General features: G+C 59.7%; 45 protein-coding genes (1 of these 45 running past the window's edge). 22 read left to right on the top strand and 23 right to left on the bottom strand.

Annotated elements, in window-relative coordinates:
- The first annotated feature begins 283 nt into the window (after positions 1-283).
- A complete protein-coding gene (gene dacB / locus V0R60_RS24000; RefSeq protein WP_330080821.1) occupies positions 284-1,747 on the top strand; it encodes a D-alanyl-D-alanine carboxypeptidase/D-alanyl-D-alanine endopeptidase in 1,464 nt (487 codons plus the stop codon).
- A gap of 4 nt (positions 1,748-1,751) precedes the next feature.
- Here dacB and V0R60_RS24005 read toward each other — a convergent pair whose 3' ends face one another.
- Complete coding sequence (locus V0R60_RS24005; RefSeq protein WP_136475267.1) at positions 1,752-4,148, bottom strand: sensor domain-containing diguanylate cyclase; 2,397 nt, start codon at positions 4,146-4,148, stop codon at positions 1,752-1,754.
- Positions 4,149-4,254: 106 nt separating this feature from the next.
- Positions 4,255-6,456 carry a bifunctional 23S rRNA (guanine(2069)-N(7))-methyltransferase RlmK/23S rRNA (guanine(2445)-N(2))-methyltransferase RlmL gene (gene rlmKL / locus V0R60_RS24010; protein WP_136475266.1) on the bottom strand — a complete coding sequence of 734 codons (2,202 nt, stop codon included), beginning with the start codon at positions 6,454-6,456 and terminating at the stop codon, positions 4,255-4,257.
- A 540-nt stretch (positions 6,457-6,996) separates the two neighbouring features.
- On the opposite strand from rlmKL, the gene rmf reads away from it, so the two are divergent.
- Positions 6,997-7,212: a ribosome modulation factor gene (gene rmf / locus V0R60_RS24015; protein WP_010223328.1), complete on the top strand. Its 216-nt coding sequence runs from the start codon at positions 6,997-6,999 to the stop codon at positions 7,210-7,212.
- 94 nt (positions 7,213-7,306) lie between these two features.
- Here rmf and V0R60_RS24020 read toward each other — a convergent pair whose 3' ends face one another.
- Complete coding sequence (locus V0R60_RS24020) at positions 7,307-8,329, bottom strand: quinone-dependent dihydroorotate dehydrogenase (protein WP_136475265.1); 1,023 nt, start codon at positions 8,327-8,329, stop codon at positions 7,307-7,309.
- Positions 8,330-8,480: 151 nt separating this feature from the next.
- On the opposite strand from V0R60_RS24020, the gene V0R60_RS24025 reads away from it, so the two are divergent.
- From V0R60_RS24025 to cobA, 5 genes are all read left to right on the top strand, one after another.
- Positions 8,481-9,695 (top strand): CmpA/NrtA family ABC transporter substrate-binding protein, encoded by a 1,215-nt coding sequence (locus V0R60_RS24025; RefSeq protein ID WP_330080822.1) that lies wholly within the window; start codon positions 8,481-8,483, stop codon positions 9,693-9,695.
- A gap of 15 nt (positions 9,696-9,710) precedes the next feature.
- Complete coding sequence (locus tag V0R60_RS24030) at positions 9,711-10,286, top strand: ANTAR domain-containing response regulator (RefSeq protein WP_136475263.1); 576 nt, start codon at positions 9,711-9,713, stop codon at positions 10,284-10,286.
- A gap of 237 nt (positions 10,287-10,523) precedes the next feature.
- Complete coding sequence (locus V0R60_RS24035) at positions 10,524-11,735, top strand: nitrate/nitrite transporter (protein WP_136475262.1); 1,212 nt, start codon at positions 10,524-10,526, stop codon at positions 11,733-11,735.
- A 9-nt stretch (positions 11,736-11,744) separates the two neighbouring features.
- A complete protein-coding gene (locus V0R60_RS24040; protein ID WP_330080823.1) occupies positions 11,745-13,415 on the top strand; it encodes a bifunctional protein-serine/threonine kinase/phosphatase in 1,671 nt (556 codons plus the stop codon).
- A 29-nt stretch (positions 13,416-13,444) separates the two neighbouring features.
- Positions 13,445-14,188, top strand: coding sequence for a uroporphyrinogen-III C-methyltransferase (gene cobA, locus V0R60_RS24045; RefSeq protein ID WP_136475260.1), 744 nt, complete (start codon positions 13,445-13,447; stop codon positions 14,186-14,188).
- Positions 14,189-14,245: 57 nt separating this feature from the next.
- Here the strand turns inward: cobA and V0R60_RS24050 are convergent, their stop codons facing one another.
- The 8 genes from V0R60_RS24050 to ppsA all read right to left on the bottom strand — a co-directional run bounded on the left by V0R60_RS24050 (position 14,246) and on the right by ppsA (position 22,333).
- Positions 14,246-15,283: an OmpA family protein gene (locus tag V0R60_RS24050; protein WP_136475259.1), complete on the bottom strand. Its 1,038-nt coding sequence runs from the start codon at positions 15,281-15,283 to the stop codon at positions 14,246-14,248.
- Between the two features lie 110 nt (positions 15,284-15,393).
- Positions 15,394-15,960, bottom strand: a complete 567-nt coding sequence (gene sigX, locus V0R60_RS24055) for an RNA polymerase sigma factor SigX (RefSeq protein ID WP_036990388.1) — start codon at positions 15,958-15,960, stop codon at positions 15,394-15,396.
- 114 nt (positions 15,961-16,074) lie between these two features.
- Positions 16,075-16,899, bottom strand: a complete 825-nt coding sequence (locus V0R60_RS24060; protein WP_136475258.1) for a mechanosensitive ion channel family protein — start codon at positions 16,897-16,899, stop codon at positions 16,075-16,077.
- 2 nt (positions 16,900-16,901) lie between these two features.
- Positions 16,902-17,156, bottom strand: coding sequence for a CrfX protein (locus V0R60_RS24065; protein ID WP_371922260.1), 255 nt, complete (start codon positions 17,154-17,156; stop codon positions 16,902-16,904).
- Between the two features lie 95 nt (positions 17,157-17,251).
- A complete protein-coding gene (locus V0R60_RS24070; RefSeq protein WP_136475256.1) occupies positions 17,252-18,247 on the bottom strand; it encodes a zinc transporter ZntB in 996 nt (331 codons plus the stop codon).
- A gap of 27 nt (positions 18,248-18,274) precedes the next feature.
- Entirely contained in the window at positions 18,275-18,763 is a 489-nt protein-coding gene (rraA, locus tag V0R60_RS24075) for a ribonuclease E activity regulator RraA (RefSeq protein ID WP_136475255.1), read from the bottom strand.
- Positions 18,764-18,852: 89 nt separating this feature from the next.
- The gene (locus V0R60_RS24080) at positions 18,853-19,851 is read right to left on the bottom strand and encodes an alpha/beta fold hydrolase (RefSeq protein WP_136475254.1); all 999 of its coding nucleotides are present in this window, start codon (positions 19,849-19,851) and stop codon (positions 18,853-18,855) included.
- A gap of 106 nt (positions 19,852-19,957) precedes the next feature.
- Positions 19,958-22,333: a phosphoenolpyruvate synthase gene (ppsA, locus tag V0R60_RS24085; protein WP_330080824.1), complete on the bottom strand. Its 2,376-nt coding sequence runs from the start codon at positions 22,331-22,333 to the stop codon at positions 19,958-19,960.
- Between the two features lie 176 nt (positions 22,334-22,509).
- Here ppsA and ppsR point away from each other — a divergent pair, with 176 nt between their 5' ends.
- Positions 22,510-23,328, top strand: a complete 819-nt coding sequence (ppsR, locus tag V0R60_RS24090) for a posphoenolpyruvate synthetase regulatory kinase/phosphorylase PpsR (protein ID WP_136475252.1) — start codon at positions 22,510-22,512, stop codon at positions 23,326-23,328.
- Between the two features lie 133 nt (positions 23,329-23,461).
- Here the strand turns inward: ppsR and V0R60_RS24095 are convergent, their stop codons facing one another.
- A complete protein-coding gene (locus tag V0R60_RS24095) occupies positions 23,462-28,327 on the bottom strand; it encodes an NAD-glutamate dehydrogenase (protein WP_330080825.1) in 4,866 nt (1,621 codons plus the stop codon).
- Positions 28,328-28,673: 346 nt separating this feature from the next.
- Here V0R60_RS24095 and V0R60_RS24100 point away from each other — a divergent pair, with 346 nt between their 5' ends.
- From V0R60_RS24100 to V0R60_RS24160, 13 genes are all read left to right on the top strand, one after another.
- A complete protein-coding gene (locus V0R60_RS24100) occupies positions 28,674-29,027 on the top strand; it encodes a hypothetical protein (protein ID WP_330080826.1) in 354 nt (117 codons plus the stop codon).
- Positions 29,028-29,101: 74 nt separating this feature from the next.
- Positions 29,102-29,812: a FadR/GntR family transcriptional regulator gene (locus V0R60_RS24105; RefSeq protein WP_330080827.1), complete on the top strand. Its 711-nt coding sequence runs from the start codon at positions 29,102-29,104 to the stop codon at positions 29,810-29,812.
- A gap of 118 nt (positions 29,813-29,930) precedes the next feature.
- Complete coding sequence (gene lhgO / locus V0R60_RS24110; RefSeq protein ID WP_136475248.1) at positions 29,931-31,124, top strand: L-2-hydroxyglutarate oxidase; 1,194 nt, start codon at positions 29,931-29,933, stop codon at positions 31,122-31,124.
- Positions 31,125-31,181: 57 nt separating this feature from the next.
- A complete protein-coding gene (locus V0R60_RS24115) occupies positions 31,182-32,510 on the top strand; it encodes an MFS transporter (protein ID WP_136475247.1) in 1,329 nt (442 codons plus the stop codon).
- 231 nt (positions 32,511-32,741) lie between these two features.
- Complete coding sequence (locus tag V0R60_RS24120) at positions 32,742-33,701, top strand: AAA family ATPase (RefSeq protein ID WP_136475246.1); 960 nt, start codon at positions 32,742-32,744, stop codon at positions 33,699-33,701.
- A 4-nt stretch (positions 33,702-33,705) separates the two neighbouring features.
- On the top strand, positions 33,706-34,650 hold the full coding sequence (locus tag V0R60_RS24125) for a DUF58 domain-containing protein (RefSeq protein ID WP_136475245.1): 945 nt from the start codon (positions 33,706-33,708) through the stop codon (positions 34,648-34,650).
- Positions 34,647-35,141, top strand: a complete 495-nt coding sequence (locus tag V0R60_RS24130) for a DUF4381 domain-containing protein (protein ID WP_136475244.1) — start codon at positions 34,647-34,649, stop codon at positions 35,139-35,141. Before V0R60_RS24125 ends, V0R60_RS24130 begins: the two co-directional genes overlap by 4 nt.
- Positions 35,134-36,210 (top strand): vWA domain-containing protein, encoded by a 1,077-nt coding sequence (locus tag V0R60_RS24135; protein WP_136475243.1) that lies wholly within the window; start codon positions 35,134-35,136, stop codon positions 36,208-36,210. The genes V0R60_RS24130 and V0R60_RS24135 overlap by 8 nt, the downstream gene beginning before the upstream one ends.
- Positions 36,207-37,922 carry a VWA domain-containing protein gene (locus V0R60_RS24140; protein ID WP_136475242.1) on the top strand — a complete coding sequence of 572 codons (1,716 nt, stop codon included), beginning with the start codon at positions 36,207-36,209 and terminating at the stop codon, positions 37,920-37,922. Before V0R60_RS24135 ends, V0R60_RS24140 begins: the two co-directional genes overlap by 4 nt.
- Positions 37,919-39,547: a BatD family protein gene (locus V0R60_RS24145; protein WP_136475241.1), complete on the top strand. Its 1,629-nt coding sequence runs from the start codon at positions 37,919-37,921 to the stop codon at positions 39,545-39,547. The genes V0R60_RS24140 and V0R60_RS24145 overlap by 4 nt, the downstream gene beginning before the upstream one ends.
- A 51-nt stretch (positions 39,548-39,598) precedes the next feature.
- Complete coding sequence (locus V0R60_RS24150) at positions 39,599-40,840, top strand: exonuclease SbcCD subunit D C-terminal domain-containing protein (protein ID WP_136475240.1); 1,242 nt, start codon at positions 39,599-39,601, stop codon at positions 40,838-40,840.
- Positions 40,837-44,484 (top strand): AAA family ATPase, encoded by a 3,648-nt coding sequence (locus tag V0R60_RS24155; protein ID WP_330080828.1) that lies wholly within the window; start codon positions 40,837-40,839, stop codon positions 44,482-44,484. The genes V0R60_RS24150 and V0R60_RS24155 overlap by 4 nt, the downstream gene beginning before the upstream one ends.
- Complete coding sequence (locus V0R60_RS24160; protein ID WP_136475238.1) at positions 44,481-45,074, top strand: glutathione S-transferase; 594 nt, start codon at positions 44,481-44,483, stop codon at positions 45,072-45,074. The genes V0R60_RS24155 and V0R60_RS24160 overlap by 4 nt, the downstream gene beginning before the upstream one ends.
- Before the next feature lie 36 nt (positions 45,075-45,110).
- Here V0R60_RS24160 and V0R60_RS24165 read toward each other — a convergent pair whose 3' ends face one another.
- The 11 genes from V0R60_RS24165 to V0R60_RS24215 form a co-directional block, all read right to left on the bottom strand.
- Entirely contained in the window at positions 45,111-45,293 is a 183-nt protein-coding gene (locus V0R60_RS24165; protein ID WP_136475237.1) for a hypothetical protein, read from the bottom strand.
- Between the two features lie 121 nt (positions 45,294-45,414).
- Positions 45,415-46,551 (bottom strand): lactonase family protein, encoded by a 1,137-nt coding sequence (locus tag V0R60_RS24170; RefSeq protein WP_330080829.1) that lies wholly within the window; start codon positions 46,549-46,551, stop codon positions 45,415-45,417.
- A complete protein-coding gene (locus tag V0R60_RS24175; protein WP_136475235.1) occupies positions 46,517-46,807 on the bottom strand; it encodes a DUF5629 family protein in 291 nt (96 codons plus the stop codon). Before V0R60_RS24175 ends, V0R60_RS24170 begins: the two co-directional genes overlap by 35 nt.
- 87 nt (positions 46,808-46,894) lie before the next feature.
- A complete protein-coding gene (locus V0R60_RS24180) occupies positions 46,895-49,276 on the bottom strand; it encodes an efflux RND transporter permease subunit (RefSeq protein ID WP_136478895.1) in 2,382 nt (793 codons plus the stop codon).
- A gap of 20 nt (positions 49,277-49,296) precedes the next feature.
- Positions 49,297-50,343, bottom strand: coding sequence for a WD40/YVTN/BNR-like repeat-containing protein (locus V0R60_RS24185; protein ID WP_136475234.1), 1,047 nt, complete (start codon positions 50,341-50,343; stop codon positions 49,297-49,299).
- A 256-nt stretch (positions 50,344-50,599) separates the two neighbouring features.
- Positions 50,600-53,257: an aminopeptidase N gene (gene pepN, locus V0R60_RS24190; protein WP_330080830.1), complete on the bottom strand. Its 2,658-nt coding sequence runs from the start codon at positions 53,255-53,257 to the stop codon at positions 50,600-50,602.
- A gap of 12 nt (positions 53,258-53,269) precedes the next feature.
- Positions 53,270-54,100 carry a DUF2797 domain-containing protein gene (locus V0R60_RS24195; protein ID WP_330080831.1) on the bottom strand — a complete coding sequence of 277 codons (831 nt, stop codon included), beginning with the start codon at positions 54,098-54,100 and terminating at the stop codon, positions 53,270-53,272.
- Positions 54,097-54,357, bottom strand: a complete 261-nt coding sequence (locus tag V0R60_RS24200) for a YeaC family protein (protein ID WP_136475231.1) — start codon at positions 54,355-54,357, stop codon at positions 54,097-54,099. The genes V0R60_RS24195 and V0R60_RS24200 overlap by 4 nt, the downstream gene beginning before the upstream one ends.
- 13 nt (positions 54,358-54,370) lie before the next feature.
- Positions 54,371-55,243: a rhomboid family intramembrane serine protease gene (locus V0R60_RS24205; protein ID WP_330080832.1), complete on the bottom strand. Its 873-nt coding sequence runs from the start codon at positions 55,241-55,243 to the stop codon at positions 54,371-54,373.
- Complete coding sequence (locus tag V0R60_RS24210; RefSeq protein WP_178084174.1) at positions 55,240-56,214, bottom strand: metallophosphoesterase; 975 nt, start codon at positions 56,212-56,214, stop codon at positions 55,240-55,242. Before V0R60_RS24210 ends, V0R60_RS24205 begins: the two co-directional genes overlap by 4 nt.
- Positions 56,211-57,101, bottom strand: a complete 891-nt coding sequence (locus V0R60_RS24215) for an NAD(+) kinase (protein WP_136475228.1) — start codon at positions 57,099-57,101, stop codon at positions 56,211-56,213. The genes V0R60_RS24210 and V0R60_RS24215 overlap by 4 nt, the downstream gene beginning before the upstream one ends.
- Before the next feature lie 135 nt (positions 57,102-57,236).
- Between V0R60_RS24215 and V0R60_RS24220 the strand changes: the two genes are divergently transcribed.
- Positions 57,237-57,671 carry the beginning of a DUF1853 family protein gene (locus tag V0R60_RS24220; RefSeq protein WP_136475227.1) on the top strand. It continues 516 nt past the right edge of the window, so only the first 435 of its 951 coding nucleotides appear in the window; its start codon is at positions 57,237-57,239; the stop codon falls past the right edge of the window.

The following is a 57,671-nucleotide window of genomic DNA, read 5'->3' on the forward strand; positions in this document are numbered from 1 at the left end:
ACCCCAACAAACGGATATGTCCATCGCCATTCGAGCCACATTCCGGTGCTCACTCGCTAGCAGGCCCCGGTGCGTAGCTCCCGGAATTCCGTGAACAACCTTTTTTTTGCCCACAGCAAGCCAAATTAGCCGACTTACTTGCACAAAAGCCGACAAGCCACCCCTTGCCACTGCCCCATCGCCCAGCACCTTCGGGCATAATGCGCGCTATATTTTTTTATACCGGAGCTTTCATCTTTTCCCGCTCCGTTTTTTTCACCCCTCGCGCGCAGGGTTTTACTACATGATCAAATCTTTACGCCCTCTTCTGCTCGCCGGCCTGCTTTTGCCTATTGCGCTTCCCTCTCAGGCTGCGGCCGTAAACACCACGCTGCCCGCCAAAGTGCAGCAAGCGCTGAAAACCAACAAATTGCAGGACACGGCCCTGTCGCTGGTTATGATCCCGCTCAACGGCCCTGGTACACCCACCATGTTCAACGCCGATGTGTCGGTCAACCCAGCTTCAACCATGAAACTGGTCACCACCTATGCCGCCCTGGAACTGCTGGGCCCTACGCACCAATGGAAAACCGAGTTCTACAGTGACGGCCCCCTGCGCAACGGTGTCTTGCAGGGCAATCTCTACCTCAAAGGTGGCGGTGACCCGAAACTGAACATGGAAAAACTCTGGCTGCTGATGCGCGACCTGCGCGCCAATGGTGTACAGACCATCAGCGGCGATCTGGTGCTCGACCGCAGCCATTTCGTCCAGCCGGTGCTTCCCCAGTTCAATGACGACGGTGGCGACGAAAACAAACCGTTCCTGGTCAAGCCTGATTCGTTGCTGATCAACCTCAAGGCCCTGCGTTTTGTGGCCCGCAATGACGGCGGCAAAGTGCTGGTGTCGGTTGAGCCACCCATCGCCAACATCCGCATCGACAATCAGATCAAGGCAGTCAACAGCAAGCAATGCTCCGGCAATGTCCGCTACAACCCGGTGACTCAGGCTGACGGCGTCACTGTCGTGGTCAGTGGCCAGTTGGGTGATGGTTGCAACTCGCAAACCTACTTGTCGCTGCTCGACCACCCTACCTACGCGGCAGGTGCAGTGCGCGCCATCTGGAGTGAGCTGGGTGGCACCATCCAAGGCCGCGACCGCATCGACAATGTACCCAAGAGCGCACGCTTGCTGGCCCGCGCCTTCTCGCCAGACTTGGTCGAGATCATCCGCGACATCAACAAATACAGTAACAACACCATGGCTCAACAGCTGTTCCTGAGCCTGGGCGCACAGTTTCGTACCGATGCCGACGGCGACGACGCCCGTGCAGCGCAGCGTGTGGTACGCCAGTGGCTGGCGAAAAAAGGCATCACGGCGCCGCACCTGATCATGGAAAATGGCTCGGGCTTGTCTCGTGCTGAGCGCGTCAGCACCCGGGAAATGGCTGCCCTGCTGCAAGCGGCATGGAAAAGCCCTTATGCCGCCGAGTTCATCAGCTCCATGCCACTGGTAGGCATGGATGGCACCATGCGCAAGCGTCTCAAGCGCACGGCCATGACCGGCGAAGCCCATATCAAGACCGGCACCCTGAACACCGTACGTGCGATTGCAGGCTTCAGCCGCGACAGCAACGGCAATACCTGGGCAGTGGCAGCGATCCTCAACGATCCAAAGCCCTGGGGTGCCTCTGCGGTACTCGATCAGGTCCTGCTGGACCTGTATCGCCAGCCAAAGCTGGTCAACAGCACTGCCGCTGTAGCGCCCTGACAGCCTAGGGCAGTTCTGCTTCGACGCGATCGCGGCCAGCCAGTTTGGCCGCGTACACGCCAGAGTCGGCGCGCAGCAGCAAGGCATCGGCGCCCTCCCCCGGGCGCCAGCCGGCAATGCCGAAACTGGCAGTGACCTGCCCGACGCCCTCTACCGCTACGCTACGTACACCCTGCCATAGTTCCATGGCCAGTGAGTACGCCTGGTCGGCACTACTGCCTGGGCATAGCACCATGAATTCTTCGCCGCCCAAACGGCAGAACACATCAGTGCGGCGCAGGCGCTGACTGATGCGCTGGCACAGACTGCGCAACACGTGGTCACCCACGGCATGGCCGAACTGGTCGTTGATCCGCTTGAAATGGTCGATGTCCAACATGATGATCGCCAGCTCCTGCTGATCGCGCTGGGCGCGCTCCAACTCCGACTTCAATCGTTCCTGAAAATAGCGACGGTTGTGGATACCTGTCAGTGAGTCAGTCACCGACAAGGCCCGCAGCTCTTCCTCGACACGCTTCAAATCGGAGATATCGGTCAAATAGCCGTGCCAGAGCGTGCTGCCATCAGCCTCCGGCTCGGGCGTTGCCTCGCCCCTGACCCAGCGCTGGCCGGCGATTGGCAACAACACTCGATACTCTTCTCGCCAAGGGGTCAATTGCTCTGCAGAACTGCGGATCGAAGTACGCACCCGTAACAGGTCGTCCGGATGAATGCGCTCGAACACCGCGGTAGCATCCTGACGCAGCAACGCCGGATCGATCTCGTAGATATCCCGCAAGCCTTCGCTGGCATAACTGAAGCAAGAGCTGCCATCGGCACGCAGACGAAACTGATAGATGCCCCCCGGCACTTCGGCACTGAGCTTGTCCAGCAAACGATCGCGCTCTGCCAAGGCTTCGTGCACGCGCTTGCGCTCAGTAACATCGATGCAGATTGCCAGGTGGCCAACCCACAACCCCTGCTCATCGAGCACTGCTGTTACCAGCATATTGGCCAGCAATTGGCTGCCGTCCTTGCGCACCAGCGTCCACTCTCCGGCTTCGCGACCATTTTCCGGAACGGTTTGCGCGAACATGGCCTGGGCGGGTGTGATCTCGCGCCCGTAGCGCTGGCTTAGATCCCGCGCCCGCTGCTGCAGCTCCTGAGGCGACACCAGTCCTTCAAGGGACAGATTGCCGACCGCTTCGCTGCTGCTGTAACCGAGCATGCGCTCGGCACCGGCATTGAAGGTCGTGACAACGCCACGCAAGTTGGTGGCAATGATCGCAACCTGCGTCGCGGCGTTGAGCACACTGCTCAGCTGGTTATGGGTGTCACGCAAAGATTGCTCACTCACGCGCAGTTCATCGGTGCGCTGCTCCACCAGAGTCAGGGCACGTTGGCGCTGGCTGAACAGACTGAACAGCAAGGCACTGAGCATCAAGCTGAGCAGCCCGCCAAGAAACACCACAGCGGTGACTGCCGAAGACCGGTTGGCCTGCATGAAGGCCAGGCTGGGGCGGATATCAAGTTGGTAGTCGTGATCGGCCAGGTGCAACAGATAGCTGGCCGCAAGCGACGATGAAGTGCCCGGGTTATCGGACTGGAACAGCACCTCTTGGCGGCCATCCGGCCCCGTGAGATCGCGAATCCGTACCACCAGATTGTCCTGGGCCGCGTTCGGCAGCCCCTCGGCCATCAGCTGACGCATACTGATCACCGCCATGACATAGCCCTTGGGCAACGGACCAGGGTCGACTGGCGCGAACACCGGCGTCACCATCAGCACCCCACGCGCATAGTCGGGCTCTACGTCGGTAAGGTTCAACGGCGCCGATACAGCCAGGGAGCCAGGCTTGGAGGCGCGCTGCAGCGTATCCTCTCGCAAGGCCTGCGACAGCAGGTCCAGGCCGAAGGGCTGGCGCGCAGGGCCTAAGGCCTGGGTAAACAGCACCGGGTAGTACAGTGGGCGCTGAGGCGATACTTGCAACTCACCCTCGTCGGTCAGTTGCTGAATTGAATACGGACGACCTAGCGTCTCGCTTGCCCGTCGTTCGAATTCATCACGAGCCGCCCCCGGTACGCGTGGCGCCCAGGAATAGGCCTGGGTGCGATGCAACAAGGGGCGTGCATAGCCATTGAATTCGTCGACGGTAATTTCGGTGGCATAGACAAAGAATCGGCGCAGGCCATCAAGGCGCTGCACCTGATCCTCGAAGCGCTCTTCGATACGACTGTAGCGCTCGCTGGCCAGCAATTGGAAGCGTTGCCGCAGCTGCTGCTGGTACAACTCGTAAGTTGCCAGCGCCAGCAAAGCGGTCAACAGACCGCCAGCCACCAATGCCACAAGGGCAACGAGCCAGGCGGATACTTCTTCGCTGACAAAGCCGAGCATCTTTGGACGAACGCCATGCATCGACATAGTAGATAACACTCATAACGCCAGCATGCAGCGTTTCCCAGGCCCTACCTCAGTTATAGCCATTCGCCACTAATGAAGCAATCCGGGGCCTGGGAGAAGTTTGCACTTAACGCGCTTGAATGCGCCACGCACGGTGAATCTTGCTGTTGCGCGCAAAATCCGGATCCAGCGTCTGCGCGGTGATTTCTTCTACGACATAGCGTTCGCCCAGATGTTCATCGAGCTGGAACTTGCGGAAGTTATTGGAGAAATACAACACGCCAGCAGGTGCCAGCCTGGCCACTGCCAGGTCGAGCAACTCGACATGGTCACGCTGGATATCGAACACACCTTCCATGCGCTTGGAGTTGGAGAACGTCGGTGGGTCGATGAAGATAAGGTCGTATTCGTCACGGCAGGCTTGCAGCCAGGCCATCACATCACCTTGTTCCAGGCGGTTCTTGTCAGAGAAACCATTGAGCGACAGGTTGCGCCGTGCCCAATCCAGATAGGTACGCGACAGGTCGACGCTGGTAGTGCTGCGGGCACCGCCCTTGGCCGCGTGTACAGTTGCGGTTGCGGTGTAGCAGAACAGGTTGAGGAAGCGTTTGCCTGCCGCTTCACGCTGGATACGCATGCGCATCGGACGATGATCGAGGAACAAGCCGGTATCCAGGTAATCCGTCAGGTTGACCAGCAACTTGACGCCACCTTCGTTGACCTCCAGGAACTGGCCCTGGGTGCTCTGGCGCTCGTACTGACGCGTGCCACTCTGCCGCTCGCGACGCTTGACCACCACTCGGCTCTGGTCGATGCCCAACGCCAGGGGAATTGCCGCCAGTGCATCGAACAGTCGGGCCTGGGCCTTCTCCGGGTCGATTGAACGAGGGGCAGCATACTCCTGAACGTGGACCCAGTCCTGGTACAGGTCGATAGCCAGCGCGTATTCAGGCATGTCGGCATCATACAAGCGGTAGCAACTGATTTGCTCGCGCTTGGCCCACTTGCCCAGTTGCTTGAGGTTTTTCTGCAGGCGGTTGGCAAACATTTGCCCGCCTTCGCTCAGGCGTGCCGGCTCGCTGGCAACTGCCGCAGGTGAACGCGCACCCTCATTACCCTGGGCATCGCGCTCAGGTTGACGGCGCTCACCAGTGACGAACTGATCAGGCTGGACCTTGATCAAGAGCAATTTACACGGCAGCGCACCGTTCCAGAACGCGTACTGTTTATGACTGCGAATACCCATGCGTTTGCCCAGGTCCGGGGCACCGGTAAACACCGCGGCCTCCCAGTTCAAGCAGGACTGACGCAGACGCTCACCCAGGTTCTGGTAGAGGTACAGCAGGCTCGCTTCATCGCCCAAGCGCTCACCGTAGGGCGGGTTGCAAATGACCAGGCCCTTTTGGTTCTGGTCTGGACGCGGCTCGAAACTGCCCACTTCGCCCTGATAGATCTTCACCCAGTCGCTAAGCCCGGCGCGCTCAACGTTGTTGCGACCCGGCTGAATCAAGCGCGGATCGGCCTCGTAGCCACGAATCCACAATGGCGGACGCGCAAGGCCGGCCTGGGCGCGCGCCTGCGCTTCGTCATGCAACTTGCGCCACAGCGCAGGCACATGGCCAAGCCAGGCACTGAAGCCCCAGCGTTCACGCTTGAGGTTGGGGGCGATATCGGCAGCGATCATCGCGGCTTCGACCAGGAACGTACCGACACCACACATCGGGTCGGCCAGCGCCCCGCCTTCAGCGGCAATACGCGGCCAGCCAGCACGAATCAACACAGCAGCCGCCAGGTTTTCCTTCAGCGGCGCAGCGCCCTGCTGCAGGCGATAGCCACGCTGGTGCAGGCTGTGACCGGACAAGTCCAGGGACAAGATCGCCTCGCCACGGTCCAGTCGCAGGTGTACGCGCAGGTCCGGGTTGAGCTTGTCGACCGACGGACGCTCGCCATCGCGGGTACGCAACTTGTCGACAATCGCGTCCTTGACCTTCAGCGCGCCGAAATGAGTGTTGTCTATGCCCGAGCCATGGCCACTGAACTCCACCGCCAGCGAACCATTGGCCTCCAGGTGATCCTGCCATTCGACGTCGTGCACACCATCGTACAGATCGTCGGCATTCTTCATGTTGAAGCGCTTGAGCACCAGCAGCACACGGTTGCCCAGGCGCGACCAAAGGCACAACCGGTAGGCGGTTTCCATGTCGGCCGAGCCGCGAATGGCCGAGGTGTGTTCGCGCACCTCTTCAAGGCCCAGACCGCGAGCTTCTTCGGCAAGCAGTCCTTCAAGACCTTTAGGGCAGGTTAGGTAGAGTTCGAAACGGTCCGACATGAGGTTTCCAGTGCTTTGAGCAATGAGTGGAGGGCAAGCGCATCGCCCTTCCGATGTTTAATCAAACGCCTTTCCAGCGAGCGTTCAAATGGCACCGCAACGTGTGCCGGGCCGCCCGAGCAATCATGCTTTTGCCAAAGCAGAAAGCCTTTGAGTGCCGGGCAGAATGAAAAATTCACGACTGTCAGGGTGAAATATGACCCTTCGTCGTATTGACTGCCTTGTTACAAATTATCACGCAGCCATGGCCAAGTGACTTCAATTCTTATCAAACCCTGATCATAGCGGGCTTTACGTTGAATCCCGCTTTGATGCATTTATTTACTTATCCTTTCACCCTATGAAAGGTTACGTCCTTATGACAAAACGATCATTCACACTGTGTCGCGCATTGGTTAGAACTCATCTCAGGTTGTCACCGCAACGGGGCAACACCTTCGCTCGCGACGCCGGCAGCGAGCGCAAAACCGGCAGAACGATTCTGCCCGGCCTCCTAGAGGCCGACGCGACATTACAGTCAACAAGTGAGGGCAACACCCTATGAGAAGACTTAAGCGTGATCCGTTGGAAAGAGCATTTTCACGTGGCTACCAATATGGGGTCACCGGCAAATCCCGCGAGCTTTGCCCCTTTACTCTACCGTCTGTACGCCAGGCATGGATCAATGGCTGGCGCGAAGGACGCGGCGACAATTGGGACGGTATGACCGGCACTGCGGGTATTCATAGACTCAACGAACTTCACGCCGTTGGCTAAACGAGGAACTGAATTCATTCACCATGCGCGCCCCATCCGGGCGGCGGGCTGAGGCCCAGGGGCCCCTTCATGGGGCCCTTTTTATGCCTGCGACCTAGCGCGGCAAGGCAGCGATTGCATCCACCGCTTCGCGAATCAATGCCGGTCCCTTGTAGATAAACCCTGAATAGATTTGTACCAGGCTGGCACCGGCAGCGATTTTCTGCGCCGCGTGCTTGCCCTCGGTAATCCCGCCCGCCGCGATGATCGGTAGCTTGCCACCCAGTTCAGCAGAAAGCACTTTGACGATATGCGTGCTCTTTTCCAGCACCGGCGCACCCGACAGGCCACCCGCCTCGTCACCGTAAGGAAGGCCTTCGACACCCTCGCGACCGAGCGTGGTGTTGGTGGCGATTACCGCATCCATTCCCGACTCGAGCAGTGCTGCTGCCACCTGTGCGGTCTCTTCGTCGCTCATGTCTGGCGCAATCTTGATTGCCAGCGGCACACGCTTGCCACGTTCACCGGCCAGTTGCTCACGGCGCTGGGCCAGCGCCTCTAGCAACTGCTTGAGCGAATCGCCGAACTGCAGGCTGCGCAATCCCGGTGTGTTCGGTGAACTGACGTTGACGGTGATGTAACTGGCGTGATCGTAGACCTTGTCCAAGCAGATCAGGTAGTCGTCCACCGCGCGCTCGACGGGGGTATCGAAGTTCTTGCCGATGTTGATACCCAACACACCGCGATACTTCGCAGCTTGCACGCGATTGAGCAAATGGTCGACGCCAAGGTTATTGAACCCCATGCGATTGATGATCGCCTCGGCTTGCGGCAAGCGAAACAGTCGTGGCTTGGGGTTGCCGGGCTGGGGACGGGGAGTGACGGTGCCGATCTCGACAAAACCGAAACCCAGCTGGGCAAAACCATCGATGGCCGCACCGTTCTTGTCCAGGCCTGCTGCCAACCCCACCGGGTTGGCGAACTCCAGTCCCATGACGGTAACCGGCAATGAAGCCGGGGCTTTGGTCAGCAGCCCGTTCAGGCCCAGGCGGCCACCGGCGCCGATCAGGTCCAGGGACAGGTCATGGGAAGTCTCCGGAGAGAGCTTGAACAACAGCTGGCGGGCCAGGGTATACATGGGCGGGCTTAGCTCGACGTGAGTGAGGGGGCGATTATATAGGTGGCGTCGCCCGGGGGACAGCGCAGCCTTGGCATATGCGTTGCTTTATTGACCTTACGCACCGGCCACGAAAGCGGCACGGCCTGACCTTCGATACAGGCGTGACACTGTGAATAACGAAATCCCCACAACTTCTCTGGCCTGGGTCAATGGCAGCGATGCGCCGGAAAAGCACAGCCTTAACATCGGTTTCATGGCCCTGAGCGACTGCGCATCAGTGGTGGTTGCGGCGACCCAAGGCTTCGCCCAACCTTATGGCCTGAGCCTGAACCTCAAGCGCCAAAGCTCCTGGGCCGGATTACGCGACAAGTTGGTCAGCGGTGAACTGGATGCAGCCCACAGCCTTTATGGGCTGATCTACGCCGTTCACCTGGGCATCGGCGGTACCAGCGCTACGGACATGGCGGTGCTGATGGGACTGAATCAGAACGCCCAGGGCATCAATCTGTCGGCAGAGCTGCAGCGCCAGGGCGTGACCCGTCCAGAGGCGCTGGAGCGTTTTGTGCACCAAAGCAGAACAAAACTTACCTTTGCCCAGACATTTCCCACTGGCACTCACGCCATGTGGCTGTATTACTGGCTCGCCAGCCAGGGTATCCACCCTTTGTCTGACGTCAACAGTGTGGTGGTACCACCGGCACAGATGCTTGCTCACCTGCGCGCCGGGCGCATCGACGGTTTTTGTGTCGGCGAACCGTGGTCAGCAGACGCCGTTGAGCAAGGCCAGGGCTTCACCTTGGCTACCAGCCAATCGATCTGGCCGAATCACCCGGAGAAAGTGCTGGGCTGCACGCGCGCGTTCGTCGAGCGGCACCCCAACACTGCCAGGGCGCTGATCAAGTCAATTCTGGCCGCCAGCCGTTTCATCGAGCAGAGTCCGCAGAATCGCCGCAGCGCAGCGCAATTGCTCAGCGATGCGGCCTACTTGAACACGCCTGTACAGGCCATCGAGCCACGCATGCTCGGTAACTATCACGACGGCCTCGGCAATCGCTGGCATGATCCCCATGCCTTGCGCCTGTACGATCAGGGCCGAGCCAACTTGCCGTACTTGTCCGACGGCATGTGGTTCATGACTCAGTTCCGTCGCTGGGGACTGTTGCGCGAAGACCCCGATTACCTTGCCGTAGCTGGCCAAGTGCAACAGTTGGCGCTGTACCGCGATGCGGCCACCGCCATTGGCGTGCCTTGCAGTGAACAGAATATGCGTCGCAGCCAGTTCAACGACGGTACCTATTGGGATGGCAGCGACCCGGCAGGCTATGCCCGCAGCTTTTCTCTTCACGCGCTGGCTGAAAAGCCTGACGCCCTCGCCCATCGCTGACAAGGGGACGCCACTATGCTGCGAATCCTATTGATCGACGATACAGCGAAAAAAGTTGGACGCTTGAAGACTGCCTTGGTTGAAGCAGGTTTCGAGGTCATTGAAGAGTCCGGCCTGACCATCGATTTGCCAGCACGCGTCGAAACGGTGCGACCCGATGTCGTGCTGATCGATACTGAATCACCGGGGCGTGACGTCATGGAGCAAGTGATCATAGTCAGCAGGGACCTTCCCCGGCCTATCGTCCTGTTCACCGACGAGCATGACCCAAATGTGATGCGCCAGGCGATCCAGGCGGGCGTCAGCGCCTATATCGTCGAAGGTATTCATGCGTCCCGCCTGCAGCCGATCCTGGATGTCGCGATGGCTCGATTCGAGAGCGACCAGGCGCTCAAAGCGCAGTTACAGGCACGTGACCAGCAGTTGGCCGAGCGCAAACGCATCGAATTGGCCAAGGGTTTGTTAATGAAGATGAAGGACTGCAACGAAGAGCAGGCCTACACCCTGATGCGCCGCCAGGCCATGAGCAAGCAGCAGAAGTTGATTCAGGTCGCTGAACAAATTATCGCAATGAGCGATTTGCTTGGCTGAGCCCTGGGCTGGGTCGGGCTAGCCCCCCACCGACCACAGCACGCAACACGCAACACGCAACACGCAACACGCTGGCCCAGTTTTTGCTGAATCAAACACAAAGGTAGCCAACGGCGGTTGCCCCTCCACGACAAAGACGTCGCATCCCCCTCGCAGTAGCGGGTCGGGAGGCGACGTCTTTTTCGTTTCTGCCCGCTGAGGGCGCGACCTGCAGTGCAACGTTCAACGAGGTGTTCGATGAATACAAGTTTCTGGAAGTCCGGGCATATCCCCACACTGTTCGCCGCCTTTTTATACTTCGACCTCAGCTTCATGGTCTGGTACCTGCTCGGCCCCATGGCAGTGCAAATAGCCACCGATCTGCAATTGACCACACAGCAGCGCGGCCTGATGGTCGCCACCCCGATCCTGGCAGGTGCGATCCTGCGCTTTGTCATGGGCATCCTGGTCGATCGACTGTCGCCAAAGACCGCTGGCCTGATTGGCCAGGTCATCGTCATCGTCGCCCTGTTCTGCGCCTGGAAGCTGGGGATCGATAGCTACGAACAGGCTTTGTTGCTCGGCGTATTTCTTGGCGTCGCTGGCGCCTCCTTCGCGGTCTCCCTGCCGCTGGCTTCGCAATGGTACCCAGCCCAACACCAAGGCAAAGCCATGGGTATTGCCGGTGCTGGCAACTCCGGCACGGTGTTCGCGGCCCTGTTGGCGCCAGTGCTGGCAGCCAGCTTCGGCTGGAATAACGTCTTCGGCTTTGCCGTGATTCCGCTGGTCATGACCCTGGTGCTGTTTGCGCTGCTGGCACGCAACGCCCCACAACGGCCCAAGCCTAAAGCCATGAACGATTACCTAAAAGCCCTAGGTGACCGTGACAGTTGGTGGTTCATGTTTTTCTACAGTGTCACCTTTGGCGGTTTCATCGGCCTGGCCAGCGCACTGCCTGGATACTTCAACGACCAATATGGCCTGAGCCCAGTCACTGCCGGCTATTACACCGCTGCCTGTGTATTTGCCGGCAGCCTCATGCGTCCATTGGGCGGCGCCCTGGCCGATCGCTTTGGCGGCATCCGCACCCTGCTGGCGATGTACTCCGTGGCAGCTGTGTGCATCGCCGCAGTAGGCTTCAACCTGCCCAGCTCGGTCGCAGCACTGGCGTTGTTCGTCAGCGCCATGCTCGGTCTTGGCGCGGGCAATGGCGCGGTGTTCCAACTGGTACCTCAACGTTTTCGTCAGGAAATAGGGGTAATGACCGGCCTGATCGGCATGGCCGGCGGTATTGGCGGCTTCGTGCTGGCTGCCGGCCTGGGTGCGATCAAACAGCACAGCGGCGACTACCAGCTGGGGCTCTGGCTGTTCGCCAGCCTCGGGGTACTGGCCTGGTTCGGCCTGCATGGTGTCAAGCAACGCTGGCGTACCACCTGGGGCTCGGCCGCAGTCACTGCGGCACGGGTCTGAGCCGTTGCCATGAGCCTGCAATTGAGCTTCGCCCAAGCCAGCGCTACCGGACCTCGGGATGAGAACCAGGATGCCCTGCGCCTGGTAACACCGAATCCGGAGCTGGCAGCCAGCAAAGGGTATCTGTTTGCCCTGGCCGACGGTGTCAGCCAATGTGCCGATGGTGGCTTGGCAGCGCGCGCAAGCCTGCAGGCACTGGCCCTGGATTATTACGCCACGCCACCGACCTGGGGTGTCGCCCAGGCGCTAGATCGCCTGCTGCTGGCGCAGAATCGCTGGCTGCGGGCCAATGGCGCTGGCCAGCCGTTGCTGACCACCCTCAGCGCCCTGGTGCTCAGGGGTCGAAGGTTCACCCTGGCCCATGTCGGCGACTGCCGGATCTATCGCTGGGCTGCCGGCCAGTTGCACCGCATCAGCGAGGATCACGTCTGGGATCAACCGGGTATGCAGCATGTACTCAAACGTGCAATGGGCCTCGATCAGCACTTGCAGGTCGACTACCTGGAGGGCGAGCTGCAGGCGGGTGAGTGCTTCGTTCTGCTCAGCGACGGCGTGTGGGCCAGCCTCAGCGAGTCACAGATCAGGGCCGTGTTGCGCGAACAGCTCGATCTGCAAGACGCCGCCCAGACCCTGGTCACCTCGGCGCACCTCAGCGGCAGCCAGGACAACGCCAGCGCGTTGCTGGTGCGCGTCGACCAATTGGGCGCGGTCACGCTCGGCGATTCGTTGGCGCAGTTGCAACAATGGCCGTTACCAACGGCTTTGCGCAGCGGCCAATCGATCGATGGCTGGACGATCGAGCAAGTGCTCGGTGAAAGCCGTCAGTCCCTGCTGTACCGGGTGCGCGACAAGCAGCAAGAAGCGTGGCTATTGAAAACCTTGCCTGCGCATCGCAAGGACGAACCCGGTGCCTTGCAAAGCCTGCTGCTTGAGGAATGGTTTCTACGCCGGGTGGCCGGGCGTTACGTCCCTGAAGTACACCCTGCCAGCCAACGCCAGCACCTGTACTACCTGATGCGTGAATACCCTGGGCAAACCCTGGCTCAACTTTTCAATCAGGCAGGCCCCCTGCCCCTTGCCCAATGGCAAACATTGGCCCAGCAACTGCTCCAGGCAGTGGGCCTGCTGCACCGACGCAACATCCTGCACAGAGATATCAAGCCGGAGAACCTGCATATCGGCGACGACGGTCAACTGCGCTTGCTGGATTTTGGCCTGGCCTTCTGCCCTGGCCTTTCCGAAGACCGTGCCCACGAGCTGCCTGGCACCCCATCGTTTATCGCCCCGGAGGCCTTCGACGCCGAGCCACCCAATCCACAGCAAGACCTCTACAGCGTCGGCGTAACCCTGTTCTACCTGCTCACGGGTCACTACCCCTATGGAGAAATCGAAGCATTCCAACGCCCGCGCTTTGCTCAGCCAACCAGTGCTGCCCGCTATCGCCCAGATTTGCCCGAATGGCTGGAGCACAACTTGAATCAAGCGCTGGCAGCCGACCCGCAACAACGTTTCGAGACTGCCGAGCAGTGGTTGTTGCTGCTCGAACAAGGCGAACGCCAACACTTGAGCGTACGCCCACGACCGCTGCTTGAGCGCGAACCACTGAAGGTCTGGCGCGGCCTGGCCCTGTTTTCGCTGCTGCTCAACCTGATATTGCTGATCTGCCTGCTAAAAGGCTGAAAGCGCCCCTTGCCGATGAGGAAACCCTGATGGAAGCAAAAGTCTGGCTGATTGGTGCGGGCCCTGGTGACCCGGAGCTGTTAACCCTGAAGGCGGTTCGCGCCTTGAGCGAAGCCGACGTGGTACTGATTGACGACCTGGTCAATCCGTTGATCCTCGAACATTGCCCCAAGGCGCGGGTCATTGCCGTTGGCAAACGCGGCGGTTGTCGCTCCACCCCTCAGGATTTCATTCAACGCCTGATGCTGCGATACGCACGCCAGGGTCGCTGCGTGGCGCGGCTCAAGGGCGGTGATCCTTGCATCTTTGGCCGTGGCGGTGAGGAGGCGGCCTGGTTACATGCCCACGGCATCGAAGCTGAACTGATCAATGGCATTACAGCCGGCCTTGCTGGAGCAACCCAGTGCGGAATTTCCCTGACCCTGCGCGGTGTGAGCCGTGGTGTAACCCTGGTGACTGCGCACACTCAAGATGACAGTCCGCTTAATTGGAAGGCACTGGCTCAGGGCGGCACCACCCTGGTGGTGTACATGGGCGTCAGCAAGCTCGAGGAGGTCCGCCAGGGCCTGTTGGCCGGCGGTCTTGCAGGCGAGACAGCCGTTGCAATGATCGAGAACGCATCGCTGCCGCAGCAACGCGAGCAACGCAGCACGCTCATGCAACTGTGCGAAGACGCCGCACAGTTCAAACTGCGCAGCCCGGCCATCCTGGTTATCGGCGACGTAGCCGGCCAAGCCGCATCCAGCAGCGCGCTGTTACAGATTCCGGCCTGAATCGCAGGCAAAGAAAAGCCCGGCCTAGGCCGGGCTTTTCTGTGAAGCGCTTACCAATTACTTGGCTTGGGCTTCTACTTGTGCTTCTACGCGACGGTTAACAGCGCGACCAGCGTCGGTGGCGTTGTCAGCAACCGGACGGGTTTCACCGTAGCCAACCGACTCAACACGGCTCGATTCTACGCCGTATTCGTTGGTCAGAACCTGCTTAACGGCGTTAGCACGACGCTCAGACAGCTTCTGGTTGTAAGCGTCAGGACCGACGGAGTCAGTGTGACCTTCAACAGTGGTGGTGGTCTGTGGGTACTGCTTCATGAAGTCAGCCAGGTTTTTGATATCGCCGTAGCTGTTTTGCTTCACAACCGACTTGTCGAAGTCGAACTTGACGTCCAGCTCAACACGTACGACTTCGGCAACAGCCGGGCAGCCGTCAGCGTCAACGGTAACGTTGGCTGGGGTGTCAGGGCACTTGTCAACGTTGTCGCAAACGCCGTCGTTGTCGCTGTCGGAGCAGACTTCAGCAACTGGAGCAGGTGCTGGAGCAACTTTACCGCCGCTACCACCGAAGTTCAGACCCAGACCTACGGTCGGTGCCCACTCGGTGTTGCCGTTGTCGATGTTGTACTGAGCTTCAACGCCAGCACGGGCGAAGAACATATCAGTGATGTACCACTTGGCACCGGCGCCCAGGTTGGCGAAGGTAGAGTGGTCGCGACCGTTGTTGGTAGCCTGACCCAGGCTCTCGTGCGCGAAACCAGCGGAAACGTACGGACGCACTGCGTCACCTACGGTACCCAGGTGGTAGGTAGCGTCGAGCTTGGCCTTGGAACCTTTGATGTCTTTGTTGAAGACTTCACCACGAACGTTGTGAGTCTCGTTGTAGCCCAGGTCCAGGGACAGGTCGTCGGTCAGGAAGTAACCGAGACGAACACCAGGGTTGGTGCCGTCGTTTTTGAAATTGCGCTCGCTATCGTAGTACTGCTTGGTAACGTTACCTTCGATTTCAACCGCGCCTTGGCCTTGTGCCAGAGCGCCGAGCGAAGTGACGGCTACAAGAGAACCAATGGCCAAGCCCAAGGTGTTTTTCAATTTCATCCGTTAAATCCCCATCTGGTGATAGTTAAGCAGTCCCACCACAATCCGGGGGACAACTCGACGACAAGTCTAGCAGAACTTGCCGGTACGTTAGAGATATTTGCGCGCCACTAAGTTTCAGCAAGACCCGCAAATTTCTCACGTAGCTTGTCTAGCGCACGCTTGTACCGCATTTTCGTTGCGCTAAGGCCCATATGCATGATATCGGCGATCTCTTGAAATTCCAGCTCTGCGACAAATCGTAGCACCAGAATTTCACGGTCAATTGGATTCACATGCACTAGCCACTTATCTAACCCACCCTTCTCTTCGGGCTTTGGCGCTTTCTCTTCCGAGGCCTCCTCAAGTGGATCAAGACTCAAGGCATCCATCAGACGACGCTTGCGCCGCTCCTTTCGATACTGGGTGATGCATTCGTTATAGGTGATGCTGTAGAGCCATGTCTTGAACTTCGATTTACCCTCGAAGTTCTTCAGGCCATAGAGCACCTTGAGCATCACCTCCTGACAGACATCGTCAGCATCCCTATCGTTCCCCAAATAACGTGCACACACGTTAAAAAGAGTTCGCTGATAGCGCCGCATGAGTTCCTCATACGCGCGAGTAACATGGAAAAGCTCCTCATGCGAACGCGCCACCAACTCCTCATCAGTGAGCTCGCGGGGGTCGTAACGCATGGGCAGCGAGTGAACTTTATTCAAAACGAATCTGGCCGACAGTCAGGTCAATGTCGCCGCTTACCCCTGCCTGGGGTAATTTCGCGGCGGCATACATTAGCAGGATTTGCCCGGTTAGCGGCTATTGACCCGCTGTTCCAGGAGAATCCGGTTGGACAACGAAATCAGCTCGCCGTCATCGGTCAGCAGGGTCGTCTTGACCGTGCCGATCTCCTCGATTTGCCCTTCGACCTCTCCAACCTGCACGTGTTGGCCCACCTGGTAAAGCTCTCGCACATAGATTCCGGCCAGAATCTGTCCGGCAATTTCGCGACTGCCAAGGCCCATTGCCAGCGCAACGGCCAGACCAACGGTAATCAATCCAATGACAATTACGTGGTTAAGCAGGTCGGTTTTGACCTCGAGCTGGCTGATTGCCACTGAAATACTGATGATAATGACCAGGCCCTGGGCGATACGCCCAACACCTGCGGCGTAATCCAGACCAATACCTTCTGCGGCACCGCGCACCAAGCCATTGACCAGTTGTGCCAACAGTACGCCTGCCAGCAGCACCAACGCTGCGCCGAACACTTTCGGCAGGTACAAAGCCAGCATGTCCAGTGTTGCCGAAACTCGCTCAAGGCCCAGGGACTCCGCGGCCGAGACAAGGAAGATCAACAGCACGAACCAGTAGACGATTTTGCCGATCAAGGTCGAAATCGGCACCTGGATGCCAACCCGCTCAAGCATTTTGGTCAAACCGGTGCCGCCCATCAGGCGATCCAGGCCCAACTTGGCCAACAGTTTGGACAGCAAGGTGTCGAGCAGCTTGGCCACGACGAAACCCAGCAGCACTACAACCAGAGCACCAAACAGATTAGGGATGAAGTTCGCCACTTTGGTCCACAACGCGGTCATCGCGGCGAGCAAGCTCTGGGTCCAGAGATTAAGTTCCATATTCAGTCGGCCTTATCAGCTTTACGAGCGGTAGCATTCCGGCGGACCGGCGCAACATGCGCCGAACCATTGTTGACGGCGATCATCAGTGCCTGGCTCCAACGGCCAAGCAAACTGAACAGATCACCCGCGCCTACCTGGCGGTTGGCGGTTTTGAGGACGCGGCCAAGGCAGGCATCGTCGTCGCGGTCATTACCGGACGGTGAAGCCTTGAGCAGGTCTCGCAGGGATTCTTCAAACGGATCGTGCATGGGCACCTCGCGCAATATCAGTCAAAGACGAGGACGCTTGCGCATGGGTCACATGAACGCTGCGGGCAGTTTGTGACTGGATGTTCACCAAATTCATCGACTCACACCCAGCGCAGGCGGCGGAACAGCCACCATTGCCCTAGCGCGAGACCCAGTACCAGCAGGCTGGCAAAGAGGAAACCATACGGGCTCTGCGACCCCGGAATACCCCCGACGTTGATGCCCAGCAGGCCGGTGACGAAACTCATGGGCAGGAAAATGCAGGTGATGATGCCGAACCGGTACATGGTTCGGTTCATTCGTTCGGCACGACGACGGTCTTCACTTTCCAGCACCAGCGCTGCACGTTCGCGAGTCAGTTCCAGCTCTTCGAGGTAGCGAATGAGGCTGTTGTTCAACTCGTTCCAGTAATCGGCGTCGTCTTCAGCGAACCAGCTCCACTTGTTGCGCGCAAGCTGCGCATACAACTCGCGCTGCGGTGCGAGAAAGCGCCGCAGACCCGCAGCGCGACGGCGAATCTGCTGCAAGGAACCCTGCTCTGGGGCATAACGGGCGTCGGCTTCGAGCTTCTCTTCTTCCAGATCGACCACTTCAGACAAGTCGCTGACCAACGCCTGGACCTTCTCCGTCAACAACTGCGCCATGCTCAACAACAGTTCGGAAGCGGTTTTCGGCCCGCGGCCGTCTGCCAGTTGCTGCAACACCTCGTCACTGGCGCGCAGAGGCCGCAGGCGCAGCGAGATCACGCGTTGCGCCTGGGCGAAAATACGCACGGAGACCATGTCTTCTGGCTCCGCCCCCGGATTGAGATTGACGCCGCGCAGAAACAACAACATCTGTTCCTCGGGCAGGGCCAGCAGCCGCGGGCGGGTGTTTTCTTCGAGGAGCAAATCGCAGGCAAACTCGCTCACGCCGCTGTCATGCCGCAGCCAGGTACGGGTTTGCGGATGACTACGGTCCCAGTGCAGCCAAAGGCTCTGCTCAGGCTGCAACTGCAGGTCGTTGAGTTCGGTTCGAGCTATCGAACGCGCACCGCCCTTGCCATCGAGCACCAGGGCATGAACCAGCCCCCACTGCGCGTTTTCTTCCTCGAACATTACTGCTCCACTTTGCGGATCCAGCGTTTATTCCGGCATTTTCAACGGGCTTGGCGACACGATAACGCCATTGTTGTCAGCGTAGATGTACTCGCCCGGACGGAACGTTACGCCGGCAAAGCTCACCACAACGTTAAGATCACCAATGCCGCGCTTGTCGGTTTTCATCGGGTGGCTGGCCAGAGCCTGCACACCGACATCGGTCTGGGCAATGACATCCACGTCACGAATGCAACCATAGATCACCAGACCTTCCCAGCCGTTCTTTGCCGCCTTTTCCGCGAGCATGTCGCCCAGCAGCGCCCGACGCAGCGATCCACCGCCGTCTACGACCAGCACCTTGCCCTTGCCATCATGGTCAACCTGCTCTTTGACCAGAGAGTTGTCCTCGAAGCATTTGATGGTAACGATTTGTCCACCAAAGGAGTCACGACCACCGAAGTTGCTGAACATCGGCTCCAGCACCTGTACCAGTTCCGGGTAGGCGTCGCACAAATCGGGCGTTAGGTAATGCATGGGTAACTCCTGTCGGTTGCCAAGACAATGGATATAGATGTCACAGTGTCATTGATGAGACGAGGTGCAGCGATGCGGCTTTAGTCATCTTAACGATAACCAGGCGCAGGCGAAACGCTTGGTACGCCTTCTTCGAGCACGGGCGATAGCGGATTGTGCAGCCAGCGCTGAACCAGCGGCCAGACTTGCACCTGGGCCGGCTTGCTGACCAGCATATCGACGTGACCAAAATTGTCGAAGCCTTCCTCACGCCCCAGACGGACAAACTGCTTGTGTTCGCAACCCAACTGCTCGAACAACTTGCGGCACGCCCACACCGGGTCCTGATAATCACCGGCAGCGGCGACAACCAGCGCAGGCACGTCTATCTCGGCAAGGCCGGCCCACCAGTCATTGTCTTTTTCGCCAAAGCGTCCGAACAGGCCAAACCAGCGCATGCTTTCCAGCGCTAGACCAATAGGCTCGTCCTCCGGCCCGCGCTTGAGCCTTGAACCGGAAATTTGCGCAAAGCGCTTGAGCAGCAGACGCCCGCCCCACTCCACTGGCGGAAATTTCAACGGCCAGTAGGTACGGCTGACCTGCGTGCCAAAAAACGCGGCACTCGCCACTTGCTCGGCCCCCAGATACTTGCCACCCAGAGCAGCGGCCAGAGTAGTGCCACCCAATGAATGGCCGACCCAGTGCGCAGCACGACCGCACTGCTCACTGACAAAGGCAGCGATTGCTGGCAAGTCATAGTGGGCATAGTCGGCGACGCGATTATGGCGATAGTTGCGATTGCGCAGCGACAGGCCATGACCGCGCATTTCCGGAATCCAGACATCGAAACCGGCGCGCGCCAAATAGGCGCCCAGGCCGATGCCTCGCGGCGAATACCAAAATCGTCGGTTGGAAAAACTGCCATGCAGCAGAATGACTGGCACACCACGTACTTCGGGCTGATCCGACAGTCCAAGACGGGTGACCGCCAGTTCAACGGTGCGATCGGGGCTGTTACCGGCCTTGATCCGGTAGACGTCTTCGCTCAGATCACCCCGTCGCTCGGCACTTAGCAAGGCCACGGGAAAAAGAGTACTGCTGCTTTGCATAGGTTTCTTGCACGAAAAAGGGCGGGAACCATCACTGGAACACGCCCTGGAATACGGTCGAAACCTTCACCGACCTCCGGCCAGGTGAAGGTTCCGGTTCAGCACATCAGTTCGCTGCCTGACCTTCAGCCAGGAAGAACCAGGTCTCAAGTACCGAGTCCGGGTTGAGCGAAACGCTCTCGATGCCCTGTTCCATCAGCCACTTGGCCAGATCCGGATGGTCGGATGGGCCCTGGCCGCAAATACCAATGTACTTGCCCGCCTTGTTACAGGCTTGAATGGCGTTGGCCAGTAGCTTCTTCACTGCAGGATTACGCTCGTCGAACAGGTGAGCGATGATGCCTGAGTCACGGTCCAGGCCCAGGGTCAGCTGAGTCAGGTCGTTGGAACCGATGGAGAAGCCGTCGAAGTACTCAAGGAACTCTTCGGCGAGAATGGCATTGGACGGCAGCTCGCACATCATGATCACGCGCAAGCCGTTGTCGCCACGGGCCAGGCCATTTTCAGCAAGCAAGTCGACCACTTGGCTGGCTTCGCCCAGGGTACGCACGAACGGCACCATGATCTCGACGTTGGTCAGGCCCATTTCGTTGCGCACGCGCTTGAGTGCACGGCACTCGAGTTCGAAGCAGTCACGGAAGGTTTCGCTGATGTAGCGCGAGGCACCACGGAAGCCCAACATCGGGTTTTCTTCTTCCGGCTCATAGAGTTTGCCGCCGATCAGGTTGGCGTATTCGTTGGACTTGAAGTCCGACAAACGCACGATGACCTTCTTCGGCCAGAACGCTGCAGCCAGGGTGCTGATGCCCTCGACGAGTTTCTCGACATAGAAGCCAACTGGATCGTTGTAGCCGGCAATGCGCTTGTCGACGCTTTCCTTCAACTCTGCCGGCAGGCCGGCGTAGTTCAGCAGCGCCTTGGGGTGCACGCCGATCATGCGGTTGATGATGAACTCCAGGCGCGCCAGGCCGACACCGGCGTTTGGCAACTGGGCAAAATCGAACGCGCGGTCCGGGTTGCCGACGTTCATCATGATCTTGAAGGGCAGATCAGGCATGGCATCGACCGAGTTCTTGCGAACGTCGAAGCCCAGTTCGCCCTCGAAGATGAAACCGGTGTCGCCTTCGGCGCAGGATACGGTCACGCCCTGGCCTTCCTGCAGCAGTTGGGTGGCATTACCACAACCCACTACAGCCGGAATACCCAGTTCACGGGCAATGATCGCTGCGTGGCAGGTACGGCCGCCACGGTTGGTAACGATGGCGCTGGCGCGCTTCATCACCGGTTCCCAGTCCGGGTCAGTCATGTCCGAGACCAGCACGTCGCCTGGCTGGACCTTATCCATCTCCGAGACGTCCTTGATGATACGGACCTTGCCGGCGCCAATACGCTGGCCAATGGCACGACCTTCAACCAGCACTGTGCCGGTTTCCTTGAGCAGATAGCGCTCCATGACGTTGGCTTGGGCGCGGCTCTTCACGGTTTCAGGACGCGCCTGAACGATGTACAGCTTGCCGTCATCACCGTCTTTGGCCCACTCGATGTCCATTGGGCACTGGTAATGTTTCTCGATGATCATCGCCTGCTTGGCCAGTTCGCTGACTTCAGCGTCGCTCAGGCAGAAACGGGTACGGTCGGCCTTGTCGACATCAACGGTCTTGACCGAGCGGCCAGCCTTGGCTTCTTCGCCATAGACCATCTTGATGGCCTTGCTGCCCAGGTTACGGCGCAGGATAGCGGGACGGCCAGCCTCCAGCGTGCCCTTGTGGACGTAGAATTCGTCCGGGTTTACCGCGCCTTGCACTACGGTTTCGCCCAAGCCGTAGGCGCCAGTGATGAAGACCACGTCACGGAAGCCCGACTCGGTGTCGAGGGTGAACATGACCCCGGCAGTTCCGGTTTCCGAACGCACCATGCGCTGCACACCCGCCGACAGCGCTACCAGCTTGTGATCGAAGCCCTGGTGGACACGGTAGGAAATGGCGCGGTCGTTGAACAGGGAAGCAAATACTTCCTTGGCCGCGCGGATGACGTTATCGACACCACGGATGTTCAGGAACGTTTCCTGCTGGCCGGCGAACGAGGCGTCTGGCAAGTCTTCGGCGGTAGCCGAGGAACGTACGGCCACAGCCATGTTCGGGTTGCCCTGGGACATCTCGGCAAATGCGCTGCGAATCTCTTCGTTCAGACGCTCGGGAAACTCGGCTTCCATGATCCACTGGCGGATCTGGGCACCGGTTCTGGCCAGGGCATTGACGTCATCGACGTCCAGCGCATCGAGCGCGGCGTGAATCTGTGCATTGAGCCCACTCTGCTCGAGAAAATCACGGTACGCCTGAGCCGTAGTGGCAAAGCCGCCGGGGACCGATACACCGGCGCCCGCGAGGTTACTGATCATCTCGCCGAGGGATGCGTTCTTGCCCCCCACGTGCTCCACATCATGGACGCCGAGCTTATCGAGGGAAACTACGTACTCTACCAAGGTGATCTCTCCACTAACTGTATTGGAAAAGCTCAGGTCGCCCGCCTGCCTACTCTGGCTTGACTGGGCGCTTGTGGCCTGGACCTGGAAAATAAGTGAGAATGCCGAACGCGATGTTCGGTAAACCGAACCTATCATATCCAAGAATTGTCATCAGCTTAAGGCCCAAGGCGCAAATGAAACGATCTGCTTTCTTTATCTCCGATGGCACCGGCATTACAGCCGAGACGCTGGGACAAAGTCTTCTCGCGCAATTCGATACCATTCCGTTCAATAAATTCACACGTCCGTACATCGACAGCGTGGAAAAAGCGCGGGTGATGGTACAACAAATCAACAGCGCCGCAGAAAAGGATGGTGTTCGGCCGATCATCTTCGACACGATCGTCAATCAGGATATCCGTGAGGTCCTGGCGACCTCAAATGGCTTCATGATCGATATCTTCTCGACCTTCCTGGCCCCGCTGGAGCAGGAGTTGACAGCGCATTCTTCCTACTCGGTGGGCAAGTCGCACTCCATCGGCGGCAACTCCAACTACATGGAGCGTATCGAGGCGGTCAACTTTGCGCTGGACAACGACGATGGCGCCCGAACGCATTACTACGACAAGGCGGACTTGATCCTGGTAGGGGTTTCGCGCTGCGGCAAAACGCCGACTTGCCTGTACATGGCCATGCAATTTGGCATCCGTGCGGCCAACTATCCGTTGACCGAGGACGACATGGAGCGCCTGCAACTGCCCCAGGCCTTGAAAAACCATCAGCACAAACTGTTCGGTCTGACCATCGACCCGGACCGGTTGACCGCCATTCGTCATGAGCGCAAGCCTAACAGTCGCTATGCCAGCTTCGCCCAGTGCGAGTTCGAGGTGCGTGAGGTGGAGAATCTGTTCCGCCGCGAAAACATTCCGAACATCAACTCTACGCATTTTTCGGTTGAAGAGATTGCGGCGAAGATTCTGGTCGAGAAAGGTGTGGAGCGGCGGTTCAAGTAAGGGTGGCACACGTGGCGATGGGCATATCCATTTGATGCCGTGGCGCTACTGGAGCCACCCCCAAACAAATCGCAAAACCATCAAACAAAAAAAGCCCCGACAAATGCCGGGGCTTCTTCATTTCAGCGCAACGTCAGGAAGGCACTACCGCCGCCTGCCCGCTCATGGCCAGATCCACCAGTTCGCGGTTCGCCACCGCGTACATGGCGTAATCAGTCCCCGTGGCAGCCCGCAACTCGTCAAGCATGACACGCCAGCGATTGACCATCACACGGTGCTGATCCAGCCACAGATTGACCCGGGCATCCATATCTTCCGGAGCATCAGCCATCTGCAACACCGAAATGGTGATCGCCCGCTGCTGCAGGTCGATATCATCGCGGAACGCCTCGCGAGCCAGGGCCTGCCAGTTGTTCTCCACCGCCAGGTTACTGATTTCCTGCAAGTACCAGGTCAGATCCAGCGCACTGCCAACCGCAAAGAACGCCTTGGCCACTTCAGCCGGATCCTGACCGGTAACATCGGATGCCTCGATAATCGGCAGCAACGTGTACAGGTGCGTTGTACCGGCAACCATCCGCGCCAGCAACTCCGGCACACCCGCATCGACGAAGCCCTGGTAACGGGTCATCCAACGCTCACGGGTCGGCCCTTCGAGCAACTCATCGAGCTTAAGACCCAAGGCTGCGATTTTCGGCCCAAAGTGTGCTACGTCGCGCCCAGCGTCCTGCTCGTTGCGACGGCTACGCAGGAACCAACGGGTGGCCCGACGCCCAAGACGCATCAGTTCGTCCATCAGGGTCAACTGGATTTCAGCAGGCACTTGATAGTCCAGCGCCTCGATCTGACGGAACCAGTGCGGCAGGTGGAAGATATCCCGCACAATCACGTACGCACCCGCGACATTCGCCGGGCTCATGCCGGTGGACTCTTTCAGACGCTGAACGAAGGTGATGCCCATGTTGTTGACCAGATCGTTGGCGATCTGGGTGCTGACGATTTCACGCTTGAGACGATGACGACGCATCGCCTCGGCGAATTTGCTCACCAGCGACGGCGGGAACGCGGTTTCCATGTCGCGAGTCAGATAATCGTCATCCGGCACCAAAGATTTGAGCAGCGCTTCTTTGAGGTCGATCTTGCTGTAGGAAATCAGCACTGACAGCTCGGCACGGGTCAGGCCCTGATTGGCCGCCAGGCGCTCGGCCAGTTGCTCTTCAGTTGGCAGGAACTCGATGGCACGATCCAGCTTGCCACGGCTTTCCAGATCAGCCATCAGGCGCTTGTACTCGGCAATGCGCTCACGGGCACGACGAGCAGCCAGGGACAAAGCCTGCGTCTGCTTGTAGTTGTTACCCAGCACCAGGCCCGCCACTTCGTCGGTCATGCTGCCGAGCAACTGGTTACGCTGTTTCTCGGTCATGTCGCCGGCCTGCACAACTTCGTTGAGCAGGATCTTGATATTGACCTCATGGTCGGAGCAGTCCACGCCACCGGCGTTGTCGATGAAGTCGGTGTTGGTGGCGCCACCATTGAGACCGAACTCGACACGACCCAATTGAGTCATGCCCAGGTTGCCGCCCTCGCCCACCACCTTGCAACGCAACTCGTTGCCATCGACCCGCAGGGCGTCGTTGGCCTTGTCGCCAACATCGGCGTGGCTTTCTTCACTGGACTTGACGTAAGTGCCGATACCGCCGTTCCAGAGCAGGTCTACCGGCGCCTTGAGCAAGGCATTGAGCAATTCGGTCGGGGTCAGTTTGTCGGCCTCGATGGCGAAACGCTCTTTCATCTGCGGGGTGATCGCGATGCTTTTCGCGCTGCGCGGGAAGATCCCGCCACCTTCGGACATGATGCTGGTGTCGTAGTCGCTCCAGGCTGAACGCGGCAGATCGAACAACCGTTTGCGCTCGGCAAAGCTGCTGGCCGGCTCAGGGTTCGGGTCGATAAAGATATGCAGGTGGTTGAAGGCGGCCACCAATTGCAACTTGTCGGACATCAGCAAGCCGTTACCGAACACGTCACCGGCCATGTCGCCGACACCTACCACAGTGATCGGATCTTCCTGGACGTTAATACCGCGCTCACGGAAGTGGCGCTGCACGCCTACCCAGGCACCACGGGCGGTGATACCCATTTTCTTGTGGTCATAGCCTGCAGAACCGCCGGAGGCGAATGCATCGCCAAGCCAGAAGCCGTAATCAATGGCAATGCCGTTGGCGATATCGGAGAAGGTCGCGGTGCCTTTGTCGGCAGCCACTACCAGGTAAGGATCATCATCGTCGTGACGCACGACGTTGGCCGGCGGAATCAGTGCGCCGTCCTTGAGGTTGTCAGTGATATCCAGCAAACCGGAAATGAAGATCCGGTAGCAGGCGATGCCTTCTGCCTGAATGTCGTCGCGGCTGCCACCCAGCGGCAGACGACGTGGCAGGAAGCCGCCTTTAGCGCCGACCGGCACGATGACCGAGTTCTTCACCTGCTGGGCTTTTACCAGGCCCAGCACTTCGGTGCGGAAGTCTTCCTCGCGGTCCGACCAGCGCAGACCACCCCGGGCGACGTTGCCAAAGCGCAGGTGCACACCTTCCACGCGTGGCGAGTAGACAAAAATTTCGAACTTGGGGACCGGCTTGGGCAGTTCCGGAATCAGTTTGGGGTTGAATTTGAAGCTGAAGTACGACTTGTTCTGGCCCTGGGCGTCCGTCTGGTAGAAGTTGGTACGCAAGGTGGCTTTGATCAGGTCCAGGTAGCGACGCAGGATGCGGTCTTCGTTGAGCACCTGCACATCATCCAGGGCCGACAGAATGGCCTGCTCCAGACGTTGTTGCTTGTCGTCGAGATCATCGCCGCTCAGCTTGCGTGCCAGGTAGAAGCGGGTCTTGAACAACCGCGTCAACTCGCGCGCGATGTCGGTGTGGTTGTTCAGGGTGCTGGCGATGTACCCGAGGTCAAAGCCCAGGCGGATCTGCTTGAGGTAGCGGGCATAAGCACGCAGAAGTGCCACATCGCGCCATGGCAGGCCGGCCGTCAGCACCAGGCGGTTGAAGGCATCGTTTTCGGCATCACCTTGGACAATATGGACAAAGGCGTCCTGCAGGGTGTCATTGAGCTGCTGAATATCCAGATCCAGACCTTCGCTGTAGGTGAAGGCAAAATCGTGAATCCAGAACTCGCGACCATTGGCATGGCGCAGGTGATACGGGAACTCGCCAAGCACGCGCAAGCCGAGGTTTTCCAGGATCGGCAGCACGTCCGACAGCGCCAGCGGCGTATCGGCGTGGTACAGCTTGCAGTGCAACTGGCGCTCACCGAGCTGGGTCAGGGGCTGGTAGAAGCTCATCACCAGCGGTTTGCGCTCGGACAGGTTCAGTAGGTGCTGCATGTCGACCACAGCCGAATGCGCAGCGAAACGCTCGCGATAACCGGCCGGGAAACCTTTCGGGAAGTCAGCCAGGACGTTGGTGCCTTGGGCTTCACCAAAGCTTTCGACGGTCAGGCTGGCATAGTCGTCCTGCCACGAACGGCAGGCTTGGATCACTTCGTTTTCCAACTGCTGCGGGTCGATGTCGATACGGTTTTTCGGATCAACGCGCAAGATCAGTTGCACCCGCGCCAGCACCGACTCCGAGAAGAAGGTCCAGAACTCGCAATCGCTGGCTTTCAAGCGATCCATCAATACTTGCTGGATCTTCTGCCGCACTTCGGTGGAGTAGATGTCCCGCGGGACGTAGGCCAGGCAGTAGCAGAAACGGCCGTACGGATCCTTGCGCAGGAACACGCGAATCTTGTTGCGTTCCTGGATTTGCACGATCGACATCACGGTGGTGAACATCTCATCCACCGGCGTCTGGAACAGATCGTCGCGCGGCAACACCTCCAACACCTGAGCCAGCTCCTTGCCCAGGTGAGCCTTGGGATCGAAACCGGAGCGGCGCTCGACTTCTGCCACCTTGCCGCGGATATACGGGATCGAACGCACGCTCTCGCCGTACACCGAAGAGGTGTACAGGCCCATGAAGCGGCATTCCTTGATGACTTTGCCGTCGGCGTCCAGTTGGCGGATCGAAACGTAGTCGGGGTAAGCCGGACGGTGTACGCGACTTGGGTAGGCGGCCTTGGCAAAGGACAGCAGCAACGGTTCGTTGAGGTAGTTGACCGCGTAATCTTCGATGCGCAGGTCTTCAGCGGTGAGGCCGGCGCGCAACAAGCGGGTCAGGCCCAGGAATGACTGCTCGTCATAAACCAGTTGACCGCCCTGGGCGTCAGCGCGGACGACGAACTCTTCATAACCGAGGAAGGTGAAATGGTTGCCCAGCAGCCACTCCAGGAAGTCCTTGACCTCGGCCTTCTCAGCCTGGGCCGGGGCGTAGGCCGTCTGCTCGACCAGCGCCAGCAAATCACGCAGCTTGGCCTTCATGGGTTCGAAATCGGCTACAGCGACACGCACCTCGGCCAGTACCTGTTCCAACTCGCGAGTCAACACATTGAGTTCGGCGGCATTGGCGCAGCGGTCGATTTCCAGGTACATCAGCGATTCTTGCGAGACGCCTTCGCCGTGAGTGCCCTTGGGAAGAATTTCCAGCAGCTCGCCCTTGGCCCCGCGACGGGTGCTCAGGACAGTGGTTTGCAGGGTATGGATGCTATAGCCGCGACGGTTGAGCTCGGTGCGTACCGAGTCGACCAAAAAAGGCAGGTCATGGTGCAGGACTTCGACCGCTGTGTGGGTCGACTGCCAACCGTGACGTTCGTAGTCAGGGTTGTAAACGTGAACCTGCGGCTGGGCAGCGTCGAAGCGCTCAATGATACGCCAGGCAGAGAGGGTGCAACCGGCCAGGTCCGACATGCGACGCTGGGTGAGTTCGTCAAGAGAGATGATGCCGAAGAACTGTTCGGCGAACAACGCCACTTGTGGCAGTGCCTGTTCGCTGATGTGCTGCGCCAGGGCCGCTTTCAGTTGATGCTGGAAGTCGGCTTTGCTGGCTGCGGTGAAAAACGCCATCTGTGGTACTCCGCTGGGCTTGTTTTTGAGTGAAGCGTCGCGCACGTCCGCCATCTACGGATCAACGATAGCCAACCCGTAGCAGGAAGACGGTAAAACCATAAGAACAGGCGCAAAACGCGACTCATTGGTCACATTTACCAATTCCGCGGATGGGCATCTGCAAAAACGACTGCTTCAACGAGCTGTGTCTTTACGGGTGACCATCGACAGCGCAGCTTAACGAGTGCTCGCCCGCCCCTGCTTGCAGCGCTGCGACATATTCGGTCATTGAGGTGCAACTGCACGTTTATACACAGGCCGAAGACTGTCAGAATCGTCTTCCAACTTATTGATCGAGCCGCCCATGCAACTGACCACCGCCCTGCTCTTCGCCACCCCCTGCGATGATGAAGAAGACAACATGGCCACTCTGTGCTGCCACAGTGACAAGGGCCAGATGTTCCTGATGACCCGCTACCCGGACGAAGACACGGTGGACATCACCCTGGACGACGAGCCCTGCACCATCGACGGCTTGAAAGTCACACTCAGTGCCAAGCGCCTGTTGATCGAAGTAGCCCCCGGCGATGTCGATGTCTTCAATGGTGATGATCATCTGGAAATCAGCCTGAGCAGCGACGGCACAGACCTTGCCGAGGTTGAAGAAACCCTGCGCAACATGCTCGACGGCACCGGCACCTACGTCAGCGAGCTGTAATAGCGACGACGATTTCTTGACAAGAAACCGCCTCGAAGGCATTGTCTGACAACCTGATTAATGAGCAATACCCCATGCTTGAGCTTCAGCGCCCCGATACGCTGGTAGAACGCGTCGTCGGTGCCATCCGTGCAGAGATCGATTCCGGGCGGCTGGCCGCCGAATCGCGCCTGCCCACCGAACAGCAACTGGCCGAGCAACTGAACGTCAGTCGCTCGGTGGTGCGCGAAGCAGTGGCCCAGCTCAAGGCCGATGGTGTATTGATCGCCCGCCGTGGCCTGGGGTCGTACATATCGCAAACCCCAACCGGTACCGTTTTCCGCTTCCCTTCCGCTCAAGGCCGCAGCCCGGACCTGGTGCAGATGTTCGAAGTGCGCTTGTGGATCGAGACCCAGGCCGCCTCGGTTGCCGCCCAGCGCCGTGATGCTGTCGACCTCGCTCGCATGAACAAAGCCTTGCAGGAAATGCTCGATAAACGCAGTGACTTTGCTGCAGCGGCTGCCGCCGACGTCGAGTTTCACCGCGCCATCGCCGAAGCCAGCAAAAACGATTACTTCGTGGCTTTCCACGACTTTCTTCGTGGCCAACTCGCTGCCGCCCGCAAGACCGCCTGGGAAAACTCGGCCGCCCATTCGGTAGGGGGCTCGGCCGATGCCAACCGCGAGCACCAGGCGCTGTACCAGGCCATTGCCGATGGCGACCGTGACACCGCCGCCGCGTGCGCCGAGGCTCACCTGCATGCCTCGGCAAAACGTCTGAAGCTGGAACTACCCAACATCAATTGAAATTTGCACCGTGCCGTAGATAGCGGGCGCTGGCTGACAGCGCCTTTTGTTTGACCTACTTAGTCTGACAACCTGATAAGCAGACTCTCTGATAAGAACAAGCCAAGGTGACACCTGCATGATTTACGACTATTGCATCATCGGCGGCGGCATCGTTGGCCTCGCCACCGCCATGGCGCTACTCGAACGCCAGCCCGGCGCTTCCCTGCTGATCCTGGAAAAAGAAGCCAGCCTTGCCAGGCACCAGACCGGTCACAACAGCGGCGTTATTCATGCTGGCATTTACTATGCGCCAGGCAGTCTCAAGGCTGATTTGTGCAAGCGCGGTGCCGAGGCCACCAAGGCGTTCTGCACCGAGCACAAGATCAAGTTCGATGTCTGCGGCAAACTGCTGGTGGCCTCCACGCCGCTGGAAGTGCAACGTATGCAAGCCCTGTATGAGCGCTCACAGCAGAACGGCCTGAAGGTCGAGCGCCTGGACGCTGCCGAGTTGCAACGTCGCGAACCGAACATCGTCGGTCTGGGCGGACTGTTTCTCGACGCCACCGGCATCGTTGACTACAAGCAGGTGTGCCAGGCCATGGCCGGCGTAATCCAGGCCGCGGGGGGCGAAATACACCTGTCAACGACAGTGCGCGCAATTGTCGAAAGCACTGACAGCGTCACCATCAGCAGCGACGACAAAGCCTGGCGCACCCGCCAGTTGGTGGCCTGCGCCGGCCTGCAGTCGGATCGCCTGGCGGCACTGGCCGGGGTCAAGATCGATCATCAGATCATCCCGTTTCGTGGCGAATACTTCCGTTTGCCGGCCAGCAAGAACGACATCGTCAATCATTTGATCTATCCGATTCCCGATCCGGAGCTGCCGTTCCTCGGCGTGCACCTGACCCGCATGATCGACGGCAGCGTCACCGTTGGCCCCAACGCGGTATTGGGCCTGGGCCGGGAGAACTACAACAAGTTCTCGATCAACTGGCGCGACGTCGCCGAGTACGCACGCTTCCCCGGCTTCTGGAAAACCATCTGGGCCAACCTCGGCTCCGGCACTACCGAGATGAAAAACTCCCTGTTCAAGGGCGGCTACCTTGAGCAATGCCGCAAATATTGCCCATCCCTGAACATTGAAGACCTGCTCCCCTATGAGGCCGGCATCCGCGCCCAGGCGGTAATGCGCGACGGCACCCTGGTCCATGACTTTCTGTTCGCCGAGACGCCGCGCATGGTGCATGTCTGCAATGCCCCCTCGCCTGCCGCAACCTCGGCGATCCCGATCGGCCAGATGATCGCCGAGAGGATCTTCAAAAGTCGCTGAAATCCGCTTTAGAACCCGCTTTAGATCATAACTACAAAGACAAAAAGGAACTCGCTGATGACGGTACATGAGGCAGCTGCGGCTGCGACAGAAACCCCGGAACAGAACAAGAAGCGCCTGCGCAAGGTGGCCGCTGCCACTATCTTCGGCTCGATGCTGGAGTGGTATGACTTCTACCTGTACGCCACCATGGCGGCGATTGTCTTCTCGAAGGTTTTCTTCGATCCAAGCAATCCTGCCGTGGCCTCGCTGCTGGCTTTCTCCACCTTTGCCATCGGTTTTATCGCCCGGCCTTTCGGCGGCATCCTGTTCGGCTACCTGGGTGACCGTTTCGGGCGCAAGCAGGTGCTGGTCATCACCTTCTGCCTGATGGGCGTGTGCACCATGTTGATCGGTTTGATCCCAAGCTATGCCTCCATCGGCATCTGGGCCCCGATCATTCTGGTCCTGGTTCGTATTATCCAAGGCCTGGGTGCTGGTGCCGAACTTTCCGCCGCAGCAGTCACCTCCTATGAACACGCCAGTGAAGGCAAGCGCGGAAGCCAGGGTGCCTGGCCGGCCCTGGGCCTGAACCTGGGCTTGTTGCTGTCGTCGCTGACGGTGTATGTGCTGACCATGAACGGCAACGACTTCCTGCTCTCCGGCGGCTGGCGCATCCCGTTCATCTGCAGCATCGTACTGGTCGCGGTCGGCCTGTGGGTTCGCCGCAGCATTCCGGAAACCCCGGACTTCAAAGAACTGGACAAAAGCAAGGACAAAGTCCAGGTATCACCGCTCAAGCTGCTGTTCAAAAATGACCTCAAAGGCTTGGCGGTGGTGTTCTTCGTCGCCATTGGCTACAACGCCCTGAGCTACATTTTCAAAACCTTCTCGCTCGCCTACCTGACCCAGTACAAGGGTGTCGAAGCCCATGTCACTTCGCTTTCGGTCACGATCGCCAGTCTGGTGGCTATCGTCGCCGTGCCATGTTTCGGCTGGCTGTGCGACAAGTGGAGCAGCAAGACCGTACTGATGCTCGGCGGGATGCTTTCGATGCTGTTCGCCTACCCGTTCCTGGCCCTGCTCAATACCGGTGAACCGATGATGATCTACCTGGCTATCGCGATCGGTACCGGCATCCTTGCGCCGATGATGTTTGCGCCTCAGGGCTCGTTCCTCAGTCGTCAGTTCCCTACCCAGACTCGCTCCTCGGGCTTCGGCACCGGCCGCGAGATTGGCACCGCAGTGGCCGGCGGCCTGGCGCCGCTTGGTGGCCTGGCGCTGGTGGCCAGCTCCGCCACGCACTCTACCGATGGTGTAGCGGTGATCCTGGCTGTAGCTGCGGTACTGGTAGTGGTATTCGCCTTCTGTGACCAGGGCCGCAAGCACTCCAGCTTCAAGAACTGAGCAATACCCCTGTGGAGATCTCCGCGGCGGACCGCAATGCAGATTCAGCCTTTTTTGACTGCGCTGTGGTCCTTCGCGGAGAAATCCGCTCGTACAGGCCGGGCAAGACCTGGTTTTGCACAAATTTACGCGACGCCGTTAGTCGCCAGGGCCCCGGATGGATTAAAGTATCAGCCCCCGCCCGGGCGCTTTTTGCGACACGCCCTGGCTTTTGTCCAGGAACCTTCAACGATGGAACACCGTGAGGCGCTGATCGCGCTGCGCACTTTTCTTTCCACCCAGATCCTTGGCCAGGAAAAGCTCGTCGAGCGCCTGCTCATCGTGCTGCTAGCCGACGGCCACATGCTCGTCGAAGGCGCTCCTGGCCTGGCCAAGACCAAGGCCATCAAGGAATTGGCAGAAGGCGTTGAAGCCCAGTTCCACCGTATCCAGTTCACCCCCGACCTGCTCCCGGCGGACATCACCGGTACCGAAATCTATCGCCCGGAAACCGGCAGTTTCGTCTTCCAGCAAGGCCCGATTTTCCACAACCTGGTACTGGCAGACGAGATCAACCGCGCCCCAGCCAAGGTCCAGTCGGCATTGCTCGAAGCCATGGCCGAACGCCAGGTCAGTGTTGGCCGCAGCACTTACGAGTTGTCACCATTGTTCCTGGTGATGGCCACGCAAAACCCCATCGAGCAGGAAGGCACTTACCCGCTGCCTGAGGCCCAGCTCGATCGTTTCCTCATGCATGTGAAAATCGGTTTCCCGGATGCCTCCGTGGAACGCCGGATTCTTCAGCAGGCCCGGGGCGAAGCGCTCAATGGTGAAACCAAGCCTGAGCGACGGGTCAGCCAACAAGCGATTTTTGCAGCCCGTAAGGAAATTCTCGGCCTGTACATGGCCGATGCGGTAGAGGAATACCTGGTGCAACTGGTCATGGCCACGCGCACCCCGGGCAAGTTCGACCTGGAACTGGCTGACTGGATTGCCTATGGCGCCAGCCCACGCGGCTCCATCGCCCTGGATCGCTGCGCGCGTGCGCATGCCTGGCTGGCCGGTCGCGACTTCGTCAGCCCTGAAGATATTCAGGCAGTGCTGTTCGATGTATTGCGTCATCGCATCATTCTTTCCTTCGAGGCCGAGGCCGCTGGAATCGATCAAGACCGAGTGATCCAGCGAATCCTCGACGTCGTAGCCGTCGCCTGAACCCATGCCCGAACATTTGTTGGCCGCGCCCGGAATCCGTATCAGCCTCGCTGAGCTGATCGAGATGCGTCATCGTGTGCGGGAGGTGCAACTGTTTTCGCGCCCAGGCCAGCGCAGCCCGCTGGTGGGCCTGCACCATTCCAAGCTGCGTGGACGCGGTGTCGATTTCGATCAGGTACGGGTCTATCAAGCCGGCGACGACGTGCGCAATATCGACTGGCGAGTCACCGCACGTACCCAGGAGCCCCACACCAAGCTCTTTCATGAAGAACGCGAACGGCCGATTTTCATTCTGGTCGAGCAAAGCCAACGGCTGTTCTTCGGTTCGGGGCTGATGTTCAAGTCGGTGCTCGCCGCCCAGGCGGCCGCCCTGATTGGCTGGGCCGCCCTGGGTCACAACGATCGCATTGGCGGACTGGTGTTCGGTGACAACGAGCACTACGAGATCAAGCCACGGCGCAGCAAGCAAAGCTTATTGCAACTGCTCAACCGCCTGGCTCGGGTCAACCAGTCCCTGCATACCGAAGCCCAACCCCAGGCCGACAGCCTGGGCCTGGCTCTGCGTCGCGCCCGAGAAGTCCTGCGTCCAGGCAGCCTGGCCATTATCATCTGCGACGAGCGGGCTTTGAGCCCGGCGGTAGAGCAGCAATTGAGCCTACTGTCGCGCCACTGCGACTTGCTCCTGCTGCCGTTATCGGACCCCCTCGACCACGCCCTGCCCGCCGCCGGACTCCTGCGTTTCGCCCAACACGGCGCGCAACTGGAACTCGACACCCTCGACCCGACCCTGCGTCGCAGCTACCGTCAACAGAGCGAGGCACGAATCGAGCGCTGGGAATTGCTGGCGCAAAAACTGCGGGTGGTGCTGATGCCGTTGAGCACACAAAGCGAAATGATCGAGCAATTGCGCGAGTACCTCAACGCGCAACGACCGGGGAAAGGCCAGTGAACCCACTGGACCAACTGCAGCCACTGATTGCCCCGCCACCCATTGGCTGGTGGCCATTGGCGCCTGGCTGGTGGGTACTGCTGGCGCTGCTGCCGCTGATCGGTTGGGGCATGTGGCGGCTGCGTCACTGGCGGCCAGGTAGAAAGCCCATGGCCCGCGCAGAAATGCCCCTGGACCCGGTTCGCATCGAAGCACTGGCTGAGCTTGCGCGCCTCCCCAAACCCTACGACGGACAGCCGGCCGGCGCCTGGTTGCAGCAAATCAACGCCCTGCTCAAACGCCTGTGCCGCAATCACTACCCCGGCAGCCACAGCCACACCCTCAACGGTCGCCAGTGGCTGGCCTTTCTCGACAACCGTTGCCCGGCGGCCGGTCTGACCCGCTGGATGGTGTTGGTCGAGGGGGCATACAAGCCTGAATGCAAACTTGATGACAAGGCCATCGCCGGCCTCAACCAAGCCGTCGAAACCTGGATTCGCAAACATGTTTGAACTGGCCTGGCCGTGGGTTTTCGTCCTCTTGCCGCTGCCTTGGCTGGCGCGCTTGCTGCTGCCGGCTGCCGACAGCGGCGAGCCGGTGCTCAAAGTCAGTTTCCTCAATGAGCTGGAAGGCCTGGCCGGCCGTCGCGCCCGCCTGAATCTGCCGACCTGGCGCCAACAGGCGCCGTTTGTGCTGGTGTGGCTACTGTTACTGTTGGCCGCAGCCCGCCCGCAGTGGCTGGGCGAACCGCTGCCGGTAGCGGCCAGCGGCCGCGACCTGTTGGTGGCCGTGGATGTTTCCGGTTCCATGGACTTCCCAGACATGCAGTGGCAGGACGACGAGGTCAGCCGCCTGACACTGGTAAAGGCCTTGCTCGGCGACTTTCTCGAAGCGCGTCAGGGCGATCGCGTCGGCCTGATCTTGTTCGGCAGCCAAGCTTACCTGCAAGCACCACTGACGTTCGACAGACACACCGTGCGCACCTTCCTCGATGAAGCACAGGTTGGCATCGCCGGCAAAAACACCGCCATTGGCGATGCTATTGGTCTTGCACTCAAGCGTTTGCGTCAACGCCCGGCACAGAGCCGCGTACTGGTGCTGGTCACCGACGGGGCCAACAACGGTGGGCAGATCCATCCGCTGACGGCGGCGCGCCTGGCAGCCCAGGAAAACGTGAAAATCTACACCATCGGCATTGGTGCCGATCCGGAAGAAACCGGCACCGCCGGTTTACTCGGGCTCAACCCGAGCCTGGACCTGGATGAAGCCTCACTCAAGGAAATTGCCAACCTTACCGGGGGCAGCTACTTCCGTGCCCATGATGGCGAGGAGTTGCTGGCCATTGATGAAGCCCTGGACCAGCTTGAACCCGTCGCCCAGCAGCCGACCCAGGCGCGCACTGCCCATGCGCTGTATAGCTGGCCACTAGCTCTGGCGCTATTGCTCAGCGTGCTGCTGGTAATCCAGGAACAATGGCCGGACAACAGGTTGCATCGTCTGCTGCGCCGACCGAATTTTCTGGTCCCGCATCCGCAGTGGCGTGAACGACTGGCGCGTCTGCGCCTGAGGAGACGCCGATGATCGAGCTATGGCCGCAATGGCTGCGCCCTGCCTGGCTGATTGTTCTGCCGCTGCTTGCCTGGTTGCTGTTCAAGCTCTGGCACCGGCAAAAGCGCGCCGGGCGCTGGCAGATGATTCTGCCCCCCAGCTTCCACGCGGTGCTCCTGGGCGGCGGCAACGGTCGCAACAGCAAGTTGCCGTGGATAGCCTTGGGGCTGGCCTGGTTGATCACGGTACTGGCGCTGGTCGGCCCCAGTTGGCAACGCCTGGAAGAAACCCGCCAGCGCCCGGCCGACCCGCTGGTGGTCCTGCTCGAACTGACGCCGCAAATGCTCGCCGAGGATGTTGCGCCCAACCGCCTGGAGCAGGCCCGACGCAAAATCCTCGATCTGCTGGAGCATCGCCGCGACAGCCAGACGGCAATCATCGTCTATGCCGGTAGCGCTCATACCCTGGTTCCGCTGTCGGACGACCTTGCCACCAGCCGCAACTTGCTCGAAGCCCTTACCCCCTCGATCATGCCCCAATCCGGCCAGCGCGCGGACCTTGCCGTACGTAAAGGACTCGCCCTGCTGGCGCAAGCCGGCCTCGGCCAGGGACGCCTGTTGCTGGTAGGCTCATCCTTGAGCCCACAGGAGCGTGAGGGCATCAACCAGACCCTCGGGCGCCAGGGCCCCAGCCTGCTGATGCTCGGCATCGGTACCGCCCAAGGCGCGCCCGTAAAGCAGGCCAATGGAGAATTCCTCAAGGACGACCAGGGTGGCATCCTCATGCCGCGCCTGGACAGCGCCAGCCTCCGGGCATTTGTCGCCAGTACCGGTGGCCGCTACCGCAACGCCCGCATCGACGACCTCGATCTGCGCGGGCTACGTCTGTTCGAAAACCCGAAAAGCCAGCGCGATGACGGTCAGACCCTGCAATTGGACAGTTGGGCCGACCAGGGCTACTGGCTGCTGCTGCCCCTGTTGCTGCTGGCCGCCTGCGCCGGTCGCCGCGGCTGGCTGTTCTGCCTGCCACTGCTGCTGGTACTCCCGCAACCGAGCTATGCCTTCGAATTCAGTGACCTGTGGCTACGTCCCGACCAGCAGGGGCAGAGGCTCCTTGAGCAACGCCGACCCAACGACGCCGCTCAACGCTTTGAGGACCGTCAATGGAAGGGCCTGGCCCTCTATGAAGCGGGTGATTACGAGGGTGCCGCGCGCCTGTTCGCCCAAGGCAACAGTGCGGCTGACCATTTCAATCGCGGCAATGCACTGGCTCGCAGCGGGGAACTTGAAGCGGCACTGGATGCCTATGAACAGGCGCTGGAGCGGCAACCGGAATTGCAACCGGCGCTGAGCAACAAAGCCCTGGTCGAACAACTGCTGCAACAGCGTCAAGCCGAGCAGCCGGCACGAACGCCTGAACAAAGCCAGCAGAGCGACCCCAGCGCGCAAACCAACACCAGCAGCACGCAGAACAACCAGGACCCGGCCAGCGAACAACCGTCGCAACAGCCCAGTGAAACCAGCAAGGATGAAAGCAACCCCAGCGAACAGGCGCAGAATGTGTCCGGCGAAGGCGACGACGAAGAGACTACTCGCCCCCCCCAGCGCCCACTCGACAGCACCCTGGATGCTGAACAGCGTCAGGCACTGGAACAATGGCTACGACAGATTCCGGACAACCCGGCAGAATTGCTGCGGCGTAAATTCTGGTACGAACAGCAACAACATCAGGAATCCCATCGATGAGTCGCCTCTGTTTTCTGCTACTCAGCCTCATTTTCAGCCTGCAGATTCAAGCCGCAACGCTGCTTGCCAGCGTTGATCGCGCGCGTCTGAATGCCGGCGAAACGCTCGAGCTGACCCTGCAGACCCAAGACGTGACCCAGTTTGGCAAACCGGACCTGACACCGTTGAATGCCGACTTCGAAGTCCGCGATACCCGCCAGGTCAACAGCCTCAACAGCCTTGATGATCAGAGCGCCGCCGGGACTCGCTGGATCATCACCCTGCTACCGCGAAAAAGCGGCAGTATGGAAATTCCTGCTCTGCAAATAGGCGAACTGCACAGCGAGCCGATCAGTCTGCAAGTGCTGACTCAGGAAGCCAACAACGAGAACCACGGCCCGGTATTCATCGATGCCAGCCTCGACCAACCTGAAGTCTACGTACAAGCGCAAGCGGTACTGACCCTGAGCATCTACCACTCGGTGCCGCTGTACGACGACAGCAGCTTGAGCCCGCTGCAAATCGCCAACGCCAAAGTCGAACCGCTGGGCGAATCGCGTACGTTCGAAAAACAGATCGATGGCGTGCGCCATGGTGTGATCGAAATGCGCTATGCAGTCTATCCCCAGCAAAGCGGCGACCTCACCATTCCGACCCTGGTGTTCAGCGCTACCGCTGCCCAAAACGATGCTGAGCAAGAGCTCAACGCGCCCAGGGTCGGCAAGCACGTTCAGGTCAGTTCCACGCCCCTGGTGCTGACCGTCAACCCGATCCCGGCTGACTACCCGGCCAATGCGCCCTGGCTGCCGACCAGCAACCTCAGCCTCGAAGAGCACTGGAGCCCTGATCCTGCGCAACAACAGACTCAGATCGGCGACTCGCTGACGCGCACCGTGACCGTGCAAGCCGAAGGTCTTTCCAGCGCGCAGTTACCCCCCTTGCCGGCCATCGAAGTCACCGGCCTGCGCCGCTACCCTGACCAGCCGCAATTGCGCAATCAGGTTACCGACCGAGGCTTGCTGGGGATTCGTGAAGAACGGGAAGCCCTGGTCCCGACCCACAGCGGCAGCCTGGAACTTCCCGCCCAGGAGGTGTACTGGTGGAACACCCGTGAAGATCACCTGGAGCACAGCAGCCTGCCAGCGCGCAGCCTGCAAATTCAGGACAACCCGGCCCTGAGCGCCGACAAGCCGACCAATATCGATCCGGTCAGAGTGACCACACGCCCACTCTGGCCTTGGCAATTGAGTACCCTTTTATTCGCCCTGACCACGCTGCTCGGCTTTGTCCTATGGTGGCGCGCCCGTTCACAACCGGCGGTTCTGCGCGCTGCCCAGACCGGCCCGAGCCCACGCACCCTGCTCGATGACCTCAAGCGCGCATGCCAGGCCAATGATCCTCAGGCCACCCGCCAGGCCCTGGACGCCTGGGCTCGCCAGCAACCGGAAACCCTGGCGGAGATGGCCGCCCGTTTCATACCGTTGTCCGACGCCTTGGACGGCCTCAATGGTGCCCTCTACAGCGAAAGCGGGCAGTATTGGCAAGGTGATGAACTCTGGCGTGCCATCGGCACCATCCCGGCAGCTGAACAGATCCAGCCGACTGCGAACGAAAACGGCAGCCTGCCGCCGTTGTACCCCAAATAACCCAAAGGCGTGACGCCCCAAGCGTTGCGCCAGTAATCTGCGGAACCCTTCATGCGTCTGTTTCACACCTCCGACTGGCACCTGGGACAAGCCCTGCATGGCCAGGAACGCGACTTCGAACACGGCTGTTTCCTTGACTGGTTGCTTGGCCAACTCAAACTGCGCCAACCGGATGCGCTGCTGATCGCGGGCGACATTTTCGACACGGTCAACCCGCCGGTCAAAGCCCAGGAACGGCTCTACGACTTTATCGTCCAGGCCCACGAGCAGCAGCCGAAGTTGAATATCGTGATGATTGCCGGCAACCACGACTCCGGCTCGCGCATCGAGCTGCCGGCGCCGCTGATGCGACGCCTGCGCACCCATGCTCTGGGCCGTGTGCAGTGGCTTGACGATGGCGTTCTGGACAGTGATCGCCTGCTGATCCCACTGACCAACGCCCGTGGCAAAGTGGCAGCCTGGTGCCTGGCGCTGCCCTTTCTGCGACCCGCTGAAGTCACTGGCGCGCACCTGGGCGATGACTACCTGCGCGGTATCGCCCAGGTGCATGAGCGTCTGATCGAAGCCGCGCTGGAACGGCGCAAGCCGGGCCAGGCGCTGATCGCGATCAGCCATGCACACATGGCCGGTGGCTCGGTCTCGGAGGACTCCGAACGCAGCCTGATCATCGGCAATGCCGAAGCCCTGCCCGCCAGTCTGTTCAGCAAGGACATCAGCTACGTCGCGCTCGGCCACCTGCACAAGCCCCAGCGGGTCAATCGCGAAGAACGCATCCGCTACAGCGGTTCACCCATTCCGTTGTCGTTTTCCGAAATCGCCTATCAGCACCAGATTCTCGAGATCGAACTTGAAGGCAGCCAACTGCTCAGCGTCGACTCAAGGTTGATACCTCGTGCCGTTCACCTGCAGCGACTGGGGCCGGCCCCCCTGGCAGAGATACTCGAACAACTGGCCGAACTGCCGGTGGTTGACTTGCTGGATGACCCGCAGCGCCAGCCCTGGCTGGAAGTACGCGTGCGCCTGGACGAGCCGCAGCCGGATCTGCGCCAGCAACTGGAAAGCGCCCTGCACGGCAAGGCGGTGCGTCTTGTACGTATTGGTGCTGAATACGCGGGGAACCACAGCGGTGAAGAAATCGACGCCCAAACCCTGGTGGAGCTTGGGCAGATGACGCCGCAGGAACTGTTCAGTCGGGCCTGGGCTCAGGCTTATGGCAACCCGGTGGACGAACAGACCCTGGCCGACTTCGCCCTGTTGTTACAGGACGTTCAGCAACAGGAGGAGCAGCCATGAAAATTCTTGCCATTCGCCTGAAGAACCTGGCTTCCCTGGCGGGCCCGTGCGAAATCGACTTTACCGCCGAGCCGCTGGCCAGCGCCGGCCTGTTCGCCATTACCGGACCCACCGGCGCCGGCAAGAGCACCCTGCTCGATGCCTTGTGTCTAGCCCTGTTTGGCTCGGTACCGCGCCTGAACAATATCGGTCGCGAAACCAAGCTGCCGGAAATCGACAGTGACATTCTCACCAGCGATCCCCGCACCCTGTTGCGTCGCGGGACAGGCAGCGGTTTTGCCGAAGTCGATTTCGTCGGCATCGACGGCCGACGCTACCGAGCGCGTTGGGAAGCCAACCGCGCCCGTGACAGAGCCAATGGCAAGCTGCAAGGCAGCCGACAAAGCCTGCACGACCTGGACAGCGAGCAACTGCTGAGCAACCAGAGCAAAGGCGAATACAAGCAATTGATCGAAGCGTGCCTGGGCCTTAACTTCGAACAGTTCACCCGCGCCGTGATGCTGGCCCAAAGCGAATTCAGCGCCTTCCTCAAAGCCGATGACAAAGATCGCAGCGAATTGCTGGAAAAGCTCACCAATACAGCAGTCTACAGCCAGTTGGGACGCCGTGCCTTCAGCAAGAACAAAGAAGCCGAAGAAGCCCATAAGGCATTGAAGGACCAAGCCGCTGGGGTCATGCCGATGGCTGCCGAGGCGCGCGCCGATCTCGACCTGCGCTACGGCCAGGCCCTGGAACGCCTGAAAGGCGAACAGTCGCAACTGCGTCAGCTCGAGCTGCAACGCGCATGGCTGGATGAATTGCAGCTCCTGCAAAACCAGGTGCACACCAGCACCGATCAACTGCACAGCGCTCAACAACACAGCGCAAGTCTGCAGAGCGAACGCCTGAATCTGGCACGCCTTGAGCAGCTTGCCCCGCAGCGTCACCAGTTCTCCCGCCAGCAGGCATTGAGCCAACAGCTCGCGCCTCTGGCAGCCAGCATCAGCAGTGCAAGCCAACAGCATGGCGAGCTACAGGCACGTCAGCAACAACTGCACAGCGAACAACTGAGCGCCCAGCAGGCTCTCAGCCAGGCCTTGGCCGAACACACAGAAAGTGCTCCCCTGCTGCGCCAGGCCTTTACCGAACAGAACACCCTGGCGCGCGTGCTGGAGGAACTTGGCAACTGCCAATCACTCAAGCAGCAGGCAGACCAAGCGAGCAGCGATGGCCAGCAGCAGTTGCAGCACCTGACCGAACAGCAGCGCCTGACCCAGGAGCGCCTCGGTCAGATCAGCGAACAACTCGAGCACAGCGTCTCCCTTGCCAGCCTGGGAGACGCCTGGAACGCCTATCGCGATCGTCTGCAGCAACTGATGCAGTTGGGCAACCGCTTGAACCAGGGCCGCGCCGAGTTGCCCGCGCTACAGGACCGGGTCAATCAGAGCAGCGCAGCGCTTGAGCAACAACGAGCCGCCATCGCCTTGCTCTACCATGAAGCGCAAGCTGAACCCGAAGCAATGGCAGAGCAGATCGGCCTGCTGGGCGAACTGCTGCAGAAAAATCGCCAGCAGCAGCGCGAGGTCGACGAACTCAACCATCTGTGGCGTCAGCAGCAGGATCTCGAGCAGCGCCTCACCGCCCTGCGCGAGCGCCAGCAGGCGGCCCTGAAGCAGCGTGAACAATTGATCAGCGCTGGCCTCGACGCCAAGAGCCGGCTGACGACTGCCGAACAATCCCTCACGGTCACCCGGCAGCTGCTGGAACGTCAGCGACTGGCCCGCAGCCAGAGCGTCGAAGACCTCCGTGCCCAGCTTGAAAACGACCAGCCGTGCCCGGTATGTGGCAGCCAGGAGCATCCCTATCATCAGCCCGAAGCCCTGTTGCAGAGCCTCGGCCGATACGATCAGGATGAAGAACGCAACGCCCAGAACGCGGTCGATGAGCTGAAAAAGCAACTGGACGAGTTGCGCACCCAGTTGGGCGGCATCAATGGCCAGGTCAAGGAATACCTACACCAGCAGGAGCAATTGGGCGAGCAACTGCAAGGCCTGGACCCCAAGCTGCAGGCGCACTCACTGTACAGCGTGCTGTCCGATCAGGAACCCGACCAGCGCTGGAACTGGCTGGACCTGCAATCACGTCGCCTGAGTGACGATATCAGCCGCGACGAACAGCGCCAGAGCACCCTGCTGACCCTGCAAAAAGACGCTGCACGGCTGCAACACCAGATGCAGGCCGCTAAAGATGTCGACCAACAGGCCCAGCAGCATCTGCAGCAACAGCAGCAAGCCCTGGGCGCCGATCAAGAGCGTCTGGAGCAGGAGCTGGCAAGCTTTGCCACGCTGTTACCCGCTGACACCCTTGACGAACTGCGCCGTGAACCGGCAGCAGCCTTCCTGCGTCTGGACCAACAACTGGCCCAGCGCCTGGAACTGCTGCAACGGCAAAAAGACGAGCAGGAGGAATACAGCGAGCGTCAGCAAACCTTGGACAAAGCTCAACTCCAGCAACAGGCACGAGCGCAAAAGCAGCAAGAGCTTCAGGCGCAATTCGCCGCGTTCGAGCGTCAACAACAACAGAGTCAAGCCAGCCTGAGCGGCCTGCTCGGTGAGCAATCGAGTGCAGAACACTGGCAGCAGCACCTGGAACAGTCTGTCGAGCAGGCGCGCGAGCAAGTCACCCAGGCGGGCCAACAATTGCAGCAAACCCAGGCGCAACTGATCGAACTGACCGCCGAACTGAAAGCCAAGGGCGAGCGTTTAAGCGCCCTGGAGCAAGAGCATGCCGAGGTTCGTGGGCAAATCGAGCAATGGCGCCAACAGCACCCAGAGCTGGACGACAGCGGCCTGGAACAACTGCTGGCCATGGATGATCAAGCCGTCAGTCAGCTTCGCCAGGGTTTGCAGGACAGCGAAAAGGCCCTGGAGCAAGCGCAGATCCTGCTCACCGAACGCCAGCAGCGCCTGGAACAGCACCAAGCCCTGGCCACGCTGGAAATTCCCGCCGAAGAACTGCAACAAGCCCTGCTCACGCTGCAAGAACAACTGTCTGCCAGCGAGCAGGTTTGCGCCGAACTGCGTGCCGAGCAGGCCGACGACCAGCGTCGTCAGGTGGCCAACCAGGCCTTGGCCGAGCGCCTGGCCCAGGCCTACAGCGAGTGGCAACGCTGGGCGCGACTCAACGCCCTGATCGGCTCAGCTACCGGCGACACCTTCCGCAAGATTGCCCAAGGCTACAACCTCGACCTACTGGTACACCACGCCAATGCCCAACTGCGCCAACTGGCACGGCGCTATCGCCTCAAGCGCGGCGGCAGTCTGCTCGGACTGTTGGTGCTGGATACCGAAATGGGTGATGAACTGCGCTCAGTCCACTCGTTATCCGGCGGCGAAACCTTCCTGGTGTCGCTGGCCCTGGCACTGGGCCTGGCATCGATGGCTTCGAGCACATTGCGCATCGAATCGCTGTTCATCGACGAAGGCTTCGGCAGCCTTGACCCGGAGTCGCTGCAATTGGCGATGGATGCCCTTGATGGCTTGCAGGCCCAAGGCCGCAAAGTGGCGGTAATTTCCCACGTGCAGGAAATGCACGAACGCATTCCGGTTCAGATTCAAGTACGTCGCCAGGGCAATGGCTTGAGTACCGTGGAGGTCAGCGGATGATTCTTTACTCATTCCGCCGTTGCCCCTGGGCCATGCGTGCCCGCCTGGCGCTTCACTACAGCGAATGCCCGGTGGAAACTCGTGAAGTCAGCCTCAAGGCCAAGCCGGCAGAGTTGCTTGAGCTTTCGCCCAAAGGCACGGTGCCGGTATTGAGCACGGGTGAGCAGGTGCTCGATGAAAGCCTGGATATCATGCGCTGGGCCTTGGCCTGGAATGACCCCCAAGATTGGCTACTGCACGCCGATCCACAGGCGGCGCAAGCAGCCGAGGCGCTGATTGCGCGTAACGACCGGGACTTCAAGGTACAAGTCAATCTGTACAAATACGCTGAGCGCTACCCGCAGCATTCTCGCGAGCACTATCGTCAACAGGCCGAGGTCTGGCTTGCGGAACTTGAAACGCTTTTAAGCCAGCGCCCGTACCTGCTCGCCGACCACCCCAGTCTCGCCGATGCAGCGTTACTGCCGCTAATGCGCCAGTTCGCCGGGGTCGAGCCGCATTGGTTCGCCAGTGCCCCCTACCCTCACCTGCGCGCCTGGCTACAGGACTGGCTGGACTCGGCACTGTTCAAGGCCATCATGGCGCGATGAGATGTGTGCGACCACCTGGTATTTCTACTCGTTGACTCAAGGCAGAGGCGCCTTGTGGTCGAGCGCGGCGTAGAAGTTGGCACTTTGTTGCAGGTACTTCTGGGTGTAGCTGAGGGTTGAGGATTTACGCTCGCTGATTTCAACCTGGGCGTGTGCAGGCAACACAACCGAAGCAGAAATGGCGGAAGCGGCGATGACAGGGAAAAGATTGAAATTCATGGCGCTGATCTCGAAGTCTGTGGTTTGAAATGGCCGTTGCAGGCCGTGGTTCAAACTTACGCCGCTGACGCGGCGCACAGAAATTCATTGCAGCAGTAGCCACTATCAAGGCTATCGATAGTCAATCGATGAACTTCAGATCCGAGGGCGCGCTCTGGGGCAGCTTCTGCAGGGTTTCTCCCAACATGCCGCTGCGCGGGTCGCGGCGTATCACCACAATCTCGTTACTCTTCTGATTGGCGACCAGAAGAAACTTGCCCGTCGGATCCAGGGCGAATTCCCGCGGGTGATCCCCCTCGACGCTGCGACGCTGCACTTGCATCAGCTTGCCGGTGTCCTCATCGACGGCGAAGACCAGAAGTTCGTTGGCCGTACCCCGATTGCTGACATACAGAAAGCGTCCGTCAGCCGAAAGGTGCAAGGCACCGGCAGCCTTGGCAGAGGCATCATTCTGTTCGGTCAATGGCAAGCGCTGGCGTTCGATCAACTTGCCGTCGTTGTGCTCGAAGACCACTACCTGCGCGCTCATTTCCAGAGTCAGGTAAGCCTGTTTGCCATCGCTGCTGAACAGCAGATGACGTGGGCCGCTGCCGGGCGGCAGATCGATCGACGGCGGGTTGGCTGGGCTCAACGGATGTTTCGGACTGGCGCCGTCGTAGCGATAGATGAACACCTTGTCGGCGCCCAGGTCGCTGGCAAACACGAAATGCCCGTCTGGGGAGGGCACCACGCTATGCACATGCGGCCCGGCCTGGCGCTGCGGGTTTGCACCGCTGGCCTTGTGTCGGTCCTGCTGCACCGAGGCGGACAACTTCCCATCCTTGGCTACCGGTAATACGCTCAGGCTTCCACCAGGATCTGGCTGTACACCATAGTTGGCAACCAACAGATAACGCTGGTCATGGCTGAGGCTGGCATGGGTCGGCTCATCGCCGCCGCTGCTGATCTGGTTGAGCGGTTTCAGACCACCGTCTTTGCTGATGGCGAAACTGCTGGCCTGGCCCTTGCCAGCGCCATTTTCGTTAACGGCGAACAACAGGCGATTGTCGACCGACAACGTCAACCACGACGGATTCTCACTTTTGAGCACCTGCAACGGATTGGCGTCGATCTGGCCACTTTCGCTATTGAATGCGTAGCGGTAGATCCCTTCGCTGGAGCCATCGGTGTAACTACCTACCAGCAGTTGCGCGCCGTGGGCGTTGACCAACACACTCATGGCACTAGCTAGCAGCAGGGTCGTCAGCTGGCGTTTCATCGTCATCCTCGTCCGGGGCGCGAAAGGCACTCATACAGACTAGTCGATGCTCGGCGGTGTCGGCAGCCAGCAACCAATCCTCGCCCTGCGCACGGGCGGCGGCGATTTGCTCAGGGGAGAAAGACCACTTCTTCAGGGCGCGGCCGTCCATGCACTCGATCTGCAGACCGCTGTCGTCGAAGGTGAAGTCGAAAGCATGCAAACCATCGATCAAGAGCATGTCGCAGGTTTGCAGGACTTGGGAAAGGGTTGTCATTTTGCACAGTATCGTCAGGTAAAAATGCATGATACCTGAAAGCATAGCGAGGCAAGTCCAGTCGACTTGCCTCGCTTGTCGATGCGCTTAGTGCGCGAAGATCGAGTTGCTGGCCTTGCCGGCCATTTTTTCTGGTTTGATCAGGAAGCGCGCCAGCGCTGGCAACAGCCACAGCGCCCCAAACATGTTCCACAGCAGCATGAAGGTCAGCATCAGGCCCATGTCGGCCTGGAACTTGATCGCCGAGAAAATCCAGGTGCACACGCCGATTGCCAGACACAGACCGGTGAACAGCACCGCCTTGCCAGTCGACTTGAGGGTCTGGTAGTAGGCTTCCTGCAATGGCAGCCCGGCACGCAGGAAGCTTTCCAGGCGACTGTAGATATAAATGCCGTAGTCGACACCAATCCCCACACCCAGCGCCACTACCGGCAAGGTTGCCACCTTCACGCCAATCCCCATGAAGGCCATCAACGCATTACCCAGCACCGAGGTCAGTACCAACGGCAGGACGATGCACAGGGTCGCAGCGAACGAGCGGAAGGTGATCATGCACATCACCGCCACGCAAATGTACACGAGGATCAGAATGGTCAGTTCCGCCGATTTGATCACTTCGTTGGTGGCCGCCTCGATGCCTGCGTTACCGGCCGCCAGGAGGAACTCCAGGCCCTCCTTGTTGTGGGTGTCGGCGAACTCCTGCACGGCTTTTACTGCACGATCCAGCGTCTCGGCCTTGTGGTCGTTGAGGAACACCAGCACCGGTGCTAGCGAGCAGTCGGCGTTGTACAGGCCATCTGCACGGGAAATCGAGCTATTGAGTACATCCGGGTTACGCGACAGGCTTTCCCATTTCAGGTTGCCTTCGTTCATACCCTTGATCATCTGCTTGGACACAGTGACCAGGGAAATTGCCGACTGCACGCCCGGGGTGTTCTCCATCTTCCACATCAACTCGTCGATCGGCGCCATGGTCGAGTAGATCGAGCAACCCTCGGTCGGGGTCTTGACCATTACCACCAACACATCCGAACTGGTCGAGTAGTTATCGATGATGAAGCTGTTGTCCTTATTGTAGCGCGAGTCCGGACGCAGTTCCGGTGCGCCCTGGTCAAGGTCGCCGATCTTCAGATTCTGGCTGTACCACAGGCCACCACCGAAGGCCAGAAGGGCCAGGACGATGGACACCGGTGCAACTTTGGCGCTGGCGAAGTTCGACAGCAGGCGCCAGAACGGATGCTCACGAGTCGCGTCCTTTTTGCTGCGCTCAATGGCCTTCTTGCTGATACCGACATAGGAAATCGCCACCGGCAGCAGAATCAGGTTGGTGAACACGATTACCGCGACACCGATGGAGGCGCCAATGGCCAGTTCCCGGATCACGCCAATGTCGATGATCAGCAAGGTGATGAAACCCACTGCATCGGCAAGAATCGCGATCATCCCCGGCAGGAACAATTGCCGGAACGTACGGCGTGCAGCCGTCAGGGCGTTATCGGCATCACTCGATTGCAAGGCGATACCGTTGATCTTCTGCACACCGTGGGAAATACCGATAGCGAAGATCAGGAACGGCACCAGCATCGAATAGGGATCGAGCCCGAAGCCCACCGCATGCATCAGCCCCAGTTGCCAGACCACGGCGACCAGCGTCGTGATCAATACGGCAATGGTGCTGCGGATACACCAGGTGAACCAGTACAGCAGCACCCAAGTGATTACCAGGGCAATGCCAAAGAACATCACCACCATCAGCAGGCCATCGATCAGGTCACCGACCTTTTTGGCAAAACCGACAATGTGCACTTTGACATTGGGATTCTGAGCCTGGAACTTGTCGCGGATCTTCTCTTCCAACTGGTGGGAGAACTGCTGGTAGTCGAGCTTGATCAACTTGCTCTGGTCTTGCGGGTCTGGATAAGACTCCAGCAACGGCACGTCGATAATGCTCGACTTGAAGTTGTTGCCAACCAAGCGTCCGACCTGTCCGGACTTGAGTACGTTATTACGCAGTTGCTCCAGGCTATCAGCCGAACCGTCGTAGGTGTTGGGGATGACCTCGCCGCCGGCGAAACCTTCCTCGGTTACCTCGGTCCAGCGAACACTCGGGCTCCATAGCGACTTGAGCCCGGAACGGTCAACGCCGGGAATGTAGAAGACCTCGTCGTGAATCTGGCGCAAGGTCTCCATATAGTCCTTGCTGAAGATATCGCCATCTGTGGCTTCCACCGAGATGCGCACGGTGTTGCCCAGGTTGGCCAGGTCATTGCGGTGTTCGAGCATCTTCTCGATGAAAGGATGCTCGAGCGGAATCATTTTCTCGAAACTGGTCGATGGACGAATCTGCGTGGCCTGCCAGAACAGGAACACACTGACCAGCAGGCAGATCAGAATCACCACCGGGCGGTTGTTGAAGATCAGACGCTCGAGCAGCGTCGCCTTATCCTGATGGTGTTGCTGCTGATTCATGTTGAACTGCTCCTGCTGAGTCATGGCTGCACCCCTTCGGCGCCTTGGGCCGAGGCCAGATGCACACCACCCTGGCCAACCAGCACCAGGCCACCGCCGTTCTTGCCCGTGACGCCCGCCAGGGCGATACGATCGGAACGGTTGAAAACGCTAAAGGTCTGGCCGTCGTCAGTGCTGCGCAGGACGCTACCGCCATTGCCCACGAGTACCAGGCTGCCATCATCGAGAAGCGTAGCGCTTGCCAGGCCAAATTCGAGAGCACCGCGCGCGCCTTGCAGTTCGATCTTTTGCCAGTTGTCGCCGAAATCCGTGGAACGGTAGAGGTTGCCGCGCAAGCCGTAGGCCAGCAACGTACGTGGCTGAGCGGTTCCGATCACACCGAACAGTGAGCCTTCATAAGGGCCCTCGAGCTTCTGCCAGGTCTGGCCGTCATCACCGGAGCGGAACATCGTGCCTTGTTCACCGACAATGAACAGGCCAGCGTCCTTCACTTGAGCGATGCCGTTGAGATGCAGTTGATCTTCGTTGTCCAGGCGCTCAGCCACATCGTTCCATTGCTTGCCACCGTCGGTGGTTTCCAGCAACGCACCGTAGGCGCCCACGGCAAAGCCGTTGTCGCGGTCTTTGAACCAGACATCGAGCAACGGTGCTTCGCGCTTCAGGTCTTCAAATTGCTTGGTCCAGGTGACGCCGCCATCAGCGCTGACCAGAACCTGCGCGTCATGGCCAACAGCCCAGCCGTGTTTGTCGTCGACAAAATACACAGCAGTCAGCAGTTGCCGGGTCGGCACCTTGGATTGGGTCCAGGATTTGCCCTGGTCATCGGAGAAGAGAATATGGCCGCGATCGCCAACCGCGATCAAGCGAGCACCTGCGCGGGTCACGTCCAGCAACAGGCTCTTTTCGGCCTTGGCCGATTCAGTGGAGTAAACCGGCGCTGCAGACGTTGCCGCTTCGACGGTATTGGCCCACAGCCCCATTGCCAGCACCAGCGCAGCGCTGGCGGCCAACGTCCATGGGCGCGCGTGCAATGCGCCACCGGTACCTGCCATATATGGCTCGGTCATAGATCTGTTCCCCGATTATTGTTATTTGGGTCAATCTATTTGCAGGCACTGCCAAAAACCGTGTTCCAGAGCCCCGCAATAGCTGGGAGCCATCCTATCGGGGTTTGTGAAGGGCTGACAACGAACGGGACGTTATGTTTTGTTAAGCGGGGTACAACAAGCAGATAGATCAAAATCAAAAGCAGGCTCAAGTGTTTACCTGGTCACGTCCGCATAGCGGCCGTGACCAGGTAAACCCGCTTGTTTCACAAGGCGGTCAAGCCAGGCTTTTGCTGACCACTTCATAGACATCACTGGACAGCGAACCCGAGGCGAGGATGCGTTCGAGCTCTGACTTCATCAGGGCCTGACGGGCACTTTCGTACTTGCGCCAGCGGGTCAGCGGCGCCAACTGACGCGAGGCAATCTGCGGGTTGAGCGCATTGAGCTCGATCACCAGGTCCGCCAGGAAACGGTAGCCGGAGCCATCAGCGGCGTGGAAGTTGATCAGGTTCTGCCCGGCAAAGGCGCCGATCAAGGCACGAACCTTGTTCGGGTTCTTCAAGGTGAAGGCTGGGTGCTGCATCAGTGCCTTGACCCGCGCCAGACCACCCGGCAGGGTGCTGCCCGCCTGTACGCTGAACCATTGGTCCATGACCAGTGGGTTGTCCTTGAAGGTCTCAGCGAAGACCTCCAGCGCCTTGGCCCGCTCGGTTTCGAATGGCGAGTTGACCAGCACGGCCAACGCCGTCAGGCGTTCGGTCATGTTGTCACAAGCGTCGAACTGCTCCAGGGTCGCAGCCAGTACTTCTGGCTTGCCACTGAGCATCAGGTACGACAACGCAATGTTCTGCAGGCTGCGACGGGCGAAATGTTCGGCCGCGGCGACATACTCGGTGGTGCGCGAGACCCCGCGGTTTGCCTGATAACGTGCATACAACGCGTCGAACAGCTGATCGGCGATCTGCTTGCGCGCGAACTCACGGGCCGCATGAATGGCATCGACATCCGCCACTTCGCTGATTTCAGTGAGGTACGCCTCGCTCGGCAGCGAGAGCATCTCGGCGACCATGGCCTGGTCCAGTTGCTCGTTGGCCAACACTGTGGCCAAGGCGGTGAGCAGACGCTGGTCGAGTACCAGGGCTGCGCCCTGCTGATGCTGGGCAATCAGTTCCTGAAGCACCTGCACCGACAATTGCTGACCCGCTTCCCAGCGGTTGAAGCCGTCGCTGTCATGCTGCATGAGGAACATCAGCTGATCGCGGTCGTAGGGGAAGCTCAGCTTCACCGGTGCGCTGAAACCACGCAACAGCGACGGCAGCGGCTTGGCCGCGATATCGACGAAGGTAAACGTCTGCTCAGCCTCGGTCACCGACAATACCCGCGAGGTGCCGACGGCAGCCGCTTCACCTTGCAGGCGCAGTTCGATGTCGTTGCCCTGGGCGTCGAGCAGGCCCAGCTCAACCGGAATCACGAATGGTTGCTTCTCGACCTTGTCCGGAGTTGCCGGGTAGCTCTGACGGAAGGTCAGGCTGTAGGTCTGTGCGGCGCTGTCGTAGGACTCGCTGACCGCCAGCCGCGGCGTACCTGCCTGCGTGTACCAGCGCTTGAACTGGGTCAGGTCGACGCCGTTGGCATCTTCCATGGCTTTGATGAAGTCGTCGCAGGTCACTGCCTGGCCATCATGGCGCTCAAAGTACAGATCACTGCCCTTGCGGAAACCTTCGGCACCCAGCAGCGTGCGCACCATACGCACCACTTCCGAGCCCTTTTCGTAAACCGTCAGGGTGTAGAAGTTGGAGATTTCGATGAAGCTTTCCGGGCGCACGGCGTGAGCCATGGGACCGGCATCTTCGGCAAACTGGTGGGTACGCAGGTAGGCCACATCTTCGATGCGCTTGACCGTACGCGAGTTCATGTCGGCACTGAACTCCGAATCACGGAACACCGTGAAGCCTTCCTTGAGCGACAATTGGAACCAGTCGCGGCAGGTCACCCGGTTACCCGACCAGTTGTGGAAGTATTCGTGGGCGACGACCGCCTCGACTCGCTGGTGCGCGGCGTCGGTAGCGGTTTCGGCACGGGCCAGCACGCAACTGGAGTTGAAAATGTTCAGGCCCTTGTTTTCCATCGCCCCCATGTTGAAGTCGTTGACCGCAACAATCATGAAGATGTCCAGGTCGTACTCGCGACCGTAGACCTCTTCGTCCCAGCGCATGGACTTTTTCAGGCTGGTCATGGCGTGCTGGCACTTGTCGATGTTTTCCGGCTCGACATAAATGCGCAGGGTCACGTCGCGGCCCGACTGACGGGTGAACGTGTCTTCGACACACCACAGGTCACCCGCCACCAGCGCAAACAGGTAGGCCGGTTTCATGAACGGGTCTTCCCAGGTCGCCCAGTGCCGGCCATCCTCCTGCGGCCCGCTGCCCACCGGGTTGCCGTTGGACAGCAGCACCGGGTAGCGATGCTGCTCGGCAATCACCGTGGTGGTGAACTTGCTCATCACGTCCGGGCGATCGAGGTAGTAGGTAATCTTGCGAAAACCCTCGGCCTCGCACTGGGTGCAGAACATGTTGCCGGATTTGTACAGGCCTTCGAGCGCCGTGTTGCTCTCCGGGTGGATCTTTACGCTGGTGTCCAACTTGAAGCTGGCAGCGTTGGGCTGCAGCGTCAGGTGGCTGTCATCGAGCTGGTAATCAGCCGCTTGCAAGGCGTGGTCATCCATGGAAACAGCCAGCAACTCAAGTTGCTGACCATCGAGCACCAGCGGCGGCAAACCGGCCCCGCGAGCGGGGTTGCGGCGCATGACCAACTGCGCGTGAACCAGGGTGTGGTCCTCGAACAGTTCGAAGGTCAGGTGCGTCTCGTCAATCAGGTAGTCGGGGGCCTGATAGTCCTTGAGGTAGATCACTTGCGGCTGTTCGGTACGCATGTGGCGGTCCTTTTACTGATGCACGGCGAGCTGATACGCCGTGTATTTGCGAATATTGATCACACCGGTATCGAAGATCAGGTACTGGCCCTTGATGCCCAGCAGCGTGCCCTCAGCCACGGGGTTCTTGTCCAGATTGAAGCTGACGATCTTGCTTGGATAAGCCTCGACCGGGTAGCGAATTTCCACCACTTCGGCATCACTCAACGGTTGCACGGCCTGTAAGCCGAACCGCTCCTGCAGTGAGCTCAGGCCTTCTGCGCAGCTGTCGAACAACTGATCGCGGATCGCCAGCAGGTCTACCGCCACGGCATCGCCCTTGAGCAGTGCCCGCCAGTTGGTGCGATCTGCAACCTGGCTACGGAACAGGTCCTCGACCAGCCCCGACTGCTGGCGGGTGGCGACCCGCACGATGGGCAAGGCCTGGCTTGCACCTTGGTCGAGCCACCGCGTCGGCAACTGGGTGGCACGGGTAATGCCGACCTTGATACCGGAAGAGTTGGCCAGGTAAACCACATGATCAGTCATGCAGAACTGCTCGCCCCAGGAGGGCTCGCGGCAGGTGCCTTGATCGTAGTGGCATTTCTCTGGAGCCATGATGCACACATCGCACTGGGCCAGCTTGGTCATGCACGGGTAGCAGTAGCCCTGGCTGAAGCTGGTCTTGGTCTTGCGACCGCAGTGGTTGCAATGAATGGCACCGAGGTATTCCAGGCGCAGGGTCTTGCCGATCAGCGGATTGACCGGCACTTCCTGCTCACCCAGACGAAAAGCGTACTGCACCACAGGCGCGTCGAGACGCGCCGACATTTTACTGATGGAGCCGCGGCCAAGTTCGATCAATGGATCGCATCCGACTTGAACAGGATGTTCTCGACTGGCGCCGACTTCGACCCGCATTCCTGCGCGCCCATGTAGCCGGTGCGCTGATCTTCAGGCAAATTCTGCATTTCCCAGGCAATCACCGCTTGCAGCGACAGTTCTTTCTGCTCGGTGGTGAGCTTGCGCCCGTCCGCCCATTTGCCCAGTTCCACGGCCTGTTTCAGGCTCGCGTAGATTTCCGGGGTGATGTTTTCGATCATTTGCGCAAAAGTGGACATAGCGTCTCCCAAATCAAGCCGTAAGTTTACGCCGGGCCAGCGCCCCGCCCAAGAGCCCGCTGAGGCAACCGACCAACAACCCGCCGACATGGGCGGCGTTGGCAATCTGGCCAAAGCCCAGCAAGCTGACCAGTCCGGACAAGCACAACAGCAGCCAGACCAGCATCATTACCAGCACTCCGCGCGGCATCCTGTACACCGGGTTCGGCGCCAGCCACTGGTACAACCAGATATGCCCGAGCAAGCCATAAAGCACCCCGGACAGGCCACCAAACAGGCTCGGGCCACCGAACAGGTATTGACCAATGTTCGATACCAGGCTGAACAACAGGGTGAGACTCAGCAACGCCCAGAATCCCTGGCGCAGCTCGATACGTCGCCCCAACTCCCAATACCACAAGGCATTCATGGCCAGGTGGAGGATGCCGAAATGCACCAGCATCGGCGTAAACAACCGCCACCACTGGCCATCGGCGAGGCTTGTAGCCAACGGGATGAAGTACAGGTAATCACCCTGTACGCGAAAATCGAGAAAGGTCAGCCAGCTCAAGGTGGCGAAGTTGTCACCAAGGCTGGTCAGTCCGGCAACGATCAAACACAGCAAAAGTATCCCGGCGGTAGCCTTGCTGGCGCGCAACTGCTCGGCAAGCCGCGGCCTTGGTGGTGGCGCCAAGGCGGCATCGGCAGGCAGTTGGAAGTCAGCGTCGCCCAGAGGAAAGCGCTGGTACAACTCGCGCACATCTTCGGCAAGGTTTTCCGCCACCCACAGCACCTGCTCGCCACCTTCCTCGCTGACCCGATGTGGCACCTGCAGGCGCCGCAACAGGCCGACAAAGCCGCTCAGGTCGATGTTCAACGGCATCCGTAACACCACCACTGCACTCATTGACTGGCCTCCGGCCGATCGACATCGACCCAGACGAATTTGCGTGGGTCGATTCGAGTTTCATCATCAAGACGGTAGGCGACCAATTTGCCGTACAACACCGCGCTGTAATCCAGGCAGGCCAGGTTCGAACGAATCGGCGCCGGCTTGCCGCTGCGCCAGTAGTGGCCGACGAACAGCATCGGTTCGTCTTCACCGTAGCGCAGCAAGGCATTCTTCTGCGTGTGGCTCAACGGCGTGCTAGCCACTTTTTCGGGCAAGGCATCAGGCTGGAACACAATATCACCGTAGGTCTGCGGGTCTTCCTCCCAGAACTTGGTACGGAAGAAGGCTCGGGTCAGGCCGTCACCGCCGGTCAGGGTCAGACCATCCGGCAGGCGCATGTCGGTGCCGCGCAGCAAGCGGTTGCAGACCGTCGCCGCAAAGCTTTCAGGCTCGGCAGAAGCCTGGATGAAATGCTCGTCGATACAGCCATCGGGATGATGCTTGCGCAACGGTTCGATCAGCCGCGGGTCCCAGCAGGCATGGACCAGACGGAAGCGCCCGGCATCGAGAAACAGCGGTAGCTCGTAGAACCATTCGAGAAAATCGTGCCAATCGCCCGGATGCTGTTCGAACTGGGTCAGGGTTTCATAGATCAGGCGACCGTGGCGCGGGGTATGCTCGCGCACGAACTGCTTGCCACTTTCAGGCAAGGCCGGGGTATTCCAGCCCAGGGCGTTGTACTCATGATTGCCCATGATGCAACGAGCCTGGCCGGCATCGACCATGTCGTGGACGATATGCAACGCCTCGCGGATCCGCGGACCGCGGTCGATGATATCGCCCAGAAACAGTGCCTGGCGCTGAGCATGACGCCAGACCCCGCCCTGGCGTTTGTAACCCAAGGCATCGAGCAGGCGTTCCAGGGTATGCGCACAGCCGTGCACGTCACCAATCAGATCGTAACTACGGGCTGGATCGAGCATCACTCGCCTCCACCACCCAGGCGGCTGCCCCAGCCGAGCTTGGTCCGGCAGACCTCGTAATAATTATGATCGAGCGGATGAATCAAGCGCAGCTTCTGCGGTTTCTTGTTCACCGTAATGGTGTCGCCCGGTGCACAGGTGAAGTGGTTCTGGCCGTCACAGGAGATTTGCGGGTAGATCTGCAGATCCTTGGACACCACGATCTTCAGCTCGCTATTGCCATCGACCACGATCGGTCGCCCAGACAAGGTGTGCGGATACATCGGCACGATGACGATGGCGTCGAGTTTGGGGTGCATGATCGGCCCACCCGCCGACAAGGCGTAGGCGGTCGAGCCGGTCGGGGTGGCAACGATCAGGCCGTCGGCCTTCTGACTGCAGACAAACTGGCCATCGATGTAGATTTCGAATTCGATCATCCGCGTCGATTTGCCCGGATGCAGCACCACATCATTGAGCGCGTCGCCCTGGCCAATGGCTTCGGCGTGACGCCGAACCTCCGCCTGGAGCAGAAAGCGATTCTCCACCAGATAATGACCGTCGAGGACCTCGGCGACTTTTACTTCCAGCTCGTCGGGACGGATATCGGTCAGAAACCCGAGACTGCCGCGGTTGATGCCCAGCACCGGCGTGTTGTGCTTGGCCAGGGCCCGGGCCGCACCAAGCAGACTGCCGTCCCCGCCGACCACGATGACCAGGTCGCAGACCTCACCCAGCAACTTGCGCGAAGAGGTCTGCAGGCCGTGGCCCGGCAGTACTTCGGCGATGGTGTCCTCGAGGATGACGTGCAGATGCCGTTGCAGCAGGAATTTTTTCAGTCGGCGTACAGTATCGAGCACCTGGGAGCTACCAAGGCGGCCAATGATACCGATATTGCGAAATTGCTCCATGTGGCTCCTGCTAGGCACTACGGCGGGTAAAAAGGCGAATTGGCCAAAGAGTTCAATTATGGGCGAAAGCGCCAGCTGGCAGCAAACGCCGGAGAAAAACACCAAGGCCGGAGGCTTAACGACTATGCTCGCTGGATGAACCCTTTCCCCGGCCTGATCGACTTGCCTCGCCAGTTGCGCCAGTCTGCAGTACGCGACTTGGCCTGGACCCTGCTCGCGCCTCCTCTGCTGGTTGAAACGCCTTGGCCGCAACGCCATCCGCTGGCTGCCAGCGACTGGGTCCAGCATCCTGAGCGGTTGCAGCAGTGGCTACAAGCCCTGGATGGCGACAGTAGCACCCTGAGCCAATGGCTAGCCCAGGGCACCACTCGCCGTCTGGGCCTATACTACGAACGACTTTGGCAGTTTGCCTTGCAGCAGGCGCCAGGCGTGGAGTTGATTGCGGCGAACCTGCCAATCCGCACCGCCGGCCACACCTTGGGCGAGTTGGATATCCTTTTGCGTGACGCGCAAGGGGTGCACCACCTGGAACTGGCGATCAAACTCTATCTGGGGCCAGCAATAGCTAAT

The sequence above is a fragment of the Pseudomonas auratipiscis genome (assembly GCF_036324085.1).
GTDB classification, from domain to species: domain Bacteria; phylum Pseudomonadota; class Gammaproteobacteria; order Pseudomonadales; family Pseudomonadaceae; genus Aquipseudomonas; species Aquipseudomonas auratipiscis.

Bases quoted from the DNA above. Each gene is read 5' to 3' on its own strand.
- ppsR (WP_136475252.1), top strand. From the start codon at position 22,510: ATGAAACGATCTGCTTTCTTTATCTCCGATGGCACCGGCATTACAGCC.
- V0R60_RS24165 (WP_136475237.1), bottom strand. From the start codon at position 45,293: ATGAATTTCAATCTTTTCCCTGTCATCGCCGCTTCCGCCATTTCTGCT.
- V0R60_RS24205 (WP_330080832.1), bottom strand. From the start codon at position 55,243: ATGAGTGCAGTGGTGGTGTTACGGATGCCGTTGAACATCGACCTGAGC.
- V0R60_RS24060 (WP_136475258.1), bottom strand. From the start codon at position 16,899: ATGGAACTTAATCTCTGGACCCAGAGCTTGCTCGCCGCGATGACCGCG.
- sigX (WP_036990388.1), bottom strand. From the start codon at position 15,960: ATGCGTTACGACCCCCGCGAGCTCACTGATGAGGAGTTGGTGGCGCGT.
- V0R60_RS24050 (WP_136475259.1), bottom strand. From the start codon at position 15,283: ATGAAATTGAAAAACACCTTGGGCTTGGCCATTGGTTCTCTTGTAGCC.
- V0R60_RS24030 (WP_136475263.1), top strand. From the start codon at position 9,711: ATGCTGCGAATCCTATTGATCGACGATACAGCGAAAAAAGTTGGACGC.
- V0R60_RS24035 (WP_136475262.1), top strand. From the start codon at position 10,524: ATGAATACAAGTTTCTGGAAGTCCGGGCATATCCCCACACTGTTCGCC.
- V0R60_RS24020 (WP_136475265.1), bottom strand. From the start codon at position 8,329: ATGTATACCCTGGCCCGCCAGCTGTTGTTCAAGCTCTCTCCGGAGACT.
- rraA (WP_136475255.1), bottom strand. From the start codon at position 18,763: ATGCATTACCTAACGCCCGATTTGTGCGACGCCTACCCGGAACTGGTA.
- V0R60_RS24200 (WP_136475231.1), bottom strand. From the start codon at position 54,357: ATGTCCACTTTTGCGCAAATGATCGAAAACATCACCCCGGAAATCTAC.
- V0R60_RS24125 (WP_136475245.1), top strand. From the start codon at position 33,706: ATGCCCGAACATTTGTTGGCCGCGCCCGGAATCCGTATCAGCCTCGCT.
- V0R60_RS24145 (WP_136475241.1), top strand. From the start codon at position 37,919: ATGAGTCGCCTCTGTTTTCTGCTACTCAGCCTCATTTTCAGCCTGCAG.
- rmf (WP_010223328.1), top strand. From the start codon at position 6,997: ATGAGAAGACTTAAGCGTGATCCGTTGGAAAGAGCATTTTCACGTGGC.
- V0R60_RS24150 (WP_136475240.1), top strand. From the start codon at position 39,599: ATGCGTCTGTTTCACACCTCCGACTGGCACCTGGGACAAGCCCTGCAT.
- pepN (WP_330080830.1), bottom strand. From the start codon at position 53,257: ATGCGTACCGAACAGCCGCAAGTGATCTACCTCAAGGACTATCAGGCC.
- V0R60_RS24155 (WP_330080828.1), top strand. From the start codon at position 40,837: ATGAAAATTCTTGCCATTCGCCTGAAGAACCTGGCTTCCCTGGCGGGC.
- V0R60_RS24185 (WP_136475234.1), bottom strand. From the start codon at position 50,343: ATGACCGAGCCATATATGGCAGGTACCGGTGGCGCATTGCACGCGCGC.
- V0R60_RS24040 (WP_330080823.1), top strand. From the start codon at position 11,745: ATGAGCCTGCAATTGAGCTTCGCCCAAGCCAGCGCTACCGGACCTCGG.
- V0R60_RS24005 (WP_136475267.1), bottom strand. From the start codon at position 4,148: ATGTCGATGCATGGCGTTCGTCCAAAGATGCTCGGCTTTGTCAGCGAA.
- V0R60_RS24080 (WP_136475254.1), bottom strand. From the start codon at position 19,851: ATGCAAAGCAGCAGTACTCTTTTTCCCGTGGCCTTGCTAAGTGCCGAG.
- rlmKL (WP_136475266.1), bottom strand. From the start codon at position 6,456: ATGTCGGACCGTTTCGAACTCTACCTAACCTGCCCTAAAGGTCTTGAA.
- V0R60_RS24120 (WP_136475246.1), top strand. From the start codon at position 32,742: ATGGAACACCGTGAGGCGCTGATCGCGCTGCGCACTTTTCTTTCCACC.
- V0R60_RS24070 (WP_136475256.1), bottom strand. From the start codon at position 18,247: ATGTTCGAGGAAGAAAACGCGCAGTGGGGGCTGGTTCATGCCCTGGTG.
- dacB (WP_330080821.1), top strand. From the start codon at position 284: ATGATCAAATCTTTACGCCCTCTTCTGCTCGCCGGCCTGCTTTTGCCT.
- V0R60_RS24095 (WP_330080825.1), bottom strand. From the start codon at position 28,327: ATGGCGTTTTTCACCGCAGCCAGCAAAGCCGACTTCCAGCATCAACTG.
- V0R60_RS24140 (WP_136475242.1), top strand. From the start codon at position 36,207: ATGATCGAGCTATGGCCGCAATGGCTGCGCCCTGCCTGGCTGATTGTT.
- V0R60_RS24180 (WP_136478895.1), bottom strand. From the start codon at position 49,276: ATGAATCAGCAGCAACACCATCAGGATAAGGCGACGCTGCTCGAGCGT.
- cobA (WP_136475260.1), top strand. From the start codon at position 13,445: ATGGAAGCAAAAGTCTGGCTGATTGGTGCGGGCCCTGGTGACCCGGAG.
- V0R60_RS24175 (WP_136475235.1), bottom strand. From the start codon at position 46,807: ATGACAACCCTTTCCCAAGTCCTGCAAACCTGCGACATGCTCTTGATC.
- V0R60_RS24100 (WP_330080826.1), top strand. From the start codon at position 28,674: ATGCAACTGACCACCGCCCTGCTCTTCGCCACCCCCTGCGATGATGAA.
- V0R60_RS24115 (WP_136475247.1), top strand. From the start codon at position 31,182: ATGACGGTACATGAGGCAGCTGCGGCTGCGACAGAAACCCCGGAACAG.
- V0R60_RS24215 (WP_136475228.1), bottom strand. From the start codon at position 57,101: ATGGAGCAATTTCGCAATATCGGTATCATTGGCCGCCTTGGTAGCTCC.
- lhgO (WP_136475248.1), top strand. From the start codon at position 29,931: ATGATTTACGACTATTGCATCATCGGCGGCGGCATCGTTGGCCTCGCC.
- V0R60_RS24170 (WP_330080829.1), bottom strand. From the start codon at position 46,551: ATGAAACGCCAGCTGACGACCCTGCTGCTAGCTAGTGCCATGAGTGTG.
- V0R60_RS24135 (WP_136475243.1), top strand. From the start codon at position 35,134: ATGTTTGAACTGGCCTGGCCGTGGGTTTTCGTCCTCTTGCCGCTGCCT.
- V0R60_RS24160 (WP_136475238.1), top strand. From the start codon at position 44,481: ATGATTCTTTACTCATTCCGCCGTTGCCCCTGGGCCATGCGTGCCCGC.
- V0R60_RS24105 (WP_330080827.1), top strand. From the start codon at position 29,102: ATGCTTGAGCTTCAGCGCCCCGATACGCTGGTAGAACGCGTCGTCGGT.